The organism is Desulfamplus magnetovallimortis, assembly GCF_900170035.1.
Taxonomy (GTDB): domain Bacteria; phylum Desulfobacterota; class Desulfobacteria; order Desulfobacterales; family Desulfobacteraceae; genus Desulfamplus; species Desulfamplus magnetovallimortis.
Window position 1 is genome coordinate 678,856 of the sequence record NZ_LT828540.1, and the last position, 56,266, is coordinate 735,121.

Annotated in this window: 42 protein-coding genes and 2 tRNA genes; 32 read left to right on the forward strand and 12 right to left on the reverse strand. The window is 39.9% G+C overall.

Translation table 11 applies throughout. The features are described from left to right. Positions 1–590: 590 nt before the first annotated feature. The 6 genes from MTBBW1_RS02665 (at position 591) to MTBBW1_RS02690 (ending at position 7,551) form a co-directional block, all read left to right on the forward strand. A complete protein-coding gene (locus MTBBW1_RS02665) occupies positions 591–1,124 on the forward strand; it encodes a hypothetical protein (RefSeq protein WP_080798780.1) in 534 nt (177 codons plus the stop codon). A gap of 175 nt (positions 1,125–1,299) precedes the next feature. Then, on the forward strand, positions 1,300–2,658 hold the full coding sequence (locus MTBBW1_RS02670; RefSeq protein WP_080798782.1) for an iron-containing alcohol dehydrogenase: 1,359 nt from the start codon (positions 1,300–1,302) through the stop codon (positions 2,656–2,658). Continuing rightward, positions 2,655–3,905 carry an iron-containing alcohol dehydrogenase gene (locus MTBBW1_RS02675; protein ID WP_080798789.1) on the forward strand — a complete coding sequence of 417 codons (1,251 nt, stop codon included), beginning with the start codon at positions 2,655–2,657 and terminating at the stop codon, positions 3,903–3,905. The genes MTBBW1_RS02670 and MTBBW1_RS02675 overlap by 4 nt, the downstream gene beginning before the upstream one ends. A gap of 399 nt (positions 3,906–4,304) precedes the next feature. Further along, entirely contained in the window at positions 4,305–6,353 is a 2,049-nt protein-coding gene (locus tag MTBBW1_RS02680; protein WP_080798795.1) for an aldehyde ferredoxin oxidoreductase family protein, read from the forward strand. 194 nt (positions 6,354–6,547) lie between these two features. Continuing rightward, a complete protein-coding gene (locus MTBBW1_RS02685; RefSeq protein ID WP_080798798.1) occupies positions 6,548–6,973 on the forward strand; it encodes a 4Fe-4S dicluster domain-containing protein in 426 nt (141 codons plus the stop codon). A gap of 8 nt (positions 6,974–6,981) precedes the next feature. Continuing rightward, positions 6,982–7,551, forward strand: a complete 570-nt coding sequence (locus MTBBW1_RS02690) for a TetR/AcrR family transcriptional regulator (RefSeq protein WP_080798801.1) — start codon at positions 6,982–6,984, stop codon at positions 7,549–7,551. 142 nt (positions 7,552–7,693) lie between these two features. On the opposite strand, the gene MTBBW1_RS02695 is transcribed toward MTBBW1_RS02690, so the two are convergent. The 3 genes from MTBBW1_RS02695 to MTBBW1_RS02705 all read right to left on the reverse strand — a co-directional run bounded on the left by MTBBW1_RS02695 (position 7,694) and on the right by MTBBW1_RS02705 (position 13,303). Beyond that, complete coding sequence (locus MTBBW1_RS02695) at positions 7,694–10,102, reverse strand: hybrid sensor histidine kinase/response regulator (protein WP_080798802.1); 2,409 nt, start codon at positions 10,100–10,102, stop codon at positions 7,694–7,696. Positions 10,103–10,500: 398 nt separating this feature from the next. Further along, a complete protein-coding gene (locus tag MTBBW1_RS02700; protein ID WP_080798806.1) occupies positions 10,501–11,505 on the reverse strand; it encodes a sulfite exporter TauE/SafE family protein in 1,005 nt (334 codons plus the stop codon). A gap of 397 nt (positions 11,506–11,902) precedes the next feature. Continuing rightward, positions 11,903–13,303 carry a DEAD/DEAH box helicase gene (locus tag MTBBW1_RS02705; RefSeq protein WP_080798810.1) on the reverse strand — a complete coding sequence of 467 codons (1,401 nt, stop codon included), beginning with the start codon at positions 13,301–13,303 and terminating at the stop codon, positions 11,903–11,905. A gap of 208 nt (positions 13,304–13,511) precedes the next feature. On the opposite strand from MTBBW1_RS02705, the gene MTBBW1_RS02710 reads away from it, so the two are divergent. The 3 genes from MTBBW1_RS02710 to MTBBW1_RS02720 all read left to right on the forward strand — a co-directional run bounded on the left by MTBBW1_RS02710 (position 13,512) and on the right by MTBBW1_RS02720 (position 16,137). After that, entirely contained in the window at positions 13,512–14,360 is an 849-nt protein-coding gene (locus tag MTBBW1_RS02710) for a DUF3786 domain-containing protein (RefSeq protein WP_080798814.1), read from the forward strand. Positions 14,361–14,876: 516 nt separating this feature from the next. After that, positions 14,877–15,365, forward strand: coding sequence for a prolyl-tRNA synthetase associated domain-containing protein (locus MTBBW1_RS02715; protein ID WP_080799681.1), 489 nt, complete (start codon positions 14,877–14,879; stop codon positions 15,363–15,365). A gap of 79 nt (positions 15,366–15,444) precedes the next feature. Continuing rightward, positions 15,445–16,137, forward strand: coding sequence for a DUF3334 family protein (locus tag MTBBW1_RS02720; protein ID WP_080798819.1), 693 nt, complete (start codon positions 15,445–15,447; stop codon positions 16,135–16,137). Between the two features lie 270 nt (positions 16,138–16,407). Here MTBBW1_RS02720 and purB read toward each other — a convergent pair whose 3' ends face one another. Next, entirely contained in the window at positions 16,408–17,781 is a 1,374-nt protein-coding gene (gene purB / locus MTBBW1_RS02725; RefSeq protein ID WP_080798821.1) for an adenylosuccinate lyase, read from the reverse strand. A 440-nt stretch (positions 17,782–18,221) separates the two neighbouring features. On the opposite strand from purB, the gene MTBBW1_RS02730 reads away from it, so the two are divergent. The 4 genes from MTBBW1_RS02730 to MTBBW1_RS02745 all read left to right on the forward strand — a co-directional run bounded on the left by MTBBW1_RS02730 (position 18,222) and on the right by MTBBW1_RS02745 (position 23,711). After that, on the forward strand, positions 18,222–19,934 hold the full coding sequence (locus tag MTBBW1_RS02730; RefSeq protein WP_080798825.1) for a response regulator: 1,713 nt from the start codon (positions 18,222–18,224) through the stop codon (positions 19,932–19,934). A 207-nt stretch (positions 19,935–20,141) separates the two neighbouring features. Then, entirely contained in the window at positions 20,142–21,839 is a 1,698-nt protein-coding gene (locus tag MTBBW1_RS02735; protein ID WP_080798829.1) for an acyl-CoA dehydrogenase family protein, read from the forward strand. Between the two features lie 326 nt (positions 21,840–22,165). Then, positions 22,166–22,447 carry an integration host factor subunit alpha gene (locus MTBBW1_RS02740; protein ID WP_080798832.1) on the forward strand — a complete coding sequence of 94 codons (282 nt, stop codon included), beginning with the start codon at positions 22,166–22,168 and terminating at the stop codon, positions 22,445–22,447. 16 nt (positions 22,448–22,463) lie between these two features. Further along, positions 22,464–23,711, forward strand: coding sequence for a M48 family metallopeptidase (locus MTBBW1_RS02745; protein ID WP_080798834.1), 1,248 nt, complete (start codon positions 22,464–22,466; stop codon positions 23,709–23,711). 184 nt (positions 23,712–23,895) lie between these two features. Here MTBBW1_RS02745 and MTBBW1_RS02750 read toward each other — a convergent pair whose 3' ends face one another. Together MTBBW1_RS02750 and murJ are read right to left on the reverse strand one after the other, a co-directional pair. Then, positions 23,896–24,204, reverse strand: a complete 309-nt coding sequence (locus MTBBW1_RS02750) for an FtsB family cell division protein (RefSeq protein ID WP_080798839.1) — start codon at positions 24,202–24,204, stop codon at positions 23,896–23,898. Between the two features lie 9 nt (positions 24,205–24,213). Next, the gene (gene murJ / locus MTBBW1_RS02755; protein WP_186441049.1) at positions 24,214–25,770 is read right to left on the reverse strand and encodes a murein biosynthesis integral membrane protein MurJ; all 1,557 of its coding nucleotides are present in this window, start codon (positions 25,768–25,770) and stop codon (positions 24,214–24,216) included. Between the two features lie 166 nt (positions 25,771–25,936). On the opposite strand from murJ, the gene rpsT reads away from it, so the two are divergent. Continuing rightward, a complete protein-coding gene (gene rpsT / locus MTBBW1_RS02760) occupies positions 25,937–26,191 on the forward strand; it encodes a 30S ribosomal protein S20 (RefSeq protein ID WP_080798845.1) in 255 nt (84 codons plus the stop codon). Positions 26,192–26,381: 190 nt separating this feature from the next. Here rpsT and lptE read toward each other — a convergent pair whose 3' ends face one another. Continuing rightward, positions 26,382–26,942, reverse strand: coding sequence for an LPS assembly lipoprotein LptE (gene lptE / locus MTBBW1_RS02765; RefSeq protein ID WP_186441050.1), 561 nt, complete (start codon positions 26,940–26,942; stop codon positions 26,382–26,384). A gap of 471 nt (positions 26,943–27,413) precedes the next feature. Next, positions 27,414–30,125, reverse strand: a complete 2,712-nt coding sequence (leuS, locus tag MTBBW1_RS02770; protein ID WP_080799683.1) for a leucine--tRNA ligase — start codon at positions 30,123–30,125, stop codon at positions 27,414–27,416. Positions 30,126–30,345: 220 nt separating this feature from the next. On the opposite strand from leuS, the gene MTBBW1_RS02775 reads away from it, so the two are divergent. The 9 genes from MTBBW1_RS02775 to topA all read left to right on the forward strand — a co-directional run bounded on the left by MTBBW1_RS02775 (position 30,346) and on the right by topA (position 41,112). Beyond that, a complete protein-coding gene (locus tag MTBBW1_RS02775; protein WP_080798850.1) occupies positions 30,346–31,821 on the forward strand; it encodes an Rne/Rng family ribonuclease in 1,476 nt (491 codons plus the stop codon). A 188-nt stretch (positions 31,822–32,009) separates the two neighbouring features. Beyond that, on the forward strand, positions 32,010–32,360 hold the full coding sequence (gene yajC, locus MTBBW1_RS02780; RefSeq protein ID WP_080798853.1) for a preprotein translocase subunit YajC: 351 nt from the start codon (positions 32,010–32,012) through the stop codon (positions 32,358–32,360). A 187-nt stretch (positions 32,361–32,547) separates the two neighbouring features. Continuing rightward, positions 32,548–34,125: a protein translocase subunit SecD gene (gene secD, locus MTBBW1_RS02785; protein ID WP_080798857.1), complete on the forward strand. Its 1,578-nt coding sequence runs from the start codon at positions 32,548–32,550 to the stop codon at positions 34,123–34,125. Between the two features lie 227 nt (positions 34,126–34,352). Further along, positions 34,353–35,381 (forward strand): protein translocase subunit SecF, encoded by a 1,029-nt coding sequence (secF, locus tag MTBBW1_RS02790; protein WP_080798861.1) that lies wholly within the window; start codon positions 34,353–34,355, stop codon positions 35,379–35,381. A 188-nt stretch (positions 35,382–35,569) separates the two neighbouring features. Then, positions 35,570–36,526 carry a tol-pal system protein YbgF gene (gene ybgF / locus MTBBW1_RS02795; protein WP_186441051.1) on the forward strand — a complete coding sequence of 319 codons (957 nt, stop codon included), beginning with the start codon at positions 35,570–35,572 and terminating at the stop codon, positions 36,524–36,526. A gap of 59 nt (positions 36,527–36,585) precedes the next feature. After that, positions 36,586–36,897: a hypothetical protein gene (locus MTBBW1_RS02800; protein ID WP_080798865.1), complete on the forward strand. Its 312-nt coding sequence runs from the start codon at positions 36,586–36,588 to the stop codon at positions 36,895–36,897. A 26-nt stretch (positions 36,898–36,923) separates the two neighbouring features. Further along, the gene (locus MTBBW1_RS30285) at positions 36,924–37,097 is read left to right on the forward strand and encodes a hypothetical protein (protein WP_425430004.1); all 174 of its coding nucleotides are present in this window, start codon (positions 36,924–36,926) and stop codon (positions 37,095–37,097) included. A 188-nt stretch (positions 37,098–37,285) separates the two neighbouring features. Beyond that, positions 37,286–38,608 (forward strand): DNA-processing protein DprA, encoded by a 1,323-nt coding sequence (gene dprA / locus MTBBW1_RS02805; RefSeq protein WP_186441052.1) that lies wholly within the window; start codon positions 37,286–37,288, stop codon positions 38,606–38,608. Between the two features lie 38 nt (positions 38,609–38,646). After that, complete coding sequence (gene topA / locus MTBBW1_RS29370; RefSeq protein WP_245809218.1) at positions 38,647–41,112, forward strand: type I DNA topoisomerase; 2,466 nt, start codon at positions 38,647–38,649, stop codon at positions 41,110–41,112. A gap of 304 nt (positions 41,113–41,416) precedes the next feature. Here the strand turns inward: topA and MTBBW1_RS02815 are convergent. After that, positions 41,417–41,493 (reverse strand) — tRNA-Arg (locus tag MTBBW1_RS02815). Positions 41,494–41,533: 40 nt separating this feature from the next. Then, positions 41,534–41,609 (reverse strand) — tRNA-His (locus tag MTBBW1_RS02820). Between the two features lie 394 nt (positions 41,610–42,003). Between MTBBW1_RS02820 and MTBBW1_RS28115 the strand changes: the two genes are divergently transcribed. The 3 genes from MTBBW1_RS28115 to MTBBW1_RS02835 all read left to right on the forward strand — a co-directional run bounded on the left by MTBBW1_RS28115 (position 42,004) and on the right by MTBBW1_RS02835 (position 45,554). Further along, positions 42,004–42,180 (forward strand): hypothetical protein, encoded by a 177-nt coding sequence (locus MTBBW1_RS28115; RefSeq protein ID WP_186441053.1) that lies wholly within the window; start codon positions 42,004–42,006, stop codon positions 42,178–42,180. Between the two features lie 48 nt (positions 42,181–42,228). After that, positions 42,229–44,148 (forward strand): selenocysteine-specific translation elongation factor, encoded by a 1,920-nt coding sequence (gene selB, locus MTBBW1_RS02830; RefSeq protein ID WP_080798873.1) that lies wholly within the window; start codon positions 42,229–42,231, stop codon positions 44,146–44,148. Positions 44,149–44,318: 170 nt separating this feature from the next. Beyond that, entirely contained in the window at positions 44,319–45,554 is a 1,236-nt protein-coding gene (locus MTBBW1_RS02835) for a carbonic anhydrase (RefSeq protein ID WP_245809219.1), read from the forward strand. Positions 45,555–45,744: 190 nt separating this feature from the next. Here MTBBW1_RS02835 and MTBBW1_RS02840 read toward each other — a convergent pair whose 3' ends face one another. Beyond that, positions 45,745–47,121, reverse strand: a complete 1,377-nt coding sequence (locus MTBBW1_RS02840; protein WP_186441054.1) for a coproporphyrinogen-III oxidase family protein — start codon at positions 47,119–47,121, stop codon at positions 45,745–45,747. Positions 47,122–47,288: 167 nt separating this feature from the next. Here MTBBW1_RS02840 and mltG point away from each other — a divergent pair, with 167 nt between their 5' ends. Then, positions 47,289–48,524: an endolytic transglycosylase MltG gene (gene mltG / locus MTBBW1_RS02845; RefSeq protein WP_245809220.1), complete on the forward strand. Its 1,236-nt coding sequence runs from the start codon at positions 47,289–47,291 to the stop codon at positions 48,522–48,524. Positions 48,525–48,556: 32 nt separating this feature from the next. Here the strand turns inward: mltG and MTBBW1_RS02850 are convergent, their stop codons facing one another. Continuing rightward, on the reverse strand, positions 48,557–49,468 hold the full coding sequence (locus MTBBW1_RS02850; protein ID WP_080798878.1) for a Smr/MutS family protein: 912 nt from the start codon (positions 49,466–49,468) through the stop codon (positions 48,557–48,559). A 92-nt stretch (positions 49,469–49,560) separates the two neighbouring features. Between MTBBW1_RS02850 and MTBBW1_RS02855 the strand changes: the two genes are divergently transcribed. The 5 genes from MTBBW1_RS02855 to MTBBW1_RS02875 all read left to right on the forward strand — a co-directional run bounded on the left by MTBBW1_RS02855 (position 49,561) and on the right by MTBBW1_RS02875 (position 56,056). Beyond that, a complete protein-coding gene (locus MTBBW1_RS02855) occupies positions 49,561–51,552 on the forward strand; it encodes a ribonuclease catalytic domain-containing protein (RefSeq protein WP_080798882.1) in 1,992 nt (663 codons plus the stop codon). 248 nt (positions 51,553–51,800) lie between these two features. Next, positions 51,801–52,001: a cold-shock protein gene (locus MTBBW1_RS02860; RefSeq protein ID WP_080798885.1), complete on the forward strand. Its 201-nt coding sequence runs from the start codon at positions 51,801–51,803 to the stop codon at positions 51,999–52,001. 381 nt (positions 52,002–52,382) lie between these two features. Beyond that, positions 52,383–52,817: a hypothetical protein gene (locus tag MTBBW1_RS02865; RefSeq protein WP_080798888.1), complete on the forward strand. Its 435-nt coding sequence runs from the start codon at positions 52,383–52,385 to the stop codon at positions 52,815–52,817. Between the two features lie 79 nt (positions 52,818–52,896). Further along, positions 52,897–53,826: a ribosome biogenesis GTPase YlqF gene (gene ylqF / locus MTBBW1_RS02870; RefSeq protein ID WP_080798890.1), complete on the forward strand. Its 930-nt coding sequence runs from the start codon at positions 52,897–52,899 to the stop codon at positions 53,824–53,826. Positions 53,827–53,839: 13 nt separating this feature from the next. Next, positions 53,840–56,056: a carboxy terminal-processing peptidase gene (locus MTBBW1_RS02875; RefSeq protein ID WP_080798891.1), complete on the forward strand. Its 2,217-nt coding sequence runs from the start codon at positions 53,840–53,842 to the stop codon at positions 56,054–56,056. Positions 56,057–56,266: the final 210 nt, after the last annotated feature.

Genomic DNA, 56,266 nt, shown 5'->3' on the forward strand with positions numbered 1-56,266 from the left:
AAAAAAACAGGCATCCTTCATTTGAACCCAAAAATACTTTACACTTTTTTGTGAGAGATTCCCGCCACACAGACTTTTCTCTCCGGAAAGTGTAAACTGGGAAATGAAGCATGCCAAAAAACAGAAGAATTATTAATCTTCTCATATCATGCATTTATATACACATATAAATCAGGAATGCAAAAAAAATATCCTACGGTAAAAAACTGGGAAAAAAATTGACAAATCAAATAAAGACTAATAGGATGATTTAAGTCAGTCGATTGACCGACATACTACACTATATACTCAAAGTCGACACCTATGATCTTGTAAGCCTTGTCAACACTGTCTGAATCAGGATTCCCAAGATTAACAAGATAAGGCAGGTTATCTATCCTGAGCATCCTATCCATCCTGGTTCAGACAACTGCAATAACTTCTGAAAAAGCAATAAGATGTCGATTTTGAGTTTATAGTTTGAGTTCAAAATCATGGTTTAAATCATGAAAATTATGGTTTAGAAAAAATGCAAACCAAATAATCAAATATGCAAATAATAATACATCAAAAAAACCAGATGCACTTTCAAAGTAAATACAAGGAGGGTTATGGAGCAGCAGTTTCAAGAAATAAAACCTCGTAAAAATATTTGGAAACCTATCTATCTGAAATCCATGCTGTGGTTTACAGGACGTGCTGTACAGGCAGCTTCCAGGGTTGACCCTGAAGTAAAAGCAGAATTTGAGGCAATGCCGGAAGGATATACATTCGCTCTTGGAGCATGGCCGTCTGGACCATATATGGTGATTGAGAGGCAAAGCGATGGAACAGCAAAATATATGGGTTCCTCAACTGAAAACATAAAAATTGATCTCAGCCTTTTGTTCAAAAGTTCTGAACACCTTTTCCTTGCTTTTACATTCAGGGAGAGTACCCCCATTGCCACAGCAAGGGATCGTCTTCTTGTTGATGGAGATATACCCCATGCCTGCGCTGCTGTCAGAATTCTTGATATTGTCCAGGTTTATCTTTTGCCAAAATTAATTGCAAAACTTGCAATTAAACGCTACCCCCGCTGGTCTTTTAAACGTCACACCATATATCGTGCACTTGTTAACCTCCGTGCAATTGCTGGTGTTTAGACCACTGCCGATTTTCAGAAATCAGGATTTTTAAGATGACCACCATGTTTCTCGTCAGTCATAAGTTCTCTAATGAGACCACAGATAGTATTTTTCAGAGAATTGAAAGTACAATATGTGGTGGTGGATTTGAGAAGTTAGGACTCTTGATCATTGTTTTAGGAAAGGAAAAAAAATGTCCATGACGGAAAGGTTTGAATTTTTATGCCGGACAAAGACCCTGTCCGGAAACCGCTCTATGGAGCATCTTCCCTTTGAGCTATCTTCAATGGATGCCAAGAAACCCTTTGTTCTTATCAGCAGCAGCGACAGGGAAAGGGGTTGCCATAAATCCCTGGTTCGTGCCTTTGAAGGAAGCGGAGTTTCACTTGGTATATCCACTGTTACCTCCCTTGATTCACAAAGCCTTAAAGCTCAATATGCTCTTTTTAACGAAAGGGGTTTTGACAGCATTATTGCCTTTGGAACCGGTGAGGTAGTGGATATGGCAAAACTTCTCAACATTGTTGCTTTTTATGGGCCTGAGATACTCAGAAATCCGGAAAAATCCTTAAACGGCGGTTTATACCCACTTGTCTATATCCCCACAGGGGCTGGATGCGGCATGGAAACCTGCAACGAAATTTCTTTTAATGAAAAAACATTTTCTTCTCCTGCTCTTATGCCGGATATTGCTCTATTTGCGCCTGAAATAATGGATACAACTTCTATTCAGGAAATTTTTGGTATCCGGCTTCAATCTGATATAAATGATTTAGATACAAATTTTTTAAATATAAATGAAACCTCAAACAGTAATATTAAAAAAAATTCTGCAAACCCTTTTATAAACTCAGGGTTATCAAGTTTATCAATATGCAGCGAAGCTTATGCCATGTCAAACAATCCGCCTGCAAGGGCATATGCCTCGGTTGCCATTTCCATGGTAATGGAAAGTTTTGCATCTTTGATCATGGAAGCAAAAGATATTCTTTCATCCAATAAGAATATAAAATCCCACAAAAACTGCATGTTAGGTAAATCAGGAACAAATAAAACATCTATAAAAAAACGCCATTTAAAAAAATCAGATACAAAGGCCATGCATTTAATAAGCTGCTACTCAAACAAGAAAAGACTATCTGAGAACATGACAAAGATAGCCCAGGCATCAGCAATTTCAGGTTATATAAGAGCAAACATAAAAGATATAAAATGCATTGAAATTGCCAATTTATTTACGGATAGCCATCCTGATGCCATGAAAAATATACCGGCTGGCCAATGCATGGCAATGCTACTTCCGGAAATATTAATAACATATGAAGAAAAACAGAATCTGCTTGGCTCCCTGCTTCTGCCCCTGAGTGACCAGCTCACATATGCCGCAACTCCCCTGCCCCAGCGAAGAGATATGGCATTACACTCCATCCGGACTCTTTTAAACGATCTCTTTATAATAACAGATGGCAGAGTACCAAGAACCATTGATGATACTGGAATACCAAGAGATAACCTCTCCACACTTATGGAGCAGGCAGGGAGGCAATCATGATAGTTATACCTGATTACTATGAGTTTTATTGCGGAGTCAACATTGTGGCAGGTCATGATGTGCTGGAGAGAATTCCAGAGCTTCTTGGAATAATGGGTGCAGATGCCCCCATGATCCTTACGGATAAAGGGGTCAAACTGGCAGGTCTTGCAGATATTTTAACAAAAGCCATCGGGAATGATATTTCGATAAAAACCATTGAAGATGATGTGCCACCGGATTCTGATCTCAATACTGTCAATAATCTTGCCGGCATATACAGGGAAAAAGGGTGTGATTCCATAATTGCCCTTGGAGGCGGCTCTGTTCTTGATACTGCAAAGGGAGTAAACATTCTTGTATCTGAAAAGTCGGATAATATTCTTGATTTTAAAGGTTCAGGAGCACTCAAACATAAACTTAAACCTCTGATTGCCGTGCCCACAACTGCCGGAACCGGCTCTGAGGTTACCATGGCAGCGGTTATTGCGGACAAAGCAAATGACAGAAAACTTCTTTTCGGCTCCCTGTTTCTGCTTCCGGATGCTGCTGTTATTGACTCCCGCATGACAATGACACTTCCTCCACATATTACAGCTCTCACAGCAATGGATGCTCTCACCCACGCTGTTGAGGCAAGCTACTGCCTTGGAAGAAACCCATTGAGTGACAGTTATGCACACGAGGCAATAGAGATGATAAACAGAGATCTTCTCAAGGTGCTCAAAACTCCGGATGATAAAGATGGTCGTCTTGCACTTGCAACTGCTGCAACCATGGCAGGCATCGCTTTTTCCAACTCCCCTGTGGGTATGGTGCATACCCTTGGTCATTCTGTTGGTTCTGTGTGCCATGCTCCACACGGCACATGCATGGCAATACTTCTTCCTTATGGCATGGAGTACAATATGCACAAAAGAGAGGAGAGAATTGGAGAGATTCTTCTTCCACTTGCAGGGCCTGATATCTTTGCCGCTACACCTTTTAATCTAAGGGCGGAAAAAGCTGTGGCTCATATCAGAAAACTTAATCAGGAACTTTCAGTGGCCACAGGGGGAATCCATGGCACCTCTTTGGGTGAATTAAAGGACAGAGATGGAAACAAAATGGTTTTGAAGGAAAAACTTCCCGATATAGCAAAGACAGCCATGGGTGATGGGACTCTTTTTTACAATCCTGAAGATATGGACTATGAAGATTTTCTTATGGTTCTGGAAGCTGCATATGAAGGAGTACCCCTGGACAGATCACGGATAAAATGCGGTTAGGAATTGATTTTCAATAACCAACATGGCGGTTCACAGCCACAATCGAAGAGTAGAAAGTCTTTATAAAAACAGCCATTTGCGGGGACTTTCATATAAACTTGCCCATTCACCTCGCCCCCAGCCACATTTTACAGACTTGGGAGGGGGAGTTTGGGTAAGTTACTCAAAATCGACACCTACAACATCTTGAGCCTTGTCAATACTGTCTGAATCAGGATTCCCAAGATTAACAGGATAAGGCAGGATTATCTATCCTGAGCATCCTATCCATCCTGGTTATCCTGGTTCAGACAACTGCAATAACTTATGCAAAAGCAATAAGATGTCGATTTTGAGAAGTTAATTAAACCCAATTACTTAGTTTCAAAAACTACCCAACAAAAGAATCAGGAGTAAATCATGCGTGGCTCCCATAGAAAAACAGGCTATATGGGTAAAATAATGGTGGTGGATCTATCCAATGGAACCATAGAAACAGAAACTATACCCCACACAGTCTATGAATCATTTTTATCAGGCATGGGATTGGCAGCCCATGTGCTTTATCACAGAATTCCCGAGGGTGTTGACCCATTGGGCCCTGACAATATGCTCGGGTTTGTCTCAGGTCTTTTAACTGGTACAGGCTCCCTTTTTACCGGCCGATGGATGATAGCGTCCAAATCGCCCCTGACAGGTACCTGGGGTGAAGCCAACTGCGGTGGCAATTTTTCTCCAGCCATCAAAAGATGTGGTGTTGATGGTATCTTTTTCAAGGGAACAAGCCCCAAACCTGTATATCTTTATGTGGATGACAATCGTGCAGAGCTTCGGGATGCCACATTGATATGGGGAAAAGATACTGTTGAAACTGAGGAATATTTTATCGAAAAGCATTTTCTAAATGAAGATGGATTTATAAGAAGTGATTCTTCTCTCCAAGATAACTCTTTAAATGAAAAAGAGCTAAAAAAATATCGCCGTAAAAAGGTGGCTGTTGCATGCATAGGGCCATCTGGTGAAAAGCTCTCCCTTATATCCGGAGTTTCAACAGATAAAGGACGAATGGCGGCAAGATCCGGCCTTGGTGCTGTAATGGGTTCCAAACGCCTTAAAGCTGTGGTTCTGTCAGGAACAAGGAGAATCCATCCCCACAATCGAGAAGAGATAAAACGTCTCAGCCGCATCTGTAACCGATGGGTTCAGTTCCAGCCACCTCTTATGCCAGGATTTCTCACAGCACCTGTGGGAGCCTTGATGAGGCTTATGCCCTGGGTAATGACCCAGGATGGTCTTCTTTATAAAATTTTCCTCAGAAAATGGGGCACCGTCTCCATGAACCAAATATCAGTTGAGATGGGTGACTCACCAATAAAAAACTGGAAAGGCACAAGCTCAGACTGGGGTTTTTTCAAAAGCCTTTCATCCAACCCTGACACATTTACCGAAAAAGAGACCCAAAAATACCATTGCTATTCATGCCCTCTGGGATGCGGTGGAATATGTAAAACCACAGGCAAGTACCAGAAGACCCACAAACCTGAATACGAAACTGTACTCTCTTTGGGCGGTTTTGTGATGAACAAAGATATGGATATCATATTTCAGCTCAATGAGATGTTGAACCGTGCCGGTATGGATACCATATCCGCAGGTCATGTGGTGGCATTTGCAATGGAATGCTATGAAAATGGGCTGATAACTAAGGAAGATACAGATGGAGTTCCATTAAAATGGGGAGAGCCTGATGCCATAACCTGGCTTATAGAAAAGATGATATCAAGGGAAGGTATCGGAGATATCCTTGCAGATGGTGTAAAACGAGCTTCCATGCATATTGGTGAAAAGTCCACAACCTTTGCTGCCCACGCAGGAGGACAGGAGCTTGCAATGCATGACGGCAGAAATGATCCAGGATATGCCTTGCACTACAGTGTAGAGGCAGCTCCGGGACGACACACATACGGCTCTGGTATCTATTATGAGATGTACCAATTATGGAAACGTGTAAAGGGCATTCCAAAAATAGCCCCATTTTACTCAAAAAAGAGCAAATATGTTCCAGACAAGAAACATGCAAGGATAGGAAAAGCCAACAGTGAATTCATGAACATAATGAACGGGTCGGGAGTCTGCATGTTCGGAGGATTCATGGGAGCCAACAGAATCAGAATTTTTGACTGGCTCAACGCTGCCACAGGATGGAATCATACCCCTGAAAAATATATGGAGATCGGAAGTCAAATCCAGACATTAAAACAGGCTTTTAATATAAAACAGGGCGTTGAACCATCAACTCTTGCGTTAAAAGAGCGTGTAATCGGCCATCCTCCACAGGAAAAAGGCGCCAATAAAGGTCGAAGCGTACCCCTTGAAACCATGATGGAAGATTACTGGGAGCTTTACGGCTGGGATAAAAAAACAGGCAAGCCTTCACCGGAGCAGATTGAAGCAGTAAGCCGCATTTGATTTTTTTAATTTTATGGATTGTACCTTTTGCAAACACATCGCTTCATCCCCCTTTATCCCTCGCCCCTGGCTGGAAAGATAAATCACGGGCAAGGTGCCTTGGCAATGAACCTTTATTCCTCGCCCCTGGCTGGAAAGGGGGAAAATAATGCAAAAAGATCACAGTCAACTTTAAAGGAGCCTTGATTGGAATAATGTCTTTTTTTATAACAAAAGAGTGTACGGGCTGCATGGCATGCCTGTTAATCTGTCCTTCCCAGGCCATAAAAGGGGAAAAAAAAGAACCGCACACCATACAGGATGAGCTATGTATTGATTGTGGCGCATGTGGAAGGGTATGTGCCTTTCAGGCTGTGCTGGATAATTTCGGCGATATCGCATCCCGTATCCCAAAAAAGGATTGGGATCGTCCGGTATTTAATCTTGATACCTGCATTTCATGCAACATATGCACAGATACCTGCCCAACAAATGCACTTGAATCAAAACTTCAAAAACCCAAAAATCTCCACACATACCCCTGGCTTGCAAGGGAGAAAGATTGCATTGCCTGTGGCTTCTGCGCCCTGGAGTGCCCGGTTGATGCCATTGAGATGAAAAAAGAAAATGAAGGAATATAAAAAAACAGATGGCAAAAACCACAAGAGGAACCGGAGAAGATAACAGACAGAAAATCCTGGACGCTGCCATGTCACTCATTGCTGAAAATGGTGTGGATAAAACAAGCCTTGCAATGATTGCAAAAAAATCAGGTGTCAGTAAAGGAACGCTATACTATTATTATGCCAGCAAAAACGATCTTGTTTTTGATATTGCTGATTTTAATGTTGATAAAATAAGCTCTGCAATACTGTCCATCGGCAACATGGAAAACGGGACAGCATCATGGGAGCAACTGGTAAAGGCTTTTTTTGACTATCTTTTATCAGCAGAAGGAAGAAATCGCCTCCATCTATATCTTGTAAGAGAGGCAATCTCAGGAAATGAACTCCTTCAGAAAAGATTCCGTAAAACATATGCACAATGGTTTTCCATGGTGGAAGATACCTATATAAAGCATAATGGAAATGATAAAGATGCACGAACCAAAGCTAAATTTTTTGTTGCAGTCCTGGAAGGATTTATATTGCAGAAGCTTTTAGATGTTGAAAAAATTGACATAGAAGATATTTTGAAAATGATAAATAAATTATCCTGATTCTGATTTATTTTGGGGACAGATTTTAAATCTGTCCCCATTGCTTGTCCCTATTGCTTGACAACCGCAATAACTCTGAAAAAGTAATAAAATGTCGATTTTGAGTATATAAATGACACCAAGCATATGAATTTTAAGTTTTTCAAGGCTCATCCAATATATCCCTGATTTTAACGGCCAGCTCCTGCTTTGAAAATGGCTTGTTTATAAAGTGAACACCTTCATCCAGAATTCCGCGATGGGCAATCACGTTTGCAGTATATCCGGACATGAACAAACATTTAAGTTCTGGATATAGTTTTATGAGCGCCCCAGCCAGCTCCTTACCATTCATTTCTGGCATGACAACATCGGTCAAAAGTAAATCAATTTTATGTAAACTGCCATCCTGAACAATCCTGATTGCCTCACCCGGCGTTGAGGCCCCCAATACATTATAACCCGATCGCTCAAGCATCATTTTGGTCATTTTCAATATTGCTGTTTCATCCTCAACCAGTAAAATTGTGCCATGGCGTTTAACTGCTTCAGTAACAGAACTCTCTTTTTTTGATCTCTCAACTGCTTCAACAACATGGTGGGGAAGGTATATTTTAAAGGTAGTCCCCTCTCCAAGCTCACTGTACACATTGATAAAACCGTTATTTTGTTTCACAATACCATAAACTGTTGCCAATCCAAGGCCACTGCCATGCCCGACCTCTTTTGTGGTATAAAAAGGCTCGAAAAGATTTTCAAGAATCTTCTTACCCATGCCACACCCATTATCGCTGAAACATACCCTGACATACTCTCCTGGTTTAAAACTAACGTTTTCACGGCAATATTCATAATCAATACGAATATTTTCCGTCTCTATTGTGACACAGCCCACGCCTTTGATAGCGTCCCGGGCATTTACACAAAGGTTCACAAATATCTGATCAATCTGTGACGGATCTATTTTTATGGGCCACAGTCTTTCCGAAGGTGCCCATACAAGTTCAATATCTTCTCCAATAAGGCGATTGAGCATGTTGAGCATACCTTCAAGGGTGCTGTTCAGGTTTATTATTTCAGGGGCAATGGTCTGTTGACGGGCAAAAGCAAGCAACTGCCTGACAAAGTCGGTTGATCGTTTTGCCGCATATTGAATCTCCTTAAGATTATCAAAAAAAGGACTATCCGAACCTGCATCATCCAGTATGAGTTCGGTATTGCCAAGTATGACACTTAGCATGTTATTAAAATCATGTGCCACACCTCCGGCAAGCCTGCCAATGGATTCCATTTTTTGAGCCTGCTGCAGTTGTATTTTAAGCTTTAAAAGCGCCTCTTCGGATCGCTTCCGCTTTGTTATATCCTGAATCACACCTGATATTTTTAACGGATTCCCATCTCCATCTTTTTCCAATTCAGCAATGGAAATGATAGTTTTCCTTTCATTTGTGTTTTTTGTTATAATATCAAATTCCAAATTATACTCTTTACCGCTCTCAACCAAGTCTATTAATGCTTTGTGAACCCTCTCCCTCTCTGGAATGCAGTTTTCCACCTCATCAGTCGTAAACGTATCAGCATCAGGTTGAAAACCATATATATTTTTTGCCTCCTCGGATCCCCAGAACTCCATTGTCTGGACGTTGTATTCCCAGTTGCCGACCTTACCGATTCGTTGAGCCTTCTGATATCGCTCCTGGTTTTTTCGCAGTAACGCCCTTATTTTGCGATCTTCAGTAATATCATGCATAGTCACAAAAACCTGATGTAACTGCTTATCTTCACCCATGAACTGAGGAATTGCATTAATACTCAACCAGACATACCCCTCTTTCAGGGGATTATAAACGCCGACAATCTTGTTCAGTACAGGTTGCCCTGTCCGCAATGCCACCATTGACGGGTGGAATTCTCCCTGCAACTCACTGCCATTTTCATTAATGACCTTCCACCTGAAGTCAACAGATGTTCTTCCCAAAAATTGGTCACGGGTAAGGCCAAACATTTTCAAAGCTGTTGAATTGACATCTATCAGAGTACCATCGCAACTTTGATAAAAAGCCCCCTGTGCCATATTTTCGAAAAGGAGACGATACTTCAATTCACTTTGCCGCAGTTCATCACCTGCCCTCTTCTGTTGTGTAATATCTCTCCATACACCATGTAATAAGGGTTCTCCTTTGATTTTGATCTCAGACAACAGCACATCAAGCAATACATCTGAACCATCACATCTTTTACATAACCATTCAAACCGATGGCTCCCTTTTTCAAATGCCAGGGCAATCATTGATTCTGCTTTCTCCCTTGATGGATGACCATCCGGCTGGTATGGAGGAGAAATATCCCTGGGATGAAGTTTCAGTAACTGACTTTTTTTCTCAAATCCCAACAAACGAATTGATGACCAATTGCAGTCTATAAAACTATCATTTTTATATATAACATGTGCATCCGCAGAACTGTCAAAAAGCAATCTGAAACGCTCCTCGCTCTCCTTTAGTGCATTTTCAGCCATCTCCAGCTCCGTGACTTTTTGCTCTAACTTCTCATATGTTAATTTTTCAGGCATAAAATTCTCCAATTATTGATAGAGTCCTAAACCTATTGATGGCATCTTGCTCAACTCTTTTTCCTGTAATCTCGGTCAATACCGGATCAACGGATTTGGGACACAACCGATAAAGATATCATTGAAAAGGTTGCAGAATTTGAAGCGGGACAGGAATCATTTGGGAAAAAATTGGGCATGTTTCATTCAGCAGTTTACACTTTCCCTATCACTATTCCCGTTTTTAGGGATTAGCATCAAAAAAAGTGTAAATTACTTTGGGGTAGATATAAAAAAGGGTGGTGTCCCAAATATATTGATGAGCTCTTCACAAACCTTGATTCAGCAGGGCTTTCACAAAAAGATATCAACACTTTTATGACACTACCTAAAAAAGGTCAAAAATTGCACAGTTTTGGTTACCCCATTGCATTAAAATCTTCCGGTACAATTCCGGAGTTGTTATAATTATCAATAAAAAGCTTGATATGAAATACCAGCATGTAAAATGCCAAAGGATAGATAACCATTTTTTTAACAGCAGGAGTCATGGGTAAAATTTCCTGGGTCCAGAAAGCCATGAAAAAATCAGTTGCCAGAAAAAAAGTAAACAGTAACAAAATATTTCGTGAACCAATTTTTACGGCAATATAAGCAGCAAGAAACAATCCGGCAATTGTTACACCCGGAATTGCACTAAACCACAAATCAAGGGGAAGCTCCCTGAAAATAAAATTTAGCAGGGTTCCTGTAACTGACATTGCAGCCATCAGGGAAATACTTGTTACTATTGCAGCAGCAGGATTAATTCTGAAAATTATTGTGAGAACAAAATAAAAAATTGTATCAATTCCAAATCCTATCCAGCCACAAAGCAATCCTCCTACAAATGAGAGAAGAAATAAAATTGTGATGTTAAATTCATTAAGCTCAACTTTTTTACTGGGATACTGGGAGTTTCTTATCAGAGAAAAAAAGACAATTTGAGTGAAGAGAAAGGCAATAAAATTAAAAATAAGACTTAAAAGTTCAGGATTGCTTATGGGAAGATAGACAATACTTACAATTTCCCCCAAAAATCCCCCTGCAATACTTACAGGTATAACATTAAAAATGAAAAGCTTTCTGTTAAAAAGGAACCACCTGAATGTTCCAAGACCCATTCCATATGCCTGAATCATCAGGCTGAACTGTGAAACGGTAACCGGAGCCATATTGATATGGGTAAGGATAGGAAAATATACAATTCCGGCAGCAGCCGGAGTAATGTTTGCTATGGTGGCAGCGATTGCCCCTACAAATGGCATAAAGTAGAGATGCGATATAAAACTTTCATAGAAAAAAGGGAAGCAGAGCAACCAGAGAACAGCAACAACAACTGAGATAATTATTGGGCTTCTGTACCTGCGTTTTGTAAATCTCATTTCAAATCCATTTGTTTTACATTCCTGCCATTGTCCATTAAACAGAATTATTGAAGCATAAAATACTTCTGAAACAATACCAATAATACCGCATTGCCAAGGAATTTGTTTTTAATAAACGTACATGGCTGATCACCGCCACAATCAAAGAGATGAAAGTCGTTTTAAAAACAGGCTGTTACCGAGACTTTCATATAACACCCCATGTTTGCTGACGCATCACAACAAAACATGAAAGTCGTTTTAAAGACAGCTATTTATTGAGACTTTCATATAAAACATGCCCATTCATCTCACCCCCAGCCAACTCTTACAGGCTTGCCATGGGGAGCTTGGGTAAGATAATTAAACCCAATTACCAAGGTTAAAAAACAAGTGATGACAATACAATAGTTATTTACCACTCTGCAAGTTTGCAGTCCACAGTAATTCCCTCTTTTCTGTAAGTTTCGATCCTTGTTGTTGCTGAGGCCTTTAACACTCCTACATTCAGGTCAATATAATCATAAATCAAAGCTTCAGATTTTCCTTCTGCCGGACGCAGAATTCTGCCTATGTACTGTATAAGTCTTCCCTTGAATTTTATTGGCATAACAAGAAACAACGTTGCAAGCTCCGGAAGATCAAATCCCTCCCCTATGAGCTGTCCCGTTGCCATCAGTGTTGAAACTTCTCCTCTGCCTAAAGCCTTTACAATGCTTTCCCGCTGATTCTTAGGGGTATTTCCGGTTAGCACTTCAGAAGATACTCCATGGTTATTTTCAAGCATATGCTTAAGAGTCAAAGCATGTTCCCTGCGATCTGTAAGTACAAGCCGGATTCCCGGACGATCTTCCATTGCAATATCCCTGCATATCAGACTGTTTCTAAGGTGATCAAGTGAAAGGGCCTTGATCACCGCCGGATAATTAAGGCTTGCATCCAGGATGGTCTCAAATTCAGTCTGACGGCAGACAACCTGTGCGGAACAGAGCTTTCCTGATTCCACAAGAGGAGTTTTTTCAATGGTATGGCGCAGCTCCCCAAGGGTCATAAATATCAGGGCATCCAGTTTATCCCGTCTATATCCTGTGGCAGTAAGGCCAAGCCGGAATTTTGCATCAAATCCTGACACTGCCTCGGTAAATGTCTTTGAGGGGCATTTATGGCATTCATCAACAATAATATGACCAAAAATGGGTTTTAGTTCATCAACCCTTTTCCTGATACTCTGATAGAGCCCCACAGTTAACTTCTCCCCTGCCCTGAATTTACCACCTCCTATGATACCCACCTCTTCTGCCGGAATCCCCAAAAATGTTTCAATTCGCTCCTGCCACTGGCGAAGAAGTTCAACTGTATGCACCACCACAAGGGCAGGTTGCCTTCGACTGGCAATAATATAAAGAGCCATAACAGTTTTTCCGCTTCCAGTACCTGCCGAGAGTACCCCGTGGGTATTTTTAAAAAGATCGCCTGTGACGGCACGCTTCTGAAAATCATGAAGGGTGCCATAAAAAGTTATATCAACCGGTTCAAGTACCCTTCTCTCATCCCTTAAAAGAATTTTTTCATTGAATTCCTTACAAATTTTATATGCTCTGTCTGCAAAGCCCCTTGGACAGCTTAATGTTTGAGGAGACTCTTCACTGTTTTCATAAAATTTCAGTTTTCTTGGAGTATTTCCTGTCCATTTTCCAAGGTTATTCAAAAGTATGTACTGTGGATTATCAAGAGTAAGCTGCTGTTTAACCCTGTCTAAGGTGTCTGCGTTTTCAATATCTTTCAGCACAAGCCTGTCATTCAAGATAAACTCCATTAAAACCTCTTTTTTCGGGCATCTTCCTTGTCTTAGTCAATTGTCAATTGTAGCGGTGATCCGCAAACAGTCGTTATAAGTTCTCATGTAATCATCAGGATAACAAGGAGACTTTGAATGTGGGTTTGTAATTTTATCAGCATTATGCCATATTGCAACCGAAATTCATCTTGAAAAGTAAACTCTTCAGAACATAAGAGGAGACAGTATGGCAAAATTCAAAAATACAATGGAAATTTTCACTCTTCTGGACAAATCAAATTGCCGGAAATGTGGCAAAAAAACCTGCCTTGCCTTTGCCGCTTCAGTGTTTCAGGGAGAAAAAAAACTTGGGGACTGCCCATTACTTGAAAAAGATATCATTGAGCGTTATGAAAAGGATGAACTTCCAGAAGACGGCCATCCGGTACGAAGTATTATTCAGGAAAACCAGGATGCATTCATGGAAGAGATGAAACAAAAGATATCCAAAGTTAACCTTGAAGAGGCAGCCCTGAGAACAGGAGGCAAATTTGATGGTGGAAAACTGACCATCAAGATTCTTGGTAAGGATTTCAGTGTGGATCAAAACGGTGCAATTTATACAGGAATACATGTAAACCCATGGATTGCAGCACCTGTGTTCAACTATATTCTCCACTCTGAAGGAAAGGAGCCCACAGGCAAATGGGTAGCTTTTAGAGATCTTAAAGATGGCAGGGAGAGATATCCTCTTTTTAGACAGAGGTGCGAGATGCCAATGAAAAAGGTGGCAGATATCTACACGGATCTTTTCAGTGATATGGTATCTGTTCTCAACGGAAAAGAGGTAGCCAGGGAATTTCAGTCAGATATTTCTGTTGTCATGCATGTATTGCCCAAAGTGCCTGTAATGATATGCTACTGGTTACCAGAAGATGGACTTGACTCAAGCCTCAATATATATTTTGATGAAACCGCTGACCGAAACCTGGAAATAGGAGCTATATTTTCCTTAGGAGCAGGTCTGACTCAAATGTTTACAAAAATGGCCATTACCCACGGGTATGAAGTAAGTTTGGATGCAAACCACCGATAAAAATAGAGGATTGCTTTATACTATCCTAAACTATAATGACATTAGAGATAAAGCGTTCCTTATATCTAAGGCCACCACACCATTATGAAAACAAAGAGGGGACTTTTCACGGTAAACGGGCATGATTGTGTATCAATCACCCCCAAATATAAAAATAATAGTTACTCAAAGTCGACACCTATGATCTTGTAAGCCTTGTCAACACTGTCTGAATCAGGATTCCCAAGATTAACAAGATAAGGCAGGATTATCTATCCTGAGCATCCTATCCATCCTGGTTATCCTGGTTCAGACAACTGCAATAACTTCTGAAAAAGCAATAAGATGTCGATTTTGAGTAGTTATTTCTACGGTAAACCGTCATGGCCGGAGTCCGGCCACCCCCGATCATGGAAATTATGTATCCATTTCCACGGTAAAAAACGAAAAACCCTGAATGAAATATGAGAAATTGTACTGACATTTTTTATTACACATGATATGGAAATTATGAATTCCCTGAAAGGAGAAAAAAGAATGCTTAAAGACCAGGAGTCTTTACTTCAGTTGCTGTCAAAGCTTGGTATAACTTACGTAAATCATGAACATCCACCAGTATATACTGTTGAAGAGGCTGATAAGCATCATGAAGGCATTGAAGGCGTTCACAGTAAAAATCTGTTTTTTAAGGATAAGAAAAAAAATCTGTTTCTTGTTGTGACCCTTTCCGACAAGGATATTAATATTAAGGATCTGGCAAAAAAAATTGGAGCTAAAAGCCCTTCTTTTGGCAAACCGGATCTTCTGATGGAGGTTATGGGCGTAATACCTGGCTCAGTCACTCCGTTTGCTGTTGTCAACATCAAAAATCATGATATAAAAATAGTTCTGGATGAAGATATGATGAAACACCCTCTTTTGAATTTTCATCCTCTGGTAAATACAGCGACGACCACTGTTTCATCTGCGGATCTTCTCAAATTCATTGAGTATTGCGGGCATAAACCAGAAATAATACAAATATAATTCACCAATACAAATACAATTATCTTCCAGCCCCTAACTTTTTGAAATGCAGTTAACGTAATTCAGAAGGAGAAATATAATGACCGATAATTTAATTCAATCCACAGATGATATCCTAATTATTTTATGCAGGTCGGTTCAGAAAGTACTCACAAAAGCGTCGGCACAGGTTATATCTTTTTCCCCGATTGTCCAGAAAATAAATAAAACCTGCCTTAAACCGGATATTGGATGCTTTACAATATTTGAAGGTGGTCTCTCCGGCCTTCTTATCATGAATTTTACCTCTGAAGCTGCAATGGATATTTATACAAGCTATATGACAAATATGGGAATGCCAAGGGAGGAGCTATCCATTTTGCACACATCTGATGATGTTGCCAATGTACTGGGTGAGCTTATGAGTCAGGCAATGGGACACTTCCAGACAGATCTGCGAAAGGAACTCCAGGTATCCATTAAGCAAAGTGTCCCCAAAATGCTTGTGGTGAACAAGGATATCGCAATCTCTATTGATACAAAAATAGACTCTCCCCAATATCGAAGAGTCTCCTTTGAAACAGAAGATCATCGTCCTTTTTTTCTGGAACTTGGCATAGAGCACACTGAGTTTGAAACACTTTTTCCCTTTGAAAAAGAAAAAGACGAGAATATTGAAGAGATTCTCCTTGAAGCACAGCAAAAACATCAAAGAGAAGAAGATGAGAGAATGGCACTCTCATCCTTATCTCAATCTTCAAAGGTTTTTAACAAACTTGATGCAGAAGATTAGCTTTGATTGCTTTTTCCCATTTATTGAATTTGTCTGAATCAGGATAACCAGGACAAACAAGATGTTCAGGATAGATGATACTGCCTTTTCTTTGTTTATCTTGGAAATCCTGATTCAGACATTATTGACAAGGCTCAAAAGGTTATAGGTATCAATTTTTAATATTGATGGTATCGTAAAAAGTCCAAAACGCCAAAGTCGCTATTAATAATTTCAGTGGGTTACGGCTAAAAGAATCCCAAAATCGGACTTTTTACAGGTTCATCAATATTAAGGCTGTCCTTTCTTTTTAAAATATGTATCCACAAGGGTTTCAGCAAGCCCTGTATAACCGGCAGGCGTCAAGGTTCTCATACGTTCTTTAAATGGTTCAGGAATTTTCTGGAGGCCATTTACAAATTTTTCAAGTTCATCCTTTCCGATTCTGCGCCCACGGGTAAGCTCCTTTAGCCTCTCGTAGGGGTTTTCCTCTCCATAAACCCTCATGGCGGTCTGAAAGGGTTCAGCAAGAAGTTCAGGATTGGCATCAAGATCCTCTTCAAGTCGCTTCTCATCAATGGCAATTTTGCCAAGTCCCCTTAAAGCACTTTTAAGACCAATCAAGTAATAACCAAAAAGCGAGCCAAGGCTTCTCAAGACTGTACTGTCACTCAAGTCCCTCTGGAAACGTGACTTTTGCAGCTTTACGGCAAGATGCTCCATCAAGGAGATGGCCACACCCATATTGCCTTCACTGTTTTCAAAGTCTATGGGGTTAACCTTGTGAGGCATTGTTGACGATCCGGTCTCTCCTTTTTTAAGCATCTGCCTGAAATAACCAAGGGAAATATATCCCCACATATCCCTGTCAAAATCCACAACAACCGCTGCTGAACGAACCATTGCGTGTAGTATGTATGCAAGATATGCATTGGGGTTGATCTGTGTTGTGTAAATAAGAGGTTCAAGCCCGAGCTTATGTGACAGAAATCTTTCTGAGGCAGCTATCCAGTCAATCTCGGGAAAAACAAAATAATGGGCATTATAATTGCCTGTGGCTCCATTGATTTTTGCCTGGATACTACAGTTTTGTATCAACTCCCTTTCACGATCCAGCCGCCATGCAAAATTTATAAATTCCTTCCCTGCAGTTGTTGGTGTTGCAGGCTGGCCATGTGTACGTGACATCATTGGTAGTGCTTTATATAATTTAGCTTTTTCCTCAATTTTCTCAATCAAAAGAGACAAGGATTCCAGCACCACCGCCCTTCCATCTTTAACCATCATGGCATAGGCTGTGTTATTTATATCATCTGAAGTACATGCAAAATGAACCCATTCACGAATGGAAAGAAGGCCGACCTGTTCCAACTGTTCTTTTATATAATACTCCACAGCCTTGACATCATGATTTGTGCTGCTCTCAATCTCTTTCACTCTGGATGCAGCCTTATGGTCAAAATTCTCCAAAATGGCATCAATTAAAGAGATTGCAGCCTCATCTATTTCAAACAGTTTCAGATCAGTGCTGAGAAACTTTAACCACTCTGTTTCCACATGAATTCTATACCTGATTAACCCATATTCTGAAAAAATTTCCGTCAATGACTCAATTGCTTTTGAGTATCTGCCGTCAAGTACGGAAAGCGCTTTAAGTGATAGCATAGTTTATTTCTCCTGATTTTTTATATGAAAGTCCCCGCAAATGGCTGTTTTCATAAAGACTTTCATCTCTTCGATTGTGGCGGGAATCCGCCATGTACGTTATTCAAAAGTTTACCTAACCCCCTCTCCATGACTGGAGAGGGGGAGTTACTAAGGACTTTCATCATTCGTTGTTATGCCCTCGCAATCATGAGGATTTATTAGAAAGCCTCCATTTTGAGTATATGAAAATCTACACAAATAATCTCCTACAAGAGAAGTCATGGACATTTATATCATATTTTAATAAAATCATTTGACAAAAAGAGTATTTCTCTAATAATAATTTTTTTACAGTTTCATGAAAATCAAAGATTGACAAAGCATTTTTCTGGAAAAACAGAAAAACAGTTATTTCCTACTCATTCCCAAATCTCCTGGAAGGATCTATAGACAAAATTATGCAAAATCATTCAGACAGCAATACTATTATATTTGCGGAAGAGAACTCATCCTTGCATAAAGAGACAAATCCTGCTTGGAAAATTCTGATTGTAGATGATGAGCAGGATGTTCACTACATAACTGAAAAAGCCCTTGAAAATTTCACCTATGAAAAACGCCCTATCTTTTTTTACCATAGTTACTCAGCCGCAGAGGCAGGAGAACTGCTGCAAAAACACTCTGATATTGCTCTCATTCTCCTTGATGTAACATTAGAAACAGACGACGCAGGACTTAAACTCATTCACCAAATCAGAAAAAAACTGAACAACAGTATTACACAGATTGTAATACGTACAGGCCAGCCAGGCCAAGCCCCTGAGCAAAAAGTCATAGAAGATTACGACATAAATGACTACAGACTCAAAACAGAACTTACATCCCAGAAACTCTATACCGTTGTAACTGCATCTCTTCGTTCCTACAGCCTGAAATTCACACTGCAAAAAGAGCTTGAACAACGGAGAAAAGCTGAAAAAGAGAAAGAAAAACTGCTTTTCAGCCTGAAAGAGGCACAGCGCCTTGAAGCACTTGGCACCCTTGCCGGCGGTATTGCCCACGATTTCAACAACATCCTTGGTTCCATACTTGGGTATGCACAACTGCTTCAGATGGATATCAGCGAAAATGAGAAGGGAATGCGATACACCCAGCAAATCATTAACGGATGCAACCGAGCCAAGAACCTCACCCTTCAAATCCTTGAATTCAGCCGTCAAAAAGAATCAGATAACGCTTCAAAGATACCCATTCTTGCCTCTGCAATGGTAAAGGAGAAGGTAAAACTTCTACAGGCTTCAATTCCCTCATCCATGAAAATCAGGACACAGATACAAAAAGATACAGGCTATATTCTTGCATCCCCCACACAGATCCATCAGGTAATAATGAATCTCTCCACCAATGCCCTCCAGGCCATGAAAGAGGAAAACCAGGGAACACTTACAATCGGCATGGAAAATATCACTCTTACCCCTTTAAATGCTGAGGAATTTGTTGAGCTTGACCTGCCCCATGGAGAGTATGTTACCATCTTTGTTGAAGATGATGGAAAGGGTATGATGCCTGGCACCAAGGACAAAGTTTTTGACCCTTATTTTACTACAAAAACAGGGGGGGATGGTACCGGACTTGGCCTCTCTGTTGTTCATGGCATTATTAAACGATGCAAAGGCGGTATCAAAGTGGATAGTACCCCTGACAAAGGTACACGTATTACCCTCTATTTTCCCAAACATATCCGCGAAAACAAACAAAAAACTTCTGATACACTCCTCATTCAGCAAGGTGAAGGCAAGGTGCTTTTTGTTGATGATGAGCAAATGCTTGTTGATCTCGGAAAAATGATGCTTGAAAAGCTTGGTTACCAGGCTGTTGCACTTAAATCTCCACAAAATGCACTGGAAATCATTAAGAAAAATCCCAAAGGTTTTGACATTGTAATTACAGATTTGACCATGCCAGATATTCAGGGAACCCAGCTTGCAGAAAAAATCAAGTCAATATCCCCTACTCTTCCTGTTGTCCTTATTACAGGTTTCAGTGATATCACCACTGCTGAAAAAGTCAATTCAGAGTTTATTGATGCTGTTCTCTCAAAGCCTCTGTCAATAAATGCACTTGCCTTGATACTTCAAAAATTCATTCGCGGAAATAAAAAAACAGTATAGTTTTGATAAAAAACTTGACAAATCCCCTCATTTTTAGAATTCTTATTCTAAAAATGATAACGCTGTTTTTTTTTATAATTTCAATTTATGATGAAGCTGTAAAAAGTCCGATTACGAAAATTTTTCAGTCATAACCCACTGTAATTATAAATAGCGATTTTGGTATTTCCGACTTTTTATAAGACCATCAATTTATGGGAGACGAGCATGAAAATTCTTAACACCAAAACAGAGACATTTGATCATCTTGACCCTGAATCCAGAGAGATCATGAAAAAAACCATTAACTTTTTTGAGACAAAAGGAAAAGAAAAGCTCAAATTTGATTACCATAACAAGGTGTGGTATGCTGATTTTCTGAATTTTGTTAAAGAAGAAAAGATATTCTCAAAACTTTTAACACCAGCCCAGTATGGCGGTGAAGGATGCAGGTGGGATACCACAAGAAATTGTGATTTCAATGAGATTCTGGGATTTTATGGTCTTCCTTACTGGTACACATGGCAGGTAACCATTCTTGGACTTGGCCCCATATGGATGGGTACAAATGAGGAGTTGAAAAAAGAGACGGCAAAGCGACTTGAAAAAGGTGAAATTTTTGCATTTGGTCTTTCTGAAAAAGAGCATGGTGCTGATCTCTACTCATCTGAAATGATGCTTACAGAGTTGCCCGACGGAACTTTTGTTGCTGATGGAGGTAAGTATTACATTGGAAATGCCAACGAGGCAGGTCTTGTTTCTGTTTTTGCCAAGGACTCAGACACGGAAGAGTATGTATTTTTTACAGCCGATCCTAAGCATGAAAACTATGAACTTGTAAAAAATATCATCAGCAACCAGTCCTATGTTGCAGAGTTCGGACTTCATGCCTATCCTGTAAAACAATCTGATATCCTCTCCAGGGGTGAACATGCATGGGATTGTGCCCTTAACACCATCAATGTTGGTAAATATAATCTTGGATGGGCATCCATAGGTATATGCAGCCATGCTTTTCTTGAAGGTCTGAATCACGCTGCACATCGCAATCTTTACGGAAAATATGTGACTGAATTTCCCCATGTACAGCAGCTTATGACAGATGCATGGACAAGACTTCTGGCAATGAAACTTTTTGCAAGAAGAAATGCAGATTATATGAGAACAGCATCAAAGGAAGACCGCAGATATCTTCTTTTCAACCCCCTGACAAAAATGAAAGTGACCACCCAGGGAGAAGAGGTAATAAACCTTATCTGGGATGTAATAGCTGCAAAGGGTTTTGAAAAAGATACCTACTTTGAGATGGCCGGCATTGAGATAAGAGGACTTCCAAAACTTGAAGGTACTGTCCATGTTAACATGGCTCTTATTGTAAAATTCATGGCAAATTACCTTTTTGCACCGGCAGAACTTCCTGAGATACCTGCAACTGATGCTCCTGCCAACGATGATTTCCTTTTTGACCAGGGCGCTACAAAAGGCCTTGGAAAAACACTTTTCCATGACTTTGAAAAAGCCTATTCAAGTATTGATCTGCCAAATGTTAAAATATTCAGGGAACAGATTGCAACATTGAAAGAGCTTCTCCTGAATGCTCCTCCGGAAAAAGAGCAGACAAAAGATATTGATTTTCTTCTTATTCTTGGAGAGCTTTTTGCCGTTGTTCCCTATGGTCAGCTTATCATTGAAAATGCACTTTTAAGAGATGTTGAGTCTGATATTGTGGATCAGATATTTGATTTCATGATCCGTGATTTTTCAAAACATGCTCTTCAGCTCTATTCAAAGAGCAGCAGCACAGAAAAACAGATGGAATATGCCCTTAAAATTATTCGTAAACCTCAACAGAACAAAGAACGTTTCAACCGTGTATGGGAAAACCATGTTCTCTCCCTTAAAGACACCTATGAAATGAATAAATGAAAAAATAAAACATTGACAAAACCTCAGCAGTTAAAGTATTTTAACTCAACTTTTGTTTGATACTGTTTGTAAATAAAAAACAGCCACTTAAGACAATGAAACGGTTAATTATTCATTCCGTTTTTTATCTGTGTGGCTGTTCCCCTTTTATAACGGCCATAGCAGAACTAATCTGCCACAAAGAAACATGAAAGTCGTTGTATGTTAGCATGTTATGGAGACTTTCTAATAAAACTTTGTGTGAACAACACTCTGATCAAGGCTAATAATGAAAAAAAGGGATTTTTTTAACATCAAAACCATAACTGGCTGCAGGAGGCATTTTCATGGCATTGACCAAGACAGAAATTACAGAAAAGATTCAAAAAAAACTTAATATTTCAAGGAACACATCCTATAACATAATGGAAGATTTCCTTGAGATCATTAAAAAGAGTCTGGAACAGGGAGAGGATGTCATGATAAGCGGATTTGGAAAATTTTGCGTTAACGAAAAAAAATCCCGTAAGGGAAGAAATCCAGCCACAAACGAAGAGATGAAATTACCTGCAAGACGTGTTGTTACTTTCAAGTGTTCAGGCAAACTGAGAAACCTTATTAACCAATAGTTGAGATATTTTTGTCATGTCTTTTGAAGGAACCCTGATCACAGCCATTATTCTGACAACCCTATTATTTGAGTTGATACTCAATATCACTGCTGAATACCTCAATATAGCCAAGATAACACCGAATCTTCCGGATGAATTCAATGACTATTATGACCAGGAGCGATATGAAAAATCCCAGGAGTATCTTAGGGTATGTACAAAATTTGGCTTTATTACAACTATGACTGACCTTCTGTTTTTTTTGTGTTTCTGGTTCCTTAAAGGATTTGATGTCGTTGACACAGTGGTAAGAAACCTTGGTCAGGGTCCTGTGGTAACAGGTCTTGCATATATCGGAACATTGTTGATTCTCAAGGGAATAATATCTCTTCCATTTTCAATCTATTCAACATTTGTAATTGAAGAGAGATTTGGTTTCAACAAAACAACGCCACTACTTTTTATTAAAGATCTTGTAAAATCCATTGTGATATCAGCAATTCTTGGCTCCATTATAATTGGTGCCATACTTGCTTTCCTTGAATCTGCTGGAGAATGGGCGTGGATCATATGCTGGGGTGTATCAACCATCTTCATTCTGGCTGTTCAATATATTGTTCCCACCTGGATTATGCCACTTTTCAACAAATTTACACCACTTGAAGAGGGTGAGCTTAAACACGCCATTCTCAACTATGCTGACAATGTCGGATTTCCTGTTAGTAACATATTTGTAATGGATGGTTCAAAACGCAGTACCAAGGCCAATGCCTTTTTTACAGGTTTCGGGAAAAACAGGAGAATTGCTCTCTTTGACACCCTGATAGAAAACTACTCCACTGAAGAACTTCTGGCTATAATTGCCCATGAAATTGGTCATTACAAAAAAAAGCATATACAAAAGCGAATGATAACAGGTATTCTTCAAATGGGTGTTATCTTTTTCCTGATATCTGTTTTCATCTCATACCAGGGTCTTTTTGATGCATTTTTCATGACTGAAACCTCAATATATGCAGGGCTTATATTTTTCAGTATGCTCTTTTCTCCAATTGACATGATAATCTCGGTTATAATGCAGTTTTTATCAAGAAAAGATGAGTATGAAGCAGACCGATTTGCAGTTAAGACAACAGGTCTTGGTACCCCCATGAAAAGTGCCCTTAAAAAACTCTCTGTTCAAAACCTGTCAAATCTTAATCCCCACCCTTTTTATGTTTTCCTTAACTACTCCCATCCACCCATCATGAACCGCCTTAAAGCAATTTCAGAATCTGTCTGAGAAAAGGGCATTTTTCATATCAACTCAAAAGTAGTTTACACTTTGGGGAAATATTGAACCCTGATTAAAGGATTTAAGGATTAACATGATTTAAAAATCAGGTTAATCCCTTAATCATGAAAATCATGGTTCAGAAAAAGTGCAAACCGATAAATGAAACATGCCGAACAAAGCTTGCCAAATTTCAAGGTGTGTTTTCAGAGGGCTGCTTTACATCCTGAAATCTGAAAACCAGTTCATCCTCTGCAAGCATTCCGAGTTCGTGCCTTGCAATGTGTTCAATATAGCTTAAATCACTTTTAAGGCGCTCAATTTTCAGCTCAACATCTTGATTTTCAGCCTCAATCATCCTACTTTCATTAATCATGAGTTGTTCTTCAGCGTTAAGCTGCCTTTGATCCAGATAACCATTTTTACCGTAAAGAATCAGAAAAGCCAGAATAACCAATAAAGTAACAGCTCCAAAAAATAGTGATCTGTATAAAATACTCAATTTTGCAAATCATCCCTGTTTTTTAACAATTTTCAAGACCATCAGCAATTCGGGCATTTTACAAAAATATGCCCCCAATATATAGAATATACCACCTGCAATCACTGACACAAAAACCCCTAAAAACATGCTTAGTTTTACAGAATATATTTCTGGGGGGCAAAAAAATAATGAAATTTGCTGAACTAAAATAAACATCATAGCAGAAAGAAGAAGTGACCTGCAAGCTGTACCAATTATCTCCTTCCATTCAAAATGGAAAATAATCACAGTGACACCATAAAAAAGAAGCATACAATTTAATATGGACGCAATGGATATTGAAAGGGCAAGCCCTGAAATACCCATAGTTTTCATCAGAAAAAAAGAGACAATTATATTTAAAAGAATTGAGGCAACAGCAGCCTTTAAAGGTAGTCTAAAATTTGAGAGACTGTAAAAAAGGGGCAGAAACAATCTTGTACCTGAAAAAGCCCAAATTCCCAGGGAGAGAAACAAAAGCACATCTCCTGTACGCTGAACATCACAAATTTCAAACGCACCCTGATGAAAAAGCAGTGCTGCTATTGGTTCACGCAGGACAATAAGACCTGCCATAGAAGGAATTGTCATAAAAATAGCCATGCGTATCCCCTTTATAAACAGTTCAGATGCGTCAACTCTCTGTTTTGATTTAAAAAGCCTTGTAAGTTCTGGTAAAAGAGATGTTGAAAGAGATACTGTAAAAAGAGCAAGGGGAAACTGAACAAGCCTGTCTGCATAATAAAGGTATGAAATGCTTCCATCTGCAAGAAGTGACGCCATAAAAGTAGCAAACAAAAGATTTATCTGATATGCTCCCATCCCCAGCATTGCCGGAAGCATTGTTTTAAATGCCCTGACAGTTGCATTATTATAAAATACTAATTTTCCAGGGATTTTAAATCCTCTTTTAAGCAAAAACGGAACCTGAATGGCTGCCTGAAGCAGACCTCCTGCCAAAACTCCAAAGGCCATTGGCAAAACAGGCATATCAAAACATGGAGAGACAACAAGCACCACAAAAATCATTACAAGATTAAAAAAAATAGGTGCCATTGCAGGGGCTGCAAAGTGTCCCATGCTGTTTAGCACTCCCATAAAAACAGCCATTAAAAGCAGAGATATCACATATGGTAACATGATCAATGATAAAGTCACTTTCAAATCAAAATCATGCCACTTGAAAATCACAACTATCCCGATTAGAGCTAAAATGACAAATGACGGAAGCATAATCCAGCCAATGGCACAACGTGCCATCCTGAACGCTTCATCCTGCCCATCTTTTACCATAATCTCTGTAAAAACAGGTATAAATGAAATGCTTAAAGCACCATCTGAAAAAAAACGTCGAAACAGATCGGGAATACGAAAAGCAGCAAAAAAAGCATCACTGTAAAAGCCAGCCCCAAGTACCATTGCTATAGATGCATCACGCACAAACCCCAAAATCCTGCTTGCAAACATTGCAATGGTAATAACACCTGCCCCCTTGATTATTTTACTGTAAGCTTCATTAGAGTTTAATTCATCTTCATGGTTCAAAGCAGGCTCCATACAAAGTGCTAATTAGTGTTTTGAGAGGTATAAATGCAGTTTTTTCTTGACAAAACATGCAAATCTATTTAATTTTATCCACTTAAATATCAGGATTTATTTTTTAAATTTATTGTTTGGCACCTAAAATAATTTATCAAGGAGTGAAGAAAACTTGGCTAACCACAAATCAGCACTGAAACGCGCAAAACAGAATGAAGTTAAAAGAATGAGAAACAAATCTACCCGTTCCGCTATGAAAACAGCTATCAAAAAAGTACAGGCTGCAAAGGATCAGGGAGCTGAAAATATAACTGAATTAATGCAGTATGCACAGTCTGTAATTTCAAAGGCAGCTAAAAAAGGAATACTGCACCAAAATACAGCATCACGTAAGATTTCAAGACTCTCAAAGTACGTAAGTGCTTAAATTTATTTATATATGAGACGTACAACAGTACGTCTCAATATATCCTAAAAAAATAAGTTGATTAACCGAAAAAGGTAAAATGCCATAGTGGGGGTTGAGCCTTTACACATCAATCATGAAATTTGATAGACCATGAAAATTTAAGAAATTTAAGTATCCCAAATAATTTTGAAATTATATGAAGGATGTATTAAAAATTATCTGCCATACGACTTACAATACGTTGTGCCATCCTGTGAAAGACCTTTTCCACCACCTCTTTTTTAGCTGTCTCATCAGCTTCATTTCCCTCCGGAACATAATACCTGTCACTTTCTGAAAAATGGTTTACAGCAAAGAGAGTATCTCCATCTGAAGACTTCATTTTTAGATTCACAACAGCGGTGACAGTTCTTTCATAAACTGCATCATCGGCAGTTCTGCTCAATGCACCAAAGTTTATGTTAACAATTTCACCATAGATTATGGCATCAACACTTTGATTGCCTGAATATTTTTGCCTTTTAGAACTACCTTTCCGGTCTCTCTTATTGCTCTTTAAATCTGCATCGTTTTTTGCCAAGTCTGTACCATCTCCCGAACTTTCCTGACTTTGAGAAAACCTGGATATACTTACATCACTTATACGCATCAATTCGTCAATCAATGCTGTGGTAAAAGCTGTCTCTGCACCTATATGTGAGCTTCTGTTTTTAAACATCATAACAGAAACTGAATTAGGATTCCCAGGCAGTGAACTTTGACCGTGCAACTTATATCCGCAGGATGGTAATATGCAGAAAAAAAACACAAAAAGCAGCGAGGTAATAAAAAGTTGAAATGCTCTCATAAGAAAATTATTCTTTGTTTTTATATTAGAAAGTCTCAATAACATCTCAAAATCGACAACTACAACCTCTTGAGCCTTGTCAATACTGTCTGAATCAGGATTCCCAAGATTAACAGGATAAGGCAGGATTATCTATCATCATCTTTTTTATCCTGTTTATCTTGATTCAGACAAATTCAGTAACTGGAAAAAAGCAATAAGATGTCGATTTTGAGTAACATACTAATATATTCTGAATCACAGATTACCATGATTAATGGATTGCACTGATTATAAAATCTGTGTGAGCCGTGCTATCTTTTTAACCCGTGATTCAGACAAGTGGACAAAATAAAGTGGACGAAATAAAAATCATTCCCTTTTTTCAATCATGACTCAATATTAGTTCATTCCCTACACAACAATATTGACAAGCTTATTTTTAACAACAATAACCTTTCTGACACTCTTGTCCCCAATGTGCTTTTGAACTGTCTCATCAGCCAATGCTTTTTCACGAATGGTATCCTCGTTGCTGTTGACGTCAATGGAGAATTTTGACCGAAGCTTACCGTTTACCTGTACAACAATGAGCATCTCATCGGACACAAGTGCATCTTCTCTGTATGAAGGCCACTTTTGATTCACAATTGATGGGGTATTACCCATTTTTTCCCAAAGCTCCTCGGCAAAATGAGGGACAATAGGTGATAGCAGAAGAACAATATTTTTAATGCAAAAATGAGCCACAGCCTTAATTTCATCCATATCTGCGGCTTTTAAATCAGTGCCTGAAGCATTTTTGCTGTTTTTTCCATCTTTAGAATCGTTCAGGGTGCTTGCAGAAGAGAGGCTTTCAGTTGCATTTTCAGAAGTCAGACCAGAAGCATACATGGCATTTACAAGCTCCATTACAGCACTGATCGCAGTATTGAAATGAAAGCTGTTTTCAATGTCCTCGGTAACCTTTTTAATGGTCTGATGTGCCTTGATGTAAAGTTTTTTTGCATTTTCATCACAGAGATCCGAAAGTGTTCCTGTATATGGAGCAATCTCTTTGCCACTGCCGGATTTTACAAGTTCCATGCATGAGTCAGCAAGGCGCCAAACACGATTAATAAAACGATAGCACCCTTCCACACCATCATCGTTCCATTCAAGATCCCTTTCAGGAGGTGCTGCAAAAAGACAGAAAAGTCTTGTAATATCTGCTCCGTACCTTGCAAGCAGATCATTTGGATCAATGACATTTTTCTTTGACTTAGACATCTTTATTACCCTGCCAACGGTCACATCACTTCCACATTTTTTGCAGGTTACCTTGTCATCTTCGATTTTTGCATCTTCAGGAAAGATATAACCGTGCTCAGAGCATGTCATGGTCTCCTTGCACACCATCCCTTGAGTCAAAAGATTTGTAAAAGGCTCCTTAAAGTCTATAAGTCCGAGTGTATTGAGTACACGCATGAAATATCTGGAATAGAGAAGATGAAGAATGGCATGTTCTACGCCTCCAATATATTGATCCACCGGCATCCAGTAGTTGACAGCATCTTTGTCAAACATTGCTGTGTTGCAGTGGGGGCTGCAGTAGCGAATAAAATACCAGGAAGACTCAACAAAAGTATCCATTGTATCTGTATCTCTATGTGCGTCGGTGCAACCGCAGGCTGGACATGTTGTCTTTTTGAAATAATCAAGTGAGGGAAGTGGAGAACCGCCATTTTCAAGAAGATCGGCATCTTCAGGAAGCTTTACCGGCAATTCATTTTCAGGTACAGGAACAACACCGCAGGATGGACAGTGAATGACAGGAATGGGACTTCCCCAGTATCGCTGCCTTGATATACCCCAGTCCCTCAAACGGAAACTTACTGTCTTTTTACCGGCTCCTGTCCCTTCAAGCCACATTGTTATCTCATCCATTGCAGATTTATTGTCCATGCCATCGTATCTGCCGGAGTTGACAAGGTTTCCAGGCCCTGTATATGCCTCTGTCATTGCTGCACCGTCAAGAGGAAGAGATTCCCGGGGCTGAATCACCACAACCACATCAAGGCCATATTTCCTTGCAAAGTCAAAATCACGCTGGTCATGGGCAGGTACAGACATTACAGCACCTGTGCCATACTCCATAAGTGCAAAGTTGGCTGTATAGACAGGCATTCTCCGTCCGCTTGCAGGATTGATACAGAACGCACCTGTGAAAACACCCTCTTTTTCATATTTTTCTATACCGGAAGATGATCTCTCCTGCCGTGATATTTTTTCCACAAAAGCAGCAACTTCAGCTTCCTGTTCCGTGCCTTTGGACAAAGATTCAACCATTGGATGTTCAGGGGCAAGACACATGAAAGTTGACCCGAACAGTGTGTCAGGGCGTGTTGTAAAAACAGTTATTTTCTCTTCACGTCCTTCAACATCAAAGGATATCTCTGAACCTATGCTTTTACCAATCCAGTTTTTCTGCATCACTGTAACCTTATCCGGCCAGCCGGGCAGTTTATCACAGTACAGGAGCAGATCTTCAGCATGGTCAGTTATTCTGAAAAACCATTGGAAAAGCTTTTTCTGCAGAACAGGATCTCCGCATCTCCAGCAGAGATCTGCCTCCACCTGCTCATTGGCAAGTACAGTCTGGCAATGCTCACACCAGTTGACATATGACTCTTTTCTATAGACCATATCCTTTTCAAGCATCTTTACAAAGAGCCACTGTTCCCATCTGTAATACTCAGGACGGCATGTGGCAATCTCCCGATCCCAGTCATATGAAAAGCCCATTTTTTTTAACTGGCGGCGCATGGTGGCAATATTCTCATATGTCCATGCAGCAGGATGTGTCTTATTGTCAATTGCGGCATTTTCTGCTGGCATTCCAAAGGCATCCCAGCCCATTGGATGGAGAACATTGTAGCCGTTCATTCTTTTATATCTTGCCACAACATCACCAATGGTGTAGTTTCTCACATGTCCCATATGGATTTTGCCGGATGGATATGGAAACATCTCAAGAAGATAGTATTTTTCTCTGGACATATCTTCAGATACTTTAAAGATATGATTTTCCTGCCAGTACTGCTGCCATTTTGATTCAACCTGATCAGGCGAATATCGATCATCCATCATAAACTCACTTAACCTCCAAAGCCCAGTGCATAACGCAAAGTCCCATATTAAATGATAAATCTTAAAAGACCCTTAAATGCCACAATATCATCTAAATAGCAAGTATCCACAATCGGGATATTGAATAAATAATTTGACTTGCCTTTCACAATTTAATAGTTGTTATCAAAATTATGCTACCATAAAATTACAGGGAGGATGCAAAAATAAGCATTGAATGACAAGAAAGATATTGATTAACGCACTGGATTCCGGTGAATGTCGAATCGTTACCATAAAAGATAATAAACTTGAGGAGCTTCACCTTGAGACATCATCAAGGGAAATGACCCAGGGGAACATCTATAAAGGTATTATCGTCAGAGTTGAACCCAGCCTACAGGCTGTTTTTGTTGATTACGGAGCAGAAAAAAACGGTTTTCTCCAGAAGCAGGAGATACACTCTGACTATTTCATGGACAGCGATTCAGGTGACAGAAGCCTTACTACCATTGTCAAAAAAGGACAAGAATTGATTGTCCAGGTCACCAAGGATCCCATAATGCACAAAGGTGCAATGCTCACCACTTTTATTTCACTGCCTGGAAGACTTTCGGTGCTGATGCCAGGAAGCACAACCCGTGGTGTTTCAAGACAGATAGAAAGTGAAGATGAGCGCAAGCGGCTAAAGGACGTTGTTGAAAAAATGAAGTTGCCCGAAGGGTTTGGATTGATTGTCAGAACTGCAGGAAAAGACGCTAACAAAACAATGCTGACAAATGATCTCAAATACCTGTTGAGGGCATGGAAAAACATCAACGAAAAAAGTATTGAAAGCCCTGCTCCGTCACTACTTTACAAAGAACAGAATCTTGCTGTCCGCTCTCTTAGGGACTACTTTACAGCAGAGGTCTCGGAGATATTAATTGATGATGCCGAAGTGTTCAGGGAGGTAAAGGATTTCATCAAAATAATTGCTCCGAAACAGCAGAAAATTGTCAGACTTTTCAAAGGTGAACGCCCAATATTCACAAAATATCAGCTTGAAGATCAGATAGCGTCCATATTTGACACCCATGTTCCTCTGAAATCAGGTGGTGCAATTGTAATTGACCAGACCGAGGCACTTGTGGCAATTGACGTAAATTCCGGCAAATCCACAGGTATGAAAAATATTGAGCAGACTGCCTATCACACAAACCTTGAAGCTGCAGAAGAGGTTGCAAGACAGCTACGGCTCAGGGATATGGGGGGATTGATAGTTGTGGATTTCATAGATATGAAAGACGCTCGTCACAAGGCTGAAATTGCAAAAGTGCTGAAAAATCACCTTAAATCAGACAAGGCCAAAACAAAGGTTGGAGCTATTTCAAGATTTGGGCTTCTGGAGATGTCTCGGCAGAGGCTCAGGCCATCCATCACCTTTGGCAGCTTTTCGACATGTATTCACTGCAAAGGCAGAGGCATGGTGCCATCCATTGAAAACACAGCACTTGCTTTCATGCGTCAGCTTAACCTGAAAACAATCAAAGGTGACATAAAGTCTATTACTGCAACGCTTCCTGCTGATGTAGCAGAATTTCTGCTAAACAAAAAGAGAAAGGAGATGGTGGAAATAGAAACCCGAAGAAACATTTCAATATCCATTATCGGTTCTCCTGGTATGATAAGAGGAGAGATGAAATTTTCATGTGAAAAGGAACATACGGCATAGTTTTTTTACCGTCAAAGAAAAAACTCAACCTTGACAGACTGCACGCTTTTGTGTATCTGAGACAGTCGCAACTGAGTAATTACCATTTTCGGTTATCTGAAAAATTATATTAATATTTTCAGGATATTATCTCCTGAAAAGAGCTGAAACAGGACTTTTTTTGAAGTTCGTTAAAAATGGAGGGATTAATGATTAGTACCGCATATGCAATGGGACAGGCAGGCGCACCAGGTGGTCAGGCAGGAGGTTTTACAGCATTTGTGCCTTTGATTCTGATGTTTGTTATCTTCTACTTTCTTTTGATAAGACCCCAACAGAAAAAAGCTAAAGAGCACCAGAACATGATCAACAATCTGAAAAAAGGTGACAGAATAATAACTTCAGGAGGTGTTCACGGCACCATTACATCGCTTGGAGATACCACCGTATCCCTTGAGATTGCGGAGAATGTCAAGATTAAAATTAACAGGGGAAATGTTGCAGGTCTCATGCAGAAGCCCTCTTCCGCACCTTCTAAAAAAGATAAAAACAGCAAGTAATTCGGAAATATTAAGGGTATCTTAATATGAAATTCTGATGAACCTGTAAAAAGCCCGTTTTCAGGATTTTTTAAGCTTTAACATACTGAAATTACTAACAGCGTCTCTGGTGTTCGTGACTTTTTACAAAACCATCAATTCTGAAAGCTGAAAAAAATACAAGATACCATTTTCAGGAGCAGACAAATTGAAAAAAATTACATGGAGAGGGATGAGCATTGCAACCGTAATATTGGTTGCCCTGATATATGTCCTGCCCACACTGGCCAATAATTGCTGGCCCCATAAAAAAATAAATCTTGGACTTGACCTTCAGGGTGGAATGCATCTTGTGTTGGAAGTCCAGACAGAAAAAGCTGTTGAAACAACAATTGAACGCACTATCCACGAAATTAAGCAGGAGTTGAGAAAAAAGAATATAAAACATCTTGGTGTTTCCCATAACTCTGATAACTCAATCTCTATTCAAGTGCAGAACCAGGCAGATCTTGAATCTGTAAATCCTGTTATTGCTGATGAGTTTGGAAATTTTGAAGTCTCCTCAACCCAGAAACAGGGTGAAAAAAGAACAGTTGTTCTGAAACTTCCCCATGCTGAAGTTGTAAATATCAAAAAAATGGCCACTGATCAGGCACTTGAAACCATCAGAAACAGAATAGATGCCTTTGGAGTAAGTGAGCCTGATATAAGACTTCAGGGAGAAAACAGGATTCAGGTTCAGCTTCCTGGCATACAGGAAACCCAGAGAGCAAAGGAGCTTATTGGAAGAACTGCAAGGCTTAACTTTCAGCTTGTTGATGAGACAGGTGATGTAAAAAGTGCAGAAACCAGCAGCCCTCCGCCAGGAGATGAAATTCTCTACCAGATACAGGAGGATCCTGTAACTGGTGCAACATCAAAGGTACCCTACCTGATTCAGAAACGTGTACTGCTTGATGGAAGCTCACTGACTGATGCAAAGGTAATGATTGACTCCCAGTTCAACGAGCCCTATGTAAGTATTGAGTTTGATAGAAAAGGGGCACGTATATTTGAGCAGATCACAGGTGAAAACATCAAGAAAAGACTGGCCATTGTCCTTGATAAAACCGTATATTCTGCACCGGTTATTCAGGATCGCATTGCCGGTGGTCAGGCAAGAATAACTGGAAACTTTACAACTGAAGAGGCAAGGGATCTTGCCATCGTCCTTAGAGCAGGAGCATTGCCTGCCCCTGTCAACATAATTGAAGAGAGAACAGTAGGGCCAACTCTTGGTGCTGACTCAATCCGTATGGGACTTCTTTCCATGGTGGCCGGCGGTATCCTGGTGATTATCTTCATGGTTATTTACTATAAAGGGGCAGGAGTTATAGCAGATATTGCCCTTCTGGTTAACATCCTTCTGATTGGAGGAGGACTTGCAGCCTTTCAGGCAACCCTTACCCTTCCGGGTATTGCAGGCATCATACTTACAATTGGCATGGCTGTGGATGCAAATGTTATCATCTTTGAAAGAATCAGGGAAGAGCTTGCCTCCGGCAAAACCCCTGCTGCCTCAATAAATGCAGGATTTGACAGAGCTGCTCTTACAATTCTTGATGCCAATGTCACAACGCTCATTGCAGCAGTTGTGCTGTTTCAATTTGGGACAGGTCCTGTTAAAGGTTTTGCAGTCACCCTTGGCCTTGGAATAGTTGCAAGCCTCTTTACAGCACTTGTTCTGTCAAAGAGTATCTTCCAATCCATGGTTTCCGGCAAAAAAACAGCCACTTTAAGCATTTAAATAGGATGACCTGTAAAAAGTCCGGTTTAAAGAGTTTTAAGGAATGGGGTTTAAACAACTTGCCCATTTAAACACGAGACCCCGGGCATCCCGCCCGCTTCGTTGATCAAAATGGGAAAGTTATTTTGTACTCATTCATAAATCAATGAGACTTTGAATTTATTAACATATGGATTTGATTTTTGGACTTTTTGTAAGACCATCAAATAAAAGGATTTTAACAGATAATGCAGTTCATAAAACCTGATATTAATATTGATTTTACAGGGAAAAGAGTGAAAGGATTCATTTTTTCCATTTCCCTTATCATCATAAGTCTTGTATCTCTTCTATTTCATGGAGGACCCAACTATGGCATCGACTTTGCCGGAGGAACTCTTATACAGGTAAAATTCACTCAGAGTGTTTCTGTGGAAAATATCAGAAATGGATTGAGTACCATAGGACTTGAAAACAGCTCTGTACAAAATTTTGGCAAACATGGAGAGAATGAGTTTCTGATAAGAACAAGTACTCCTGAGATGACAGGAGAGGGCTTTTCACAGTCAATTAAGGAGTCCCTGAACTCATCAACCGGCTTTGAACCTGAAATAAGGCGCATTGAAATGGTGGGACCCCAGGTTGGTCAGGATCTCAGAAAACAGGCTCTTCTTGCAATTTTTTACTCTCTTCTGTTTATTACAATATATATTTCCGGAAGATTTGAAATGAAATGGACACTTTCAGGCATAACTGCCGGCGCCATGATGTCCGCTGTCTATTTTCTTTCAGCTTTTAATGTAAGCATTCCCTTTGTTATTACAGCAGCTCTGGCTGTCTCCCTTGTGCTTTTCTGGTATCTCAACCTGAAATATGCCATGGGAGCAATTGTTGCTCTTATACATGACATTTTTATAACTATTGGAATTTTTTCCATTTTTGGCATGGAGTTCTCTTTGCCAATCATTGCTGCACTTTTAACAATCATTGGATATTCCCTTAATGATACCATCATTGTCTTTGACAGAATAAGGGAAAATACTACGCACTCAAGAAAGCTTTCCATGGAAAAAATCATCAACAGGAGCATCAATGAAACCCTCAGCAGGACAATCCTTACCTCATTGACGACCCTGATTGTTCTTTTCTCACTGTTCTTTCTTGGGGGTGATATTATCCATGATTTTGCATTTGCAATGATCACAGGTGTTATGATTGGAACTTATTCATCAATATTTGTTGCAAGTCCAATCCTTCTTTTAACATCACGGGAGTAAATTTAACATCACGGGAGTAAATATACTTTTCAGGATTCAAGTCCTGATCCCGGGAGTAAATCTCCTTTTTCGTGATCACTCCCTAACCTTGAAACAAAGGCAAAATAATGACTTACCTCTCCAGGTCGATCTCAATACTTTTTTATCTTTTTATTGCCGGGTCCATTTTTATATCTGGATGTATGCCAATGAAAAGTGTTGATTCAGAAGTTTATCGACCTGGAGACTATATTGATGCAGAGAGAGAGACCCTGGCAGCCGAGCTTGACTCCAATTTGAGTGACCGCCTGGATACAATAGACGCATCCCTTAAAAAACTTGAACAGCTCCTGGCAAAACAGGAGAATTCTCTTAAGCAGCTCTCTTCCAGGTATGAAACATTGCACAATGAATACCAGAAACGCAAAACCGCCGATTACCAAGGAACACAAGCCCTTGCACAAAACATAAAACAAGCCACTGGCAAGACTGTGGAATCAACCGCTGAGACTATACAATCAACCACAGGACAAGCTATACAATCCACCTCAGGGCAAGCTATACAATCCACTGATCAAACCATACAAGCCACTGGTAAAACAGTGAAATCCACCGGAGAGGCTATACAATCCGCCACCGGGCAAGCAATACAGTCAACGGACCATGCCCTTTCCCAGATTTCAGAATCCATTAAATCCACTGCTCAACAAAACAGAGAAAATATCAAATCGACACCCAATGCCATTAGCGAAAAATATGCAAAACTTTCAGAAACTGCGTTTTCAAATAGTGAGGATCCTGAAATAATATATACAAAGGCACGGTCTCTTCTCCTTGAAAACAACCCTGAAAAGGCCGAAGAACTCTTTTCAGAGTTTTCCAAAAGATACCCTGATCATGCACTTGCAGTAAACGCACTCTACTGGAAAGGAGAGTGTCGATATACACTGCGTGACTACAACGGAGCAATTGCCATATTTAAGTCTCTTGTGGAAAAATATCCTGATGGAGTAAAAGTGCCTGATGCGCTCCTAAAAACTGCCTATGCCTATCTATCTATGGACGATACTGACAGGGGATATCACTTCTTGAAAACAGTTGTAAAACAGTATCCATTCTCCTATGCCGGAGAAAAAGCGGCAGAAAAACTTAAAACGCTCCAATAACAACCAAATTGTGCAGATGTTGTGCGAACTTATTGATAATCCTCTATGAGGGTAACTAATTGAGCTCATTATTAAAGAAAATTAAAAGACTTATCATAAAAGGTAATTATCAATTTACTCTGAAAGCAGAAACAGAACTTGAATCTGATGGCTTAATAATTGAAGATGCGCTTGAATCAATACTTAATGCTGAAGATATTTATAAAATTTTAAACAGTAGTAATCCTAAAACTTACAAAAAAGAAAAATTATATATTATTAAAAGTCTCACTTATGATGATATTTTAATCTACACAAAAGGTAAAATAGCTAAAATAAACAAACAGGATCAATTTTATATCTTAATTTCTTCAAAAAGGTCATTATCATGAATCGAGATACAATAAAATTATGCCCGATGTGTAACAGTAGTAATATAGAGCATATAGTTGGTGATCATTTCAGTAAAATAAGAGGTATAGCGCATAATGTACCACAAACTATTTGTCACGATTGTGGTGAAGTATTCTTAGGGCCTGATAGCTTAGAAGTAATTCGTCTATACGAAAATCAAATGAAAGAAGCATCATAATACCCTTGATTTGCTTATTTTTTTTGTAAGTGATTGATTTTATTAATAGTGGAATAATTAGATAGCAGTTTTATCTTTAATTACAGTGTTTTATAAAAATGAGCTAAAAATTGGACAATAAGAAACAAACAATGTGAACAACAGAATTTGTGAAAAACTTTTCATACCCTATGCTGATACCTCACTCAATGATGCAATACAAATCATGGCTTCTTCTTAAATCTGTTCCAGGTCTTGGTAATATCCTATACAAAAGGCTTATCGAAAGATTTGAACACCCTGATAATGTCTTCTCGGCTCATATTTATGACCTTGGACAGATCAACGGCATGGGTAAAAGAGTTATATCAGCCATTAAAAACTGTCGTATTACAAAAGAGATAGAAGATGAACTTAATCAAATACACAACAAAGGTTTCAGAATTATCACCTTAATTGACGAAGAATACCCTCCTCTTCTGAAACAGATTCCCGACCCTCCACCTTATTTTACCTGCCTTGGCAACCTTGATAACAGCTATCCTTCCATTGCAATTGTGGGATCACGAAAAGCAACTGCATATGGCCTGGGAACTGCTGAAAAACTTGGATATGATCTTGCATCAAGAGGCTTTCAGGTTACAAGCGGAATGGCTCTCGGAATTGACACTGCTGCCCATGAAGGAGCGCTCAAGGCAGGGGGGAAAACAATTGCTGTTCTTGGAAGCGGCCTTGCCAACATATATCCACGAGGAAACAGAGATCTTTTCAAAAAAATAGCCGCCAACGGTGCTGTTATTTCTGAATTCAAGGTACATGCCATACCTGACCCCAGGCACTTTCCCATAAGAAACCGCATAATATCAGGCATATCCACTGGCACGATTGTGGTTGAGGCGGCTGCAAAAAGCGGTTCCCTGATTACTGCAAGGCTTGCTGCCGAATATGACCGCGAAGTTTTTGCTGTTCCCGGCAATATCCAGTCATCCAACACCACAGGAACCCATGCTCTTCTGAAACAGGGAGCAAAACTTGTTGAAAATTATGAAGATGTCATGGAAGAGCTCCATCATATGATTCATGAGCGACCATCCATAAATGGAGATAATCCGGATATAGATACTACTCCAGCAAGAGGAGAGGGTTTTCAAAATCTTGATATATGTACAAATTCAACAAGAAGAGAGAACGTCCATAATCCAAATAACTGTACAACTTCAACAAGAACAAAAACATCTTCTTGCGATGCTGAAGTGACTGCTCAAAATTCAAGCATCAAAAAAATCGCCGGAAGAAGTTCAAAACAATCAATTCCCATTACCCAACAATCCCTTTTTACACAAGATAAGCATCAAAATGAAATTATAACAATGCTTGAGAACTCCTCTCCTCTGCATATTGATGTCATAATAGATAAATCATCTGCAAGTACAGCCGAGGTAACGGCTGCCTTGCTGGATCTTGAACTATCCGGAATCATAATGCAGAAACCCGGAAAAATGTTTTGTTTAGCATATCCGGCACCCCATTGAGGAGTTTAAGGAGAGTAACCCAGACTTGAGGAGTAAATGTGAGTAAACCACTGTTAATTGTAGAGTCCCCCACCAAAGTTAAAACACTTAAAAAATACCTTGGCAAAAAATATAATGTTGCAGCCACAGCCGGCCATATTAAGGATCTTCCACAAAAGGATCTTGGAATCGACATTGAAGATGATTTCAAGGCAAAATATATTACCATAAAAGGCAAATCAAAAATTGTTCAGGAGCTTAAAAAAGCAGCAGGCGATACTGACATTGTATATCTTGCCCCTGACCCTGATCGTGAAGGTGAAGCAATTGCTTTTCATGCTGCTGATGTATTAAAAAAAAAGGGACGTCAATTTTACAGGGTTCTTATTCATGAACTGACACAAAAAGGTATCCAGGAAGCCCTCAATTCACCAATGGAACTGAACTTTGACCGCTATGAAGCACAGCAGACCCGCAGAACACTTGACAGACTTGTTGGATACCAGATATCTCCCCTTTTATGGAGAAGGGTTCAAGGAAGCCTGAGTGCCGGCAGGGTTCAGTCTGTTGCAGTTAAAATAATTTGCGACAGGGAGAGGGAGATAAGGGCATTTGAACCTGAAGAGTATTGGAGCATAACAGCCCATCTTGAGGCGCAATCTCCGCCTGCTTTTCTTGCATCACTTACACGCAAAAAAGGCAAAAAAATATCCATTGCAAATGAAGATGAATCAAACTTTATTCTGAATGAACTTCAAAATTCAGATTTTATCGTGGATCGTATCACCATAAAGACAATCAAACGCAATCCACTGCCCCCCTTTATCACAAGCAAGCTCCAGCAGGATGCAATTAACAGGCTTAAATTTTCGGCAAAAAAAACCATGATTGTTGCCCAGCAACTGTACGAGGGAATTGATATAGGAAAAAACGGTCCCGAAGGTCTTATTACCTATATGCGTACAGACTCCACCCGTATTGCAGCCGAAGCAGCACATGAAGCACTGGAACTTATCCGTGAAAAATTCGGCTCAGAATATGCTCTTGACCAACCCCGTTTTTTTAAAAACAAAAGCAAAGTGCAGGATGCCCATGAGGCCATTCGCCCCACTTCTGTATTTAATACTCCTGGAAAGGTTCAGCCATTTCTCACTCCCGATCAATTCAGGCTTTACGACCTGATATGGAAAAGGTTCATGGCATCACAGATGGCCCAGGCCATAATTGACCAAAAAAATATATCAATACAGGCCAGTGACTATACATTCAGCGTTGGGGGAAGCACAACCAGATTTGAAGGGTTTATGGCCCTCTATTCTCCCACTGAAAATAGACCTGACGACGCTGGTAAAGATGATAACGGCAATGACAATAAGAATAACAGCCCGAATAATTCCAGCGAAAGTGTCAATATTGATAATGACACTGATGATTTCAGCAGAAATGGTGAAACTGAATCCGGAAAAATGAGCGTGAATTATGGATTATCAACAACTGATGAGGAGAGCAGCTCCAAATCTGCCACAACAACCGCCAGTAAAGATAAACAGGTACTTCCCCACCTTGAGGAGGGTATGAAACTTGGGGTTAAAGAGATCATACCAAAGCAGCATTTCACAAAGCCGCCACCTCGATTTTCTGAGGCATCACTTGTAAAGGAGCTTGAAGAGAACGGAATAGGCCGACCCAGTACATATGCAACAATTCTATCCACCATCAGGGACAAAGGATATGTGGATCTTGTTAAACGCTATTTTATACCAAGCGAGCTTGGCTTTATTGTAAATGACCTTCTTGTTGACTCATTTCCGGAAATCCTTGATGCTGCATTTACCGCAAATATGGAGAGTCTTCTTGATAATATTGAAACAGGATCAAAAAAATCCATTGAGGTACTAAACGAATTTTACCAACCATTCAACAAAAAACTGGAACATGCAAAAGAGCACATGCTCAGTGTTAAAGGGGTAGGTATTGCAACTGACCTGAAGTGCCCTGAATGTGAAAAACAGCTCAATATAAAAATTGGTAAAAATGGTCAGTTCATTGCCTGTACAGGATATCCGGAATGCACCTTTTCAAGTAATTATTCACGTGATGAAAAGGGAAACATTGAAATTCTGGAGACTAAAATTGATAACACAAAGGTGAAGGATTGTGATTTGTGCGGTAAACCCATGGTCAGAAAAGAGGGAAGATACGGAGAGTTTCTCGCTTGCACAGGTTACCCCGAGTGCAAGCATACTGAATCTCTTTTTGCCGCAGAACCTGCTAAAGCGACAGACATTAAATGTCCACTTGAAGGATGCGATGGTACAATCGTAGAAAAAAAATCCAGGCGCGGCAAAGCATTTTTTGGTTGTAACAGCTACCCGGAGTGCGATTTTGCATCATGGGATAAGCCTGTTAACAAACAATGCCCAGAGTGTGGATCAACTTTTCTTGTGGAAAAAGAGACCAAAAAAGAGGGACTTATTTTGAAATGCCCTGTAAAGGGCTGTAAGTATAAAGAGAGTCAGCAGTAAAAAGCTTTTCATAACCAATCAGCTAAATGATTGCGAGGGCATAACAACGATGCATGAAAGCCTTTATATGTCAGTATGTTATGAAAGCTTTCTAACCTACGGGTTGTAAACGACAAAAGGGTTACAGTATCTAACTGCAACCCTTGTATTTTCGGCAAATAAACAGGGAAGCCATTGGCAAACTGGATGAATGTTTCACAAAAAATTGTAGTGCGAAAAGAAAAACAAAATCAATTTTTGCTACATTTTCACTACATAAACAAAAAAGGGTTACAGCTTATTGACTGTAACCCCTTGAAATCATTGGTACGCCCGGAGGGATTCGAACCCCCGGCCTGCGGATTCGAAGTCCGACGCTCTATCCAGCTGAGCTACGGGCGCATATTGAACCTGCAAATAGCTGTAATAATCAGCTAAAGAATGGGGTGAGTGACGGGACTTGAACCCGCGGCCACCAGGGCCACAACCTGGTGCTCTACCAACTGAGCTACACCCACCGCAAAAAAACAACTCGGCCTATATATCAATTTTTATCTGCCATTGCAACAATTTTCTTTTATGGCAAAAGAATATGGTAACATCTCTGCAAAAAACCTTTGCAGTTCTGCGACAATAATTACCGATCCTGCAAAAAACCTTTTCAATTCCGAAATAATCACTTCCGATCCTGCAAAAAAAAAATTTCCGGTGCAGGAAACACAAAAAGAGGTTAAAAATCTGTCTGAATTGCAAAATATTTGCAAATGCCTCATCACTTACCAAAATCATATTGACCCATGAATGAAGTTTGTTTATTATTTTTCGGCGTACACACCAAATGGTAAATAATTCATTTTAACATAAATGGCGGATATCCACCACAAACGAAGTTATGAAAAAGAGAACCCCATTATGAATACTTTTTATGTATTTATTGCAAGGATTATACTTGGCATGGTTTTCGGCATTCTTATTACAAGAATATTCAGGCCGGAATGGACAATTTTTCATGGAGTTGCAATGGGTGCAGGACTTGTTGCTGTTGCCTATGTTATGTCCATGATACGACAAAAGAACAAAAAAGGTTAAAGTAAAGACCTGCACGATGGCAAAAAACAATTAAGGAGCTGTTGCAAATTGAAACAGATTATCTTGGGAACCGCAGGACATATTGACCATGGCAAGACAAGCCTTATAAGGGCTCTCACCGGCATTGAAACTGACCGTCTCAAGGAAGAGATAAAGCGGGGAATTACAATTGAACTTGGCTTTGCATCAATAACACTTTCCGACGGTAATGTGATCGGTATTGTGGATGTTCCGGGCCATGAAAAATTTGTCAAGAACATGGTTGCAGGTGCAAGTGGAATTGATCTTGTATCAATGGTTATTGCAGCAGATGAAGGCGTTATGCCCCAGACCCGGGAACACATGGAGATATGTACCCTCATGGGCATCAAACATGGCTTTATTGCAATGACCAAAATTGACCTTGTGGATGAAGATCTGATGGAACTTGCCATGGATGATGTCAGGGAATTTACAAGGGGTACATTTCTTGAGGATGCTCCTGTTGTTCCGGTATCTTCCACAAAAAATCTTGGACTTGACCTTTTCAGGAGCACTCTTGAAAAAATATGCAATGAGATACCAGAACGACCTTACTCTCCGATTTTCAGGCTTCCTGTTGACAGAGTTTTTTCCATGAAGGGGTTTGGAACAGTAATAACAGGTACCCTGGCTTCAGGAAAAATTGATGTTGGTGAAAATATAATGGTATTTCCATCAAGGGTTACCTCAAAAGTCAGGGGTATTCAGGTGCATGGAAAAAGTGTGGAATCTGCATCATCAGGAACCAGGACGGCAATAAATTTTCAGGGGCTTGACAGGGAAAATGTAAACAGAGGAGATATACTCTCCACACCAGACACCCTTAAACCATCGTATATGGTTGATGCCCATCTTCATTTCCTTTCCAGTAATACAAAGCCTGCAAAGGCTCGCACAAGGGTGAGATTTCATTCCGGAACAAGTGAAATCATGGGAAATGTCATTCTCCTTGACAGAGAAGAACTTATGCCCGGAAGTTTAGCCCCGGTACAGATACGCCTTGAAAACCCCATTTGTGTAATGCATGGAGACCATTTTGTAATAAGAAGCTACTCTCCTGTAAGAACCATAGGAGGAGGTCATATTCTCAATCCTTTTCCTGGAAAACACAAGCTGTTCAATCAGGAAATTATTGATGGCCTTAACGGCCTTCTTGACAATGATCCACAACAGAATATCTCCTTTTTTTCAAAAATGGGCAGACATAATGGTGTTTCATTTGGAGAACTTCGTCTAATGACTCCTCTGCCTGACAAAAAACTTGACGGGATTCTACAGAAAATGCTTGCATCAAGATCCCTTGTGTTGAGTGACAAAGAGAAAAGAACCTATATTCATGGAGAAATTTTCGATGCCCTGTCAAACGATGTATTAAAGCTGCTTTCCGCATATCATGAGGAGAATCCTCTTAAGGAAGGTATCTCTAAAGAGGAGCTGAAATCAAAATTCAGAGCATTTAAGTCCAAGGACTCAAAGCTTTTCCCGCTTGTCACCTCAAGGCTTGTCAAGGATGGCAACATTGTGCAGGAGGGAAACACCATACGTCTTGCAACACACAAGGTCGCACTACAGGTTGACCTTAAAGCTGTAAAGGAGAAAATCGCTAAAATATATGAAAGGGATGGCCTTACTCCTCCATTTTTCAGAACAATATGCAGTGAACTCGAAGTTGATCCAAAAATAGCAAGAGATGTCCTCCAGATGCTGATTGACGAAAAACGCATCGTAAAAACCAAGGATGATCTATACTTTGATATCCAGGCCATCAAAAAAATTGAAGCTCAGCTTTTAGAGTTCCTTACCCGTGAAAATGAAATTACAACCCCACAGTTCAAGGATATGACCGGAATTTCCAGAAAATATGTGATTCCTCTGATAGAGTATTTTGATGCAATCAATTTCACCATTCGTGTAGGTGATACAAGGCAGCTCAGAAAAAAAATATAGTAACCTGTTGTCAACCCCAATTTTTTATCCTTCATCTATAGTCATAAGTTCTCATAACTGCTACCTGATATTGTGTTTTTGTTTGTCTCAAAACCCCATGGATGGTGGACGATGAAAGAACTTATGACTAACGAGATCATTCAAACCATTTTAATACAGGAGAAGAGTCAATGAGCAACAAAACAAACCAGATTATTTTTGCAGGCTACATTATCTTGATGGTTATTGTGGCAGCTATTTTTAACAGCCAGAGTACAACGCATTCTGATGGCGAAGCTGTGACATCCCACGCTGAAACAGTAGTATCTGCAGAACAGCATGCTACAGATACCGCTGAACAACCTGTGGCTGACCACTCCCCATCCAGCAAAACCCAGACTGCAGATGCGTCCCATGAGCAAGACCCCACACCATCAGATGACCCGGCAGCACATAAGGAGGCTGTTGAACCTGATGCTGACACTGCAAAACAAAATGAAAAGCTTGCCATGCTGAGTCAGGCACTGAAAAAAATTGCAGAAATTGATAACCGAAAACCTATAATCTCCGAGCAGGAGGGAAATCCCTTTGCAGGCAAACCATCTCCTGACCTGGCAATTGCAAAACTTCAACAGGGTAACGACAGGTTTGTAAATGGAGAGGCCATCCATCCCAACTTAGATGCTGCAAGGCTTAAACTTGCTGCAATTGAAAACCAGGGAGACCATGCCTATGCAACAGTAATAACCTGTTCTGACTCTAGGGTTCCTGTTGAAGCCCTTTTTGATGCTGGAATCATGGATATCTTTGTTATCCGTGTTGCAGGAAATGTGTGTGATGTGGATGAAAGAGGTTCCATTGAATATGGCCTTGCCCATGTACACACTCCTGTTCTTGTGGTTCTTGGACATACCCAGTGTGGTGCTGTAACAGCCGTTACCCATGCTGTTCAGGGTCATGGCCATCCACTTGAAAGAAACATACCTGATCTTGTTGCCAATATTGAACCTGCTGTCAAAAAAGCCATGGATTTGAATCCTGATATAAAAGGAGATGATATTATCCCCTTTGCAATTGAGGAGAACGTATGGACAGGTATTGAAGAACTTTTCATGGAAAGCCCTGTAACAAGGGATTTTGTTAAAAAAGGATTTGCAAAGGTTGTTGGTGCAATTTACGATGTAGGCACTGGAAAGGTAAGCTGGCTGCCCGAGGATAAAACTTTCGAAATCCTTGAAAAAGTTGAAGCATCTCCGGAAAAAGCTGTCATAAGTGACTCTGAAGAATCATCTGCACAGAAGAACCATGAAGAGACCTCAGATCAAAAGAAACAGGAAGAGCCATCAGAGCAAGAGAGCCAAGAAGCACCTCCTGCGGAAGATGCACAGGATAAAGTGACAGAAGACCCTGCCGTAAGCCATACATAATGCATTTTTTGGGTTTGGCTCTAACGTCACCCACTGTAGGGGGCAATCCTGTGCGATTGCCCCCTTGAAGAGCAGACATACAGCTTGAAGAGCAGGCACACAGCTTGAAGAGCAGACACACAGGTGTCAGCCCCTACAAAAAAGGCCAACCTTTAAATCAATTCAATCCCGAGACTATCACCTAAAAAAACTATATTTCATCAACGAACCAGGATACCACGCTATCAAGAAATATCCACCCTTCAACGTTAAGATGAAAAAATTCTTGTGCAATCCCCTCCCCTTTTGTTTCATGATTAATCTCATATGTGCTTTTTCCACTGCATAGCTCACCCCAGGATCTGGATTTTACCCTTTCCATTACCGTACCAAAAAGTTTATCAAAATCGCAATTAAACTTATGCTCAAAATTTTTGATATTTATCCCTTCAGCAGTTCTTAGTCCAAGCATTACAGTTTCTATCATTTTCTGTTCTATTGTGAGTTTTTCCTCCATTTTTAAAGGCAACTTTCCTCTATTTAATCGTGCAATATAGGTTTTAACGCTGGAATCATTGGAAAAACGATTAATTCCGTCATATGAATGGGCAGATGGGCCAAATCCCAGATAAGGTACCATATTCCAGTATTTCCTGTTATGCTTGGATTGACAGCAAAGTTCTTTCTCTTTTTTCTTCATACATCGGGCAAAATTTGATATTTCATAATGGTAAAAATCGTGGGAAGCAAGATAGCCTGATGTCTGCTTAAAAAGTAATGAGACCTTTTCATCATCAAGTGGTTTGAATTTATTTCCGGCAACTTCATCATACATTGGAGTTCCAGGCTCATAGGTGAGCATATAGCATGAAAGATGTTCACAGTTCATGCTGATTGCAACATCAAGATCATATTTCCAAGAATTCTGGGTCTCGCCAGGAAGGCCATACATAAGATCAATGCTGATATTATCAAAACCTGCCTTTCTTGCTGATTCGATGGTGTTGATTGCAGTTCCGGCAGAATGGATTCTTTTTAAAAAAGAGAGCTTATGATCCTGAAAGGACTGCACCCCTATGCTTAAGCGATTAACGCCTATACTCCTTATATTTTCAAGCTTTCTGGTTATCTCAGCAGTTGTACCGGTATCTGTGCCATTGCCCAGAGCTTTTGCGTAGTTATTCTTATTACTATGCCCATTAAATCCTTGCTGTTTAATTTGGGCAATATCTGAAATGCACAATGTTCCGGGATTGATCTCCATTGTTATCTGGGGGTTATCCATAACATTAAAGCATTTTATTATATGTGCTATAATTTTTTCGGTCTGGCCACAAGAAAGCAGAGACGGGGTTCCTCCGCCAATGTAAATGGTATCAATATTTAGATCTGGCTCAGCCCTGAACTCAAGCTCATGGAGAAGAGCATCCATAAAAATATCTAAATAGCTAAGTTCAGAGACAGAATAAAAATCACAATATGGACATTTCCTTGCACAAAATGGGATATGAATATAAATTCCCGCAGGAATTGAATTAGTAATAATGTTTGACATTTTTGTATTATTAGCACCGTCTGTGTTTCTCAAAATCGACATCTTGTTGGCTTTATCTGCATTTATTGCATTTGTCTCAATTAAATTAGCGCCCTTCGGGCGTGCTTTTACATAACTACTTGCTTTAGCAGTAGAAAAAATGGTAACCCATCAAATATTAAATTATAGATTGCTGTTTTACTCATTTTTGCGAGAAATTTATGTTTAAAAAAATATTCATTGCCTTTTTTATGATACTCTTTGTTTCAGGTGCCTGTGTGTCAGGCGGTATATACATGTTTCAACAATTTATATCTACCCCTGCAAATTTGACATTGCACAAACAGGCCGCTGAATTTTACAATAAAAACAGTGATTCCGGAAAAGATATTACATCTTCAAAATTAACTGTAAAGCATATAAAAGAGACAAACAGTCAAGAATCAGTTAGCCTTCATGAAAAAAAGGCCAACAGTCAGGAATCAGTTGACCTCCATGAAAAAGAGATCAATGTTCAGGAATCAGTTGATTCCCATGAAGAAGACAATTTATTTATCATTAAACCAGGGGAAAGTCTTCAACACATGGCAAAAAGGCTTGAAGAGAGAGGGTTGATAACAAACAGGCATCTTTTCAGGTTACTTGCAATGGTAAGGGGAAATGCAAAAAAAATTCAGGCTGGAGAATATAAGATATCTTCAACTGAAACCCCTGAAGTAATACTTAAAAAATTTGTAGAAGGCAAGGTTCATCTCCACCGGATAACCATACCAGAGGGGCTTACTGTAAAGGAGATTGCAGAGATTGTTGAAAAGGCAGGATTTGGAAACAGGGCAGATTTTATAAGGCAGGCTTCAGATCCACTGTTTATCGCCAGGATCGGTATTTTTATAAATGAAAACAAGGACAAACTTTCACTGTCAATGGAAGGCTATCTGTTTCCTGACACATATTTTTTTCCAGCAGGAGCTACCCATAAGGAGATCATGGCAACAATGATTTCACGATTTAAGGAGATTTTCAAGCCTGCCTGGTTTGAGAGATGTAAAAAACTTGGTTTTTCTCCCCATGAGATAGTCATCCTTGCTTCAATAATCGAAAAAGAGACAGGGGCTGACCATGAACGCCCCATTATATCATCGGTTTTCCACAACAGATTAAAAAGAAATATGCGCCTTCAGAGCGACCCCACAGTCATATATGGTATTCCTGATTTTAACGGCAACATAACACGCAAAGATTTAAAAAAGGCTACACCTTACAATACCTACGCAATCTCAGGTCTTCCGGCAGGTCCCATTGCAAATCCCGGAGAACACTCCATAAAGGCTGCCCTCTTCCCTGACAAAAGCGATTTTATCTATTTTGTCTCAAAAAATGATAAAACACATCATTTTTCAAAGACATTAAGGGCACATAACAGAGCAGTTAAAAAATATCAGCTTGGCAATTTATGAGGCAATGGACAGGGGCGCAAAATAACGTAATATCAGTCAAATTGATTCAAATAGACAATTAAAGCTCCACTCTGGCTTTTTCGTTTTCTGTCCCACTCAAACCAGAGTACAACACCTTCTTTTTTTAGGCGAATCAAGATATCTTCAACAACATCAGGCAGAACAGCTCCAAATTCAGAGTGAATGCCGCGTCCAACAATTATCTGCAACGTAAAAAAGCCGTTTCTCCAGAGCCTCCTCAACCACTGCTCCACTCTTTGTCTGGCAGCAGCGGAGGTCATTCCATGCAGGTCAAGTACATTCTGGGCAGGAGGATAACGTTTTAATCTTTTTTTAAGAGGTAGTGGCTCAGGTACTCCTCTATCACTTTTTTCACGCATGATGGCATCTCTGTTCTTGCCTTTAAGTGAATCTTCAAGAAGCTTTGGAAATACCTCTTCTTCTCCAGTTTCATAAGATTTTTCTCTAAAAAGTCTGGAAAGGCTTTCTGAACCGTCAAGAAAAGGAATTCCATGTTTGTCTTTTCTCATGGCTAATCGAGATGCAGAAGGAAGCTCGGAAGATCTGTTTCTGAAAACTGAATTCCCACTTCTTTTACCGTGAAAATCCTCCCCATGAATTTCATGATCCGGAGAGACCTTTGAATTCGGCCTTGAATGCTTAGCATCTTTTATTACATGCTTAACATCTTTTATTACAGATATGGATGAAGTTGCTCCAGAAGAGCCGGAAGATGCTGAATCTGCTATATTTGGATGAACATCAGATTCATAAGAGTAGCCATGGTCAGGTGAAATTTTTGGATCAAGTTCATCTTCCATGTCCGAAAAAATTTTGTATAAATCGGTATTGCCATCAAAAACAGCAATACCGTTCCTGTTTTTTCGAGGATTTTCAGATGGTTTTCCTGAAATATTTTTTATATTTTTATTTTTTCTAAACATCTTGCCATACTACTTCACAAGGGTGTTTTTTTCAAGGATAATGACGTTCTCACGATTGACTTTAACAGCACATACTGATATTGTATCCGCTTATGAATATAGGAAATATTGTAGAATACATCGACCAGCAAAAAATCATATGTGCTGTTGTGCTGCAGATAAAAAAGCAGCGATTAAGGCTTCTTACGGAATTTAACCGTGAAGTTAATATCTCTGTTGGCAGGCTCTCTCACCTGTCAGGAGAAAGCCTTGACATGACAGCATCAAGGGATGCCCTTGTCCGGAATCTTAAGCAGTGTGCTTTATCAAGACAAGAACTCTCAAAGGATATAAACATACAGGAGTTATGGGAACTTCTACATGAAGATGAAGAGCCAATAGATCTTGAAACCATGACATCTTTCTGTTTCGATCCGCCGGTCACCCCTGACCATGAAACAGCAGTTGTCAGGGCATTCTTCAATGACAAGCTCTACTTTAAATTCAGTAAGGATATCTTTTTCCCCAATACTCCTGACCAGATTGACAACAAGCTGAATCAGCTTCGGGAAGCAGAACGAAAGGAAAAGCTTGTTGAGCAAGGAGCCTTATGGCTCAATACTATTGATAAAGGCTCTTTTTCAGACTCAGAACCATCCCCTTCTCCACCAGATCCTGAAATTGTGACCATCCTCAAGGATTACTATATATATGACAAGGATAGCCGTGCAGCAGCAGATGCAAGGGCAATCATGTCACGAGGCGGCATTGATTCCCCGCATCAGGTGTTTAATCTGCTGGTAAAGTCAGGGATATGGAATGAACATGAAAATCTTGACATTATCCGCATGGATATACCTGTTGATTTTCCGGAATCTGTACATAAAAACACTGCAGGGCTTATAGCAAACCACGATGATTTTCTAAATGATCCAAAAAGAATGGATCTTCAGGATATCCCGCTAATTACCATAGACGGCCAGTCCACACTTGACTATGACGATGCCATAAGCCTTCAGAAAGAAGATGACGGTTATATACTTGGTATCCACATAATTGATGTTGGCTTTTTTATCAAAAATGATGATCCAGTGGATCGTCACGCAAGGCTCAGGGGAAGCTCAATTTATATGCCGGATGATAAAATTCCGATGCTGCCCCCTGATCTGTCCGAAGATCTTTGCAGCCTTGTGGAAGAAAAAATCAGACCCGGAATCAGCACTATTGTAAGGCTTAACCGCTTTTTCGAGATAATCGACTATGATATTGTGCCAAGTATTATAAAGGTTCATCACCAGATGACATATACAGAAGCCAATATTCTTAACGGGGAAGATGACCCGATAACCACTCTGTACAGAATTGCTACAGTACTTCGGGAAAAACGCATAAAGGCAGGTGCGGTGCAGATCACCCTTCCTGAAGTAAATCTCTGGATTGAAGAGAATGGAGATATTGGAATATCAAAAATTGACAGAGAAAACCCTTCAAGAATGCTCATATCAGAGCTTATGATTCTTGCCAACTCACTTATGGCTGAATTTTTGTCAAAACACAATGTCCCTGCTGTATTCAGATCCCAGCCTGATCCAAAACAGCGTCTGTTTCAGGGTGTTGAAACATCACTTTTTCTCAACTGCATGCAGCGCAGGCAACTTAACAGAGCAATAATAGGCACATCCCCGGAACATCACTCCGGACTTGGAGTGGATGCCTATGTCACAGCAACATCACCCATCAGAAGATATTATGATCTCCTTACCCAGCGTCAAATAAGGGGAATTTTAGGGTACGAGCCCGCCTACTCAAAGGATGAACTTCAACATATACTGCACACCATTGAAACCGCTGTGGGCAACACCGGAAGAGTTCAATACCAGAGACGAAGATACTGGCTGCTTAAATACCTTGAAGGAATGAAAGGCTCAAAGGAAGACGCCCTTGTTCTTGATGCAAGAAGGGATAATTTCACTGTCCTTTTAAAAGAGTATATGCTTGAGTGGCGTATCCCCTCCAGCAACATTAATGCAAAACCAGGTGATATAATTCAGGTGACAATTCAACATGCAGATGCCCGCCGTGATCAATTATCTCTTTTGCTATGATCTTTTATGTTGTACCCTTTAATAAATAACGTAACTATTTCCAAAAGTTTAAAATATTGCTTGATTTCCTTTTAATTAACATATACGATTCTTACCCATTAAGCTTTTCATGAGCTTGCTTTATCTTAAGCGTTTCATGAGCTTGCAATTGCAAAGTTTCGTTCTACAGGGAAGACCATTTTGCTAAAGTGGCATGAACCTTGAGTTTGGAACTATTATTTTTTATTTTTTTTTAGGAGATTGTCCACATGGCAGAAGGTATTGTAAAATGGTTTAACGATTCTAAAGGTTTTGGTTTTATTGAGCAGGAAAATGGTCCGGATGTATTTGTACACCACACAGGAATAAACGCTTCTGGTTTCAAATCCCTGAATGAAGGTGACAAAGTAACATTTGAGATTAAACAGGGCCAAAAAGGTCCTTCCGCTGTGGATGTTACCGTTAAATAAAAGCCACTATGTCTTAAATATATGGTAGTGTCATAAAAGTGTTGATATCTTTTTGTGAAAGCCCTGCTGAATCAAGCTTTGTGAAGAGTTCATCAACATATTTGGGACACTGCCAAATATATAATCATTGAAAAAAGCGTACTTAAGTTTTTATGGCACCCTCCATTTTTTTGCAGGGTGCCTTTTTTATTTTTGAGCCAAATAATTTTTAACGTTTTGAAAAACAAAGCTTAAACAGGCCATAAATCAAAGGCGACACCCATGATCTTTTGAGCATCATCTCATCCATGCTTCCAGATATTTCACCCACAAATTATTTTTTCTTCCTGTAAAGCATTTTTGTTGTTTATACTTTTACAATGCTGTGCTACTTAAGCAGTCATGTATATTACAGCAACAATACTTTTTATTATTGGCATGGCTATGGGTGCCGTTTACGGCTACTTCTATCTTCAAACTACCCTTGAAAGATTTTTCTCCTTTATTGCAGGAGGATTTTTTGGAAGCTGCGCCGGTGCCATCTGTTTTATCTATCTCTATTTTTCATCAGGCTCCAATGACCTGGATGAAGAAAGTGATAAAAAAACTTATCATACAACTCCTATCTCGCCTGAACCCGTAGCTTTGGAGACGGAAAAAGCGAATAACCTTCCCACACTTGCCTGTAACGGCAATGGCGTAGAACAGCCACAAAGCAATATTAAACTTCCAGAGGCCTTAAAAAAAGAGGAATCTAACATAAGAGGGGAATCCAATATAAAAAATGGACTTTTTGCAAAAACAAAAGATCTATTTGACCCAAAACAGCAAAAATAAAAAAACTTGAAAAAGAGCTTCGCAAGCTGAAGAAAAAACAGAACCAGAACAATATCAACAGATAGAGACAGCGCACCTTATGACTATACAGTGGTTCCCGGGACATATGCAGGAGACCGAAAAGTTTCTTAAAAAAGCGGTTTCCAGTGTAGATACAATAATGGAGATCCTTGATGCAAGGCTTCCCTATTCAAGTGCAAACCCTCTTCTTGACAAAATATGCAAAAATGTTTTTCGATTAAAAATCCTTAACAAACAGGATCTTGCAGACCCTGATGTCACACTCTCATGGCTCCATCATTACAGAGATATTGGGGAAAACGCAATTGCTGTTACAGGTACAAGCCCTGTCGAGACCTGGCGTGCGGCAGAGTATGCCCTTGCCGGAATAAACAGATCAAAATCGAGACGTATTCGCGTAATGGTGGCAGGAATTCCAAACACCGGAAAATCAACCATAATGAACTCTCTGGCCGGAAAAAAAATTGCCAAAACCGGAAATACCCCGGCAATAACCCGTCATCAGCAAAGAACAAGCCTCAAAAAGCAAATTGATATTTATGATACTCCAGGCATTTTATGGCCAATCCTGGAAAATAAAAATGGTGCATATCGCCTTGCTGTCAGCGGAGCTATCTCCGACACAGCCATTGATTATTCAGACATTGCCATGTTTGCCATTGCACTTATGATAAAAAGATATCCTGAAAGATTAAAACAAAGATATGGAATATCCATTCAGGAGCCTGAAAACAGTCAATCTGCGGATTTTGAAGAAACTGAACCTCTTAAGATACTTGAAGAGATAGGAACAACAAGGGGATGCCTTAAAAAAGGCGGTGTAATTGATTATCAAAAAGCATCGGAACTTTTTATCAGGGAACTTAGAGCCGGAAAGCTTGGGAGAATATCATTTGAAACCAACCAGGAGGCAATGGAAGAGCAGAAAGCTCTGTTAGAGGAGTGGAAATCTCAGGTACAATATAATGATTTAACATCCACAAAATAATTGAGTAATTCCAATGAAAAAAAGTACTTTATCAAATTTTTTACACACTGTCGCAAAACCTGCAAAAATTTTCAGAAATCATTCAGCACAGACTCTTGCATCAATTTTTATTATGATGCTATCTATCACTTTTTCTATACCTTCAGCATCAGCAGACGGCAAGGTTGCATTCTCCTTTGAGAACGGTCTTCCAGGAATTGAGAGCCTGGAAAAAATGACATTCACCCGGGAAGATTCTATTTTATGCAAAAGCATTGTTCATGCACTTGAGAGATATCACTATTCCAATCTTGAGTTCAATGATGAACTCTCATCCAGAATTCTGGATCAATATTTAAATACACTTGATCCGTCAAAAAGCCTTTTTACAAAAAGTGAGATAAACGAATTTGAAAAGGTACGTTACTGGCTTGACAATACCCTGGAAAAAGGTGAACTCACCCCTGGATATGCAATATTCAACATATACCTTGAAAGGTCATTCATAAGGCTTACCCATATCCTAAACTCCATTGAAAAATGGGAAACACTTTTTGATTTTAATGCAGAGGAAGAGATAATTCTTGACCGCACTGATCTTCCTTGGCCGGAAAATTTGGAAGAGCTTAAAAAAATATGGGACAGCGAGCTTAAAAATACAATCCTTTCCCTGAAACTTGATGGAGAAAGTAACGAAGATATTACAAATCTTCTTTCAAAACGCTATAAAAGCAGGCTTAACAGGCTGCTCCAAACAGATACAGCAGATACATTTAAGATATATATAAACTCCGTGGCCATGACTTTTGATCCCCATACCCAATTTTTTCCACCAAGGATGTCAGAGGATTTTGACATACAGATGAGTCTCTCACTGGAAGGGATAGGCGCTGTTCTGCAGAGTGAATATGAATACACAAAAGTGGTAAGCCTTGTTCCGGCAGGCCCTGCTGACAAGTCAGGGCAGCTTATGCCGGGAGACAAGATTATCGGCGTGGGACAGGGGGTGCAAGGGCCATTTCAGGATACAGTGGGTTGGAGAATTGACGAGGTTGTCAACCTTATCCGCGGCCCAAAGGATACAATGGTCAGACTCAGGGTAATACCGGCGGCCCAGAAAGGGGTACAAAATGCACGCACAGTCAGCATTAAACGTGACAAGGTAAAACTTGAAGAGCAGGCTGCAAGCAAGGAGATTGTTACCATAAACCGGAATGGCAGAACTTTAAGGGTTGGCACAATTACCATTCCCACATTTTACCTTGATTTCAAGGGCATGCAGGAGGGTTCAACTGATTACAAAAGCACCACAAGAGATGTTATGAATCTGCTCAATGACCTTAAAAATGAAAAAATAGACGGCTTGATCATTGATCTGAGGGACAATGGGGGCGGAGCACTTCAGGAAGTTAACCAGCTTACAGGGCTTTTTATTAAATCTGGCCCTACTGTGCAGATAAGATCCAGAAACGGCTATATGTCAAGACTTGAAGACCCAGACCCTGTCATATATTACAGAGGGCCTCTCATGGTGATGATAAACCGCATGAGTGCATCTGCTTCTGAAATATTTGCAGGTGCAATCAAGGATTATCACCGCGGCATTATTGTGGGTACCCGAACATTTGGCAAGGGAACAGTTCAGGCTCTTCAACCGATTGAAGATGGACAGCTTAAACTTACAACCTCAAAATTTTACAGGGTATCAGGAGAGAGCACCCAGAACCTTGGAGTTCTTCCTGATATTGAATTTCCGTCCATTTATAACAGTGATGAGACAGGAGAAAGCTCCCTCGATGGTGCCCTGCCCTGGGATAAATCCATAAAAGCAAACTACAACTCTTATAAAAGCATGACCCCTTTAATCACAGCTCTTAAACAGAAACATACCAAAAGGGTGGATAACCAACCAGGATTTACCTATCTTAAAAAACGGTTTGAACTCTCAAAGGAGCTATATACATTAAAAACTCTTCCATTAAATATTGAAAAAAGAAAGGCATACAAGGAACGAATGAACAGTATGGAACTTGAGATAGAAAATCATCTGAGGGTTTCAAAGGGTCTTGAACCTGTCTCATCCATTGAAGAGATTCACCAGGATGACGAAGAGACAGAAGAGCTTTCTGACAATTCACAGAAAAACACCTCAAGTAAGAAAAAAGATAAAGATGATATACTCCTTGATGAAGCCCGTGAGATGATGGCTGATTTGATTACAGAATCTGAGGCAAAAAGATACAGGTGGTAAAGGATTTTTTATATAACGTACATGGCGGATAGCCGCCACAATCGAAGAGATGAAAGTCGTTTTAAAAACAGCCACTTACTGAGACTTTCATATAAACCAACATGGCGGTTCACCGCCACAATGGAAGAGTTGAAAGTCTTTATAAAAACAGCCATTTGCGGGGACTTTCATATAAATGGCCATGGCAGAGCCATCTGCCACAACGAAGCA

What these genes read in the sequence shown, in the direction of transcription:
- MTBBW1_RS02745 (WP_080798834.1), top strand. Translation starts at nt 22,464, where the DNA reads ATGTCTTTTGAAGGAACCCTGATCACAGCCATTATTCTGACAACCCTA.
- MTBBW1_RS02700 (WP_080798806.1), bottom strand. Translation starts at nt 11,505, where the DNA reads ATGAGATTTACAAAACGCAGGTACAGAAGCCCAATAATTATCTCAGTT.
- MTBBW1_RS02860 (WP_080798885.1), top strand. Translation starts at nt 51,801, where the DNA reads ATGGCAGAAGGTATTGTAAAATGGTTTAACGATTCTAAAGGTTTTGGT.
- MTBBW1_RS28115 (WP_186441053.1), top strand. Translation starts at nt 42,004, where the DNA reads ATGAATACTTTTTATGTATTTATTGCAAGGATTATACTTGGCATGGTT.
- MTBBW1_RS02695 (WP_080798802.1), bottom strand. Translation starts at nt 10,102, where the DNA reads ATGCCTGAAAAATTAACATATGAGAAGTTAGAGCAAAAAGTCACGGAG.
- MTBBW1_RS02715 (WP_080799681.1), top strand. Translation starts at nt 14,877, where the DNA reads ATGCTTAAAGACCAGGAGTCTTTACTTCAGTTGCTGTCAAAGCTTGGT.
- ylqF (WP_080798890.1), top strand. Translation starts at nt 52,897, where the DNA reads ATGACTATACAGTGGTTCCCGGGACATATGCAGGAGACCGAAAAGTTT.
- MTBBW1_RS02680 (WP_080798795.1), top strand. Translation starts at nt 4,305, where the DNA reads ATGCGTGGCTCCCATAGAAAAACAGGCTATATGGGTAAAATAATGGTG.
- MTBBW1_RS02775 (WP_080798850.1), top strand. Translation starts at nt 30,346, where the DNA reads ATGACAAGAAAGATATTGATTAACGCACTGGATTCCGGTGAATGTCGA.
- MTBBW1_RS02675 (WP_080798789.1), top strand. Translation starts at nt 2,655, where the DNA reads ATGATAGTTATACCTGATTACTATGAGTTTTATTGCGGAGTCAACATT.
- MTBBW1_RS02670 (WP_080798782.1), top strand. Translation starts at nt 1,300, where the DNA reads ATGTCCATGACGGAAAGGTTTGAATTTTTATGCCGGACAAAGACCCTG.
- MTBBW1_RS30285 (WP_425430004.1), top strand. Translation starts at nt 36,924, where the DNA reads ATGTGTAACAGTAGTAATATAGAGCATATAGTTGGTGATCATTTCAGT.
- MTBBW1_RS02690 (WP_080798801.1), top strand. Translation starts at nt 6,982, where the DNA reads ATGGCAAAAACCACAAGAGGAACCGGAGAAGATAACAGACAGAAAATC.
- MTBBW1_RS02735 (WP_080798829.1), top strand. Translation starts at nt 20,142, where the DNA reads ATGAAAATTCTTAACACCAAAACAGAGACATTTGATCATCTTGACCCT.
- purB (WP_080798821.1), bottom strand. Translation starts at nt 17,781, where the DNA reads ATGCTATCACTTAAAGCGCTTTCCGTACTTGACGGCAGATACTCAAAA.
- MTBBW1_RS02855 (WP_080798882.1), top strand. Translation starts at nt 49,561, where the DNA reads ATGAATATAGGAAATATTGTAGAATACATCGACCAGCAAAAAATCATA.
- MTBBW1_RS02835 (WP_245809219.1), top strand. Translation starts at nt 44,319, where the DNA reads ATGAGCAACAAAACAAACCAGATTATTTTTGCAGGCTACATTATCTTG.
- MTBBW1_RS02730 (WP_080798825.1), top strand. Translation starts at nt 18,222, where the DNA reads ATGCAAAATCATTCAGACAGCAATACTATTATATTTGCGGAAGAGAAC.
- MTBBW1_RS02710 (WP_080798814.1), top strand. Translation starts at nt 13,512, where the DNA reads ATGGCAAAATTCAAAAATACAATGGAAATTTTCACTCTTCTGGACAAA.
- MTBBW1_RS02875 (WP_080798891.1), top strand. Translation starts at nt 53,840, where the DNA reads ATGAAAAAAAGTACTTTATCAAATTTTTTACACACTGTCGCAAAACCT.
- MTBBW1_RS02705 (WP_080798810.1), bottom strand. Translation starts at nt 13,303, where the DNA reads ATGGAGTTTATCTTGAATGACAGGCTTGTGCTGAAAGATATTGAAAAC.
- leuS (WP_080799683.1), bottom strand. Translation starts at nt 30,125, where the DNA reads ATGGATGATCGATATTCGCCTGATCAGGTTGAATCAAAATGGCAGCAG.
- yajC (WP_080798853.1), top strand. Translation starts at nt 32,010, where the DNA reads ATGATTAGTACCGCATATGCAATGGGACAGGCAGGCGCACCAGGTGGT.
- MTBBW1_RS02720 (WP_080798819.1), top strand. Translation starts at nt 15,445, where the DNA reads ATGACCGATAATTTAATTCAATCCACAGATGATATCCTAATTATTTTA.
- MTBBW1_RS02740 (WP_080798832.1), top strand. Translation starts at nt 22,166, where the DNA reads ATGGCATTGACCAAGACAGAAATTACAGAAAAGATTCAAAAAAAACTT.
- MTBBW1_RS02665 (WP_080798780.1), top strand. Translation starts at nt 591, where the DNA reads ATGGAGCAGCAGTTTCAAGAAATAAAACCTCGTAAAAATATTTGGAAA.
- ybgF (WP_186441051.1), top strand. Translation starts at nt 35,570, where the DNA reads ATGAAAAGTGTTGATTCAGAAGTTTATCGACCTGGAGACTATATTGAT.
- MTBBW1_RS02685 (WP_080798798.1), top strand. Translation starts at nt 6,548, where the DNA reads ATGTCTTTTTTTATAACAAAAGAGTGTACGGGCTGCATGGCATGCCTG.
- MTBBW1_RS02850 (WP_080798878.1), bottom strand. Translation starts at nt 49,468, where the DNA reads ATGTTTAGAAAAAATAAAAATATAAAAAATATTTCAGGAAAACCATCT.
- dprA (WP_186441052.1), top strand. Translation starts at nt 37,286, where the DNA reads ATGATGCAATACAAATCATGGCTTCTTCTTAAATCTGTTCCAGGTCTT.
- MTBBW1_RS02865 (WP_080798888.1), top strand. Translation starts at nt 52,383, where the DNA reads ATGTATATTACAGCAACAATACTTTTTATTATTGGCATGGCTATGGGT.
- secF (WP_080798861.1), top strand. Translation starts at nt 34,353, where the DNA reads ATGCAGTTCATAAAACCTGATATTAATATTGATTTTACAGGGAAAAGA.
- mltG (WP_245809220.1), top strand. Translation starts at nt 47,289, where the DNA reads ATGTTTAAAAAAATATTCATTGCCTTTTTTATGATACTCTTTGTTTCA.